Consider the following 48,765-nt stretch of genomic DNA (forward strand, 5'->3'; position numbering starts at 1 on the left):
GTCGGCGACGTGGTCGGGCACGGCATGTACGCGGCCGCCACGATGGGCCGGCTGCGGGCCGCCGTGCAAACCCTCGCCGATGTCGATCTCGCTCCCGACGAACTGCTCACCCACCTCGACGACCTGGTGCTCCGGCTGGCGGCGGAGTCCGGGACCGACGTGGAGCCGACGGGGATGGAGACCGCCGGGGACATCGGGGCCACCTGCCTGTACGCGGTGTACGACCCGGTCTCCAGACGCTGCTCCATGGCGCTTGCCGGCCACCCGCCGCCCGCCGTCGTCGGTTCGGACGGCAGCGCCGACTTCCTGGACGTCCCCGTGGGACCGCCGCTCGGACTGGGCGGGCTGCCGTTCGAATCGGTGGACGTCACCCTCCCGGAAGGAAGTCTGCTCGCCCTGTACACCGACGGCTTGATCCACTCCCGGCACCGTGACCTCGGGGAGGGGCTCGAGGCCCTGCGGGAGGCGCTGGCCGCGCCGGCGGATTCGCTGGACTCCCTGTGCGATCACGTCGTGCGCAAGCTGCTGCCCGAGGGCCCCGCCGACGATGCGGCCCTGCTTCTGGTGCGGCCTCGGGCACTGGACGCACACAGGGTCGCCGTGTGGGACGTGGAGGCCGACGCCTCCGCCGTGGCGCGGATACGGGCGGACGCCGTCCGTGCCCTTGACGCATGGGGACTGGAAGAGGCCGCGTTCGTCACCGAACTGCTGGTCAGTGAACTGGTCACGAACGCCATCCGGTATGGGGAACCCCCGATCCAGTTGCGGCTCATCCACGACCGGGTGCTGATCTGCGAGGTCTCCGACTCCAGCAGCACAGCACCGCATCTGCGGCGGGCCAGGGTGTTCGACGAGGGCGGACGGGGGCTGCTGCTGGTCGCGCAGCTCACGGAACGCTGGGGCACCCGGCAGACCGCGGCCGGCAAGACGATCTGGTGTGAGCAAACCCTGGCCGCGGCCGGCGGCCCGCTCCTCTCCCTGGAGGGAACTGCCGCCCTATGACCGCGCCGTACGCGGCGCGCGACGACGACACGGAGGGGCTGGTCCAGATCGCCGAGTTGCTGGAGAAGGTGGCCGACGAGAAGGCCCCGCTGCCGGACATCGAGGCGACCCGTAGGCGTCCCAGTCACGGCCTGCACCTGACGAGCCGACTCACGGTCGGGGAGTGGCTGGACATGTGGCCGGCGGGCAAGAAGGGACGGCAGAGCGCCATCAGCCGCGACGGAAGCAACATCCGCGTCCACCTCAAACCGCGGATCGGTCACCTGCGCCTCGACCGCCTCAGGGTCACCCACAGCTGCTGTACAGCAGCCGTTCCCGATGACCTCATCCCTGCAACATGCCGAACCTCAAGTTGATCGTCCACTGGTGCCCAGATGCAGGGTCACGACGGCTGCGAAAGGATCGGCAGTGGTGGCCTGCACTCTGCGAGGTTGCGTGGGGCTCACCGCCGACCGGTGGCTCGGCGTCCGTCCGAGTTGGGGGTGACGCCCGTTTCGGCGTACTACCGGAGCATTCACATGGTTATGAAGCGCATCCTGTACCGTCCTGCGCGTACGACGGAAACTGTGGCGCACAACACCGACGCGCACCTGGCATCCGCTGCCGACTGCGGCCTTCTGCTCATCAGACTGACCTTGGGACTGCTGATGGCCGGGCACGGCGCTCAGAAACTGTTCGGTCTCTTCGGGGGCGATGGCCTGGCGACGACCGGCAAGGGCTTCGCGGCGCTTGGTTACCACCCGGGGAAACTCTTCGCGGTGATCGGCGGTGGGTTCGAATTTTTGGGCGGCCTCGGCCTGGCCGTGGGACTGCTCACCCCGTTGGCGGCCGCCGCCCTGATCGGTGTGATGATCAACGCCATGGCGACGGTCACCGGCGCTCACGGTCTGTGGGAGACGCACGGCGGCATGGAGTACAGCGTCTGTATCGCCGTGGTCGCCCTGGCCATCGCCGCCATCGGGCCGGGCCGGCTCGCCATCGACCGGCTCTTCCGCTGGGGCAGGGGCGGTTGGGTCGAGGCCGGCTTTGCCCTGGGACTGGGCGGCATCGCCGCTGCGATCACGCTGAGTCTTTGACCCCTGGGGCGCACGCTCCGCAGCCGCGGAATCGACGACCGCGTAGGGAAGGGTTACCTCTGCCGTTGCCGACGGTATTGATCAGTTCCTGGAGTGCTGGGGGGCGCACGTTCGCCCGCCACCAACTCGGCTCCCTGGGCGAGTTCGAGGGCCCCGGACCCAGCGGCAGGCCGACTGGCGCGTCCGGGACGTCCACGGTGCCTTCGGGCGTGAGCAGGGCGCGGGCTTCGTGGCGTAGGTGTGCCAGAGCTGGATGGCCCGGGTGCTTACGACGGGGTCCTCGATCTGCTCCGGTGACAGCCGGAAGGACTCCGGGCTCCATCCGTCGAACTTCTCGGAGTACTCGCGCACCGCCCCTCTTGACCTCTACTGCCCGGTCTGACAAACCACCGCGAGGAACTCATCGCCAGCCTTTCGCGATGACCTGTCCGGCAGGGACTTCGGTATCCTTCGGCGTGCCGATTCAGCGCTGGTGGACGTCCGGCAGCCGGGCGAGGAACTGGCCCCGGGTGGGCTTCTGATCCCGCTCATGCTCGGCCCCGGGGCGTTGTCGATCGACGCCCTTCTCCGTCTGGACCGGCCTTGGACCCGCGCCCCCAGGGCCACCCAAGAGGCGGCGCACGCCTGACGGCTGTTCGCTGCCCACTGTCGGCATACACCTGAACGTCCCCACCCGCGTACGGATGAACGCGGCCAGATCCTGATGCGATGAGGAGTGTCAGAGGTCCTGGACAGGTGAAGCGCTCAGTCTCACCGTTGTTTGACGGGCGAATCCGTGCTTTTGAGCTGGGCTTTTCATGGTCGCGCCAGCCTGCCGACATCTCTTTGTTCCGGTTGCGGAGACTGGGGGTCTCGCGCGGTGTCGGTGCAGAGCAATGAGCGGCTGGACGCCGCGCTCGGCGGCCGGCCGCCCATCGGCCGGACCGCAGGGAGCGACTACCGGATCGTCTTCGACCAGCCGCCCGAACCACTCGCGGACATCCCGCAGCAGTTCACCTTCGAGGACTTCGTGCAACCAAGGTCGCGAGACACCACATCTGGCTGGCGGTGGCCGTCTTGTTCTCCTCCCTCGTTGATGCGATGGCCTTTTGATGGTCCCGCCGGACGGCGTGGTTCAGATCGGCAGGTGCGGGCAGGCGCGGTCGGCAAGGGTCGTGCGCCGCAGTCCGATCAGGAGGTGCGCACCATGGCAGACACCGCACAAGCGACAGCCGTCCCCGGCTGCGTCCTGAGGTTCATGGACGCCGTCGACACCCTGGAGTTCGGCAAGGGCTTCGCGCCACTGACCGACAACACCGACAAGTATTTCGGCGTCGCGCACATCCACGGCGTCGAGGCCATCAAGGAGTTCTTCGTCAAGATGGGCGTTGAACGGTCCCCGATGGTTTTGAGGCCAAGGATGTGTCAGCAGGCTCGGCGGGGTTACCCGCGCAATCGTCCCGGCCGCGACGGCAATCCCGGGTGACCCGGCGAACCGGCGCAATATCAACGAGCGGCAGGGACAGGTGCCTCGCGTACGGTAGTGACGGACCTGGGTGACGTTCCCCGGTCCAGGCCCGCGGGGCGGTATCTGCACGCGCCCCCAGGAAGGGCAATGATGACCAAGCACACCGCGCGAACTCCGGCTACCCCAGGCGTCCTGACTGATCCACTCCGCAACCACGGCGTGGGGTTCACGCAAGCGGAGCGGGACGAGCTGGGCCTGACCGGGCGCCTGCCGTCCGCGGTACTGACGCTGGAGCAGCAGGCGCAGCGCGCATACCAGCAGCTGCAGGCCCAGGACGGTGACCTGGCCAAGAACGTGTATCTGGAGCAGCTGCACGACCGCAACGAGACTCTGTACTACAAGGTGCTCACCGATCACCTGGTGGAGTTGTTGCCGGTCGTGTACGACCCCACGGTGGGCGAGGCGATCGAGAAGTACTCCCATGAGTACCGCCGCCCGCGTGGCGTCTTCTTGTCCATCGACCGGCCCGAGGACATCGAGAAGGCCTTCGCCACGCTCCAACTCGGGCCCGAGGACGTGGACCTGATCGTGTGCAGCGACGCGGAGCAGATCCTCGGCATCGGCGACTGGGGCGTGGGCGGCATTCAGATCGCGGCCGGCAAGCTGGCGGTCTACTCCGCGGCAGCCGGCATCGACCCGGCCCGCGTCATCCCCGTGTCACTGGATGTGGGAACGGACCGCGAGGCGCTGCTGAAGGACCCGCTGTACCTGGGCAACCGGCACCCCAGGGTCCGGGGCGCCGAGTACGACGCGTTCATCGAGACGTACCTGCGGACGGTCTCGGCGATGTTCCCGCGTGCGCTGCTGCACTTCGAGGACTTCGGCCCCAGCAACGCCCGGCGGATCCTGGAGACCTACGGCGGCTACCGAATCTTCAACGACGACATGCAGGGCACCGGTGCGATCACCCTGGCGGCAGTCCTGTCGGCCATCAAGGTCAGCGACGTGCCGATGCGAGAGCAGAAGGTGGTGGTCTTCGGCGCGGGCACCGCCGGGGTGGGCATCGCCGACCAGCTGCGCGATGCCATGGTTCGTGACGGTGCGAGCCGCCGGCAGGCCACGGCCCAGGTCTGGCTGGTGGACAAGCCGGGCCTGCTCACCCGCGACACAAGTGACCTGCGTGACTTCCAGCAGCCCTACGCGCGCGATCCGTCGGAGGTCGCCGACTGGAGGCAGGACGACGGCGGGATCTCCCTGCTGGAAACCGTCAAGCAGGTCGAGCCGACGATCCTGCTGGGCACCTCCACCGTGCACGGGGCGTTCACCCGCGAGGTCGTCGAGGCCATGGCCGAGGGCACCGAGCGTCCGATCATCCTCCCGCTGTCCAACCCGACCTCGCGCATCGAGGCCATGCCGGCCGACGTCATCGCCTGGTCGAAGGGCAAGGCCCTGGTCGCCACCGGAATCCCCGTCCCACCCGTCGAGCACGACGGGGTGACCTACGAGATCGCGCAGGCCAACAACGCGCTGCTGTATCCCGGTCTGGGCCTGGGCACGGTCGTTTCCGGCGCATCGAAGGTGACCGACGGGATGCTGCTCGCAGCTGCCCGGGCGGTGGCCGACCAGGTCGACGTCAGCGCATCGGGCGCCTCCCTGCTGCCGCCGGTGGAGAACCTGCGCAGGTCCTCCGCGATCACCGCAGCGGCGGTGGTCGAAGCGGCGGTCAGCGACGGCGTCGCCACCAGCGAGCCGGACGATCCCGGCCAAGCCGTCCGCCAGGCCATGTGGGCGCCCGTCTACGGCAACGGAGGGACGGCATGACCGCGCGGCAGTCGGGCGCGGGCAAGGACGAGGACACCCCGGAGGTTCTCGACGTGCCCATGGGGCTGGACGCGACCGGAACCCGGCGGGAGACGGACTCGATGGGCGCGATCGACGTACCGGCGGACCGGTACTGGGGTGCCCAGACACAGCGGTCCCTGATCCACTTCGCGATCGGGGACGACCGGATGCCCAAGGCGGTCTACCACGCCTACGGCTACGTCAAGAAGGCGGCCGCGATCCTCAACGGGCGGGCCGGGCGGCTGCCCGCTTGGAAGGCCGACCTGATCGAAAAGGTCGCTGACGAGGTCATCGCGGGCAAGCTCGACGACCACTTCCCGCTGTATGTGTGGCAGACCGGGTCCGGGACGCAGTCCAACATGAACACCAACGAGGTGATCAGCAACCGAGCGATCCAGCTGGTCGGCGGCGAGCTGGGCAGCAAGTCCCCGATCCACCCCAACGACCACGTCAACATGGGGCAGTCCTCCAACGACACCTTCCCCACCGCCATGCACATCGCCGCGGTCAAGGCGGTCCACGAGCACCTGCTGCCCAGCGTGCAGGCGCTTCAGCGGGCGATCGAGGTCAAGGCGGAGCAGTGGCGCGACGTGGTGAAGATCGGCCGCACCCATCTGGAGGATGCGGTCCCGCTCACCGTCGGACAGGAGTGGTCCGGCTACGCCCACCAACTGACGCAAGCCGTCGACCGGACCACCGCCTCCGCCGAGGGCCTGTACGAGCTCGCCGCGGGCGGCACCGCAGTCGGTACCGGGCTGAACGCCCCACCCGGCTTCGGCGAGCAGATCGCCGACGAGATCGCCGCCGCGACCGGCTACCCCTTCCGCACCGCGGAGAACAAGTTCGCCGCCCAGGGCGGCCTGGATGCCATGGCCGGCGCCTCCTCCGGCCTGCGTGCCCTCGCCGTGCCGCTGATGAAGATCGCCAATGACATCCGGTGGCTGGCCTCAGGGCCCCGCTGCGGCCTGGGCGAACTGATCCTTCCCGCCAACGAGCCCGGATCCTCGATCATGCCGGGCAAGGTCAATCCGACCCAGTGCGAGGCGATGGTCATGGTCTGCCTCCAGGTTCTCTCCGAGGACGCTGCCGTCGCCATCGCCGCCTCGCAGGGCAACTTCGAGCTCAACGCCATGCGCCCGGTCATCATCAACAACTTCCTGCACGCGGCCACCATCCTCACCGACGCCTGCGCCAACCTGCGCCAGTACTGCATCGAGGGCGCCCAGCTCCACCGCGACCAAATCGACTCCTACGTCGACCGGTCCCTCATGCTGGTCACCGCCCTCTCCCCAGTCATCGGCTACGACAAGGCCTCGGCCATCGCGCACAAGGCCGACGAGGAGGGCACCACCCTGCGTGAGGCCGCACTGGACTCCGGTTCCGTCAGCGCCGAGGACTTCGACCGCATCGTCGACCCAGCCGCCATGGCCCGCCCACCTCATCGATCGCAGTAGGGCCCGGTTTTCGTGCACCACGCTGACCGCTCTCGTCATCTGCACCGCGCTCTGGCGGCGCCGGCCCCTCACCACCTCCACAGAACCCGATACGAGACCACCATCAGGCACCGCCCGTTCCGCAGTCATCGGGCAGTGAGCCCGGCAGGACCCCACATGATCGGTGTCGCGTTCCTCGCCGTCGGGTCGACGGCGAGGTAGCGGGCGAGGTCGGCGACCTTGGCGCCGGCATTGGCGGCCACGCCGCCTTGTACGGCCTCTCGCAGGTCCGGCATCCGGCGCAACAGATCTGGACCTGGTTCGGGTTGCCGGTCTCGACGAACACCGGCGCTCTCAAGTGCGGAACGCATCGAAAATCGGTGTGAGGAGAAGATCCATGCGACTGCCGTTGCTCCGCCCGGCGGAGCTGACCACCGAGCAGCGCGCCCTTTATGACGCCTGTATGAAGATGACCCAGGACGTGGAGTACCAGGGCTTCGAGGTCATGAATCCCGACGGTGCGTTCGTGGGGCCTTGGGGCGTGCTGCTCCACTTCCCGGACCTCGCTGTGCCTCTGGGCCAGTTCATCAACCTGGTCCAGAAGCTGCCCGGCCTGAGCGAACGGGCGCGTCAGGTCGTCATCTTGACGATCGGCGGCCGGTTCAACGTTGCCTACGAGCTGTATGCGCACGCCCCGCTGGCCGCGCGGGCGGGCCTGCGCCCGGATCAGGTGGCGGCGCTGAGCGCCGGCGCGCGCCCGGCCGACCTGAGCGAGGACGAACTGCTCGCCGCCGACATCGCCACGGCGCTCATCCGCGGCGGCACGCTGCCCGGGCCGCTGTACGACACCGCAGTCGCCCGGCTCGGCCGCCCGGGCTTCGACGCGGTGGTGTTCATCGTCATCCACTACCTGGCGCTCGGCACCCTGCTCAACGCGTACGACGTCCCCGCGGGCCGTGCCGTCGCCTGGCTCACCTGAGGAGGAAGTCATGCCCGATATCGATGAGACCAGGGCCCTGCTCGAAGACCCGGACGCCTTCGGCACGTTCGGGCGGTTCACCGAGACGCCGGTCGGCCAGATGCCGACGGAGATGCGCGCGGCGTTCGACTTCACCAACAGCCTGCGCGGCCTGGTGCCGGGCCCGCACAAGATCTGGGCCGCCAATCCGGCCCTGCTCAGGACGATCGCGCCCATCGGCGCCTACTACCAGGCGGATTCCACGCTCTCCAAGGCCGAGATCGAGATCGCGACCTTGGTGATCTGCGGCCGCTGGGGCGCCGCGTACAGCAGCTTCGAGCACGAGAAGATCGGCGTGCGGCTCGGCGGGCTCGACTCGGCCAAGGCGGAGGCGCTGATCGCGGGCCTGCCGACCGCCTTCGGCGACCCGCGGCAGCAGGTCGTCTACGAGCTCTCTTCGGCGCTGGCCGCGGCGCGCGTGGTGCCCCAGGGGCTGTTCCGCCGCGCCCAGGAACTGCTCGGTGACGCCGGCCTCGTCGACGTCACGGTCCTCATGGGCTGGTTCACCGCCGTCTCGCTCACCCTGATGGCTTACGACGTTCCGTCCAACGCCGTCGGGCTCGACCAGTAACACCGTTGACACCCATCCGAATGTGAGGAGCCTGCCATGGCCATCGCACCGCTGCCCGAGGTCACCGTCACACCAGTCGCCCACTTCCCCGAGAAGTACTTCCTTGAGAACCTGGCCGTGCGCGCCGACGGGTCGGTGCTGATCACCGCCGTGCTCCAGCAAGAGCTCTGGTACGTTCCCGGCCCCGCCCGCGCGCTCGCCGACCCGGTGCTCGTGCACGCCTTCGACCACCCGGTCACCGGTATCGTCGAGGTCGAGCCGGACGTGTTCGTCCTGAGCCTCACCGAGGGCTACACCACGCACGAGTCCCACCTGGTCCGGCTCGATCTCAAGGGGTGGGCTCCGGGCACCCCGGTCACCCCTGAGGCCATCTTCACCTTCGACGACCGAGTGCGAGCGCTGAACGGGAGCTGCCTGCTCGGGCCGGGCCTGCTGGCCGTCGCGGACTGCTTCGCCGGCCTGATCTGGCGGGTCGACCTGACAGAAGGGGCCCGCGGCGCGACCGCGCGGGTCTGGGCCGAGCACGACACCATGGCCCCGGACCCCGACGGCGAGGTGCCCTGGCCGCCGCAGCCCGGCGTTAACGGCGTGCGCTACGGCGCACGGGCCGGCTACCTGTACTACACCTCCACCGCGCAGCGGGTCTTCATGCGCGTCCCGGTCGACCCGGCCACCCTCGACGCCTCCGGCCCGCCGGAGTTCGTCGCGGCCATCGACAACGGCGACGACTTCTGCGTCGACGAGGACGCCGGCTTCGCCTACGTCACTCGGCACCGCGCCAACACCCTCGACCGCGTGCCGCTGGCGCCACGCCACGGCAGCGAGGTGCGCCACCTGCTCGGCGAGCCGTTCGACCCGGTCATCGTCGGCCCGTCGAGCGCATGCTGGGGACGCGAGCCCGGCGATGAGGGCCGCACGCTGTACGTGACCACGGACGGCGGCACGACCGCCCCGCCGCAGGGCGTCGTCCGCAACGCCGCCCTTCTCCGCGTCGAGCTCACCCACGGCATCCGGTAGCGGAGAAGCCCGTGAACCGGCACGGCGAAATCGTCACCACCGGCCCGGTATCGATCGAGACCTGCGTCGAGGCCGACGGCGCCGCCGCCCGTCACTTCTACGGCCGACGGGGGCAAGGCTCGACCCGGACTTCATGGTTCCGCGCCTCACCGCGTCCATGGCAGATACCTCACGTGATCAGGCCGGCGCTGGTCAGCCAGATGTGTTCGCATGTCGCCGATGCCTCTTGGAGCTTCTCGCGGGATTCCTGTGAAGCGTGGTAGAAGGTCCGCTCGATCATCCAGCACAGGGCGCGTGCCATCGCCGAGGCCTGGTCCGGTGCAGCGCCGTCCTGGATGCCGGCGCGTTCCAGGACGGCGGTGATGGCCGTGATGAACAGGTCAGCGGTGTGCTTCCACAGTTCACCGATCTCCGGCACGGTCAACGACAGGTCGATCGCCGTGCGTATGACCGGGCCGTGTTCGTTCCACAGCTCGACCGTGCGCTGCATGGCTGCTGCGATGGCCTGGCGTGGCTCGTCGGTCTGCGCGGTGGCCCGGGACCGTTCCCACAGGTGCTCGACGGTCCGGGCCACGAGTGCCGTGACCACTTCTTGCTTGGAGCCGAAGTAGAAGTACAGGGCCCCGCGTGTGATGCCGGCGCCCTGGGCGATGTCGCCGACGGTCATGGTGTCGTAGCCCTTGTGTGTCAGCAGGGCTTCGCAGGTGTCGAGGATGGCCCGCTCCCGGACATCCCCCTTGCGCTCGGTGGTGCGACGTCTGCGCGCGGAAGGGTGGCCGGGCATCAGAGCTGAGCGCCCTCGGCGAAGTCGGTCGTACGCGAGAGTGTCTCCCACACGCGGATGTCCTCGTCCACGGCCGTGCGCGCGGCGGTGACCAGCCGCAGCGCGTCCGAGCCCAGGACGAGGTGGGCCGGCGGCTGCTCGACCGTCGTGATGTGCACGACCGCTTCTCCCGCCTTGGCCGGATTGCCCAGCTGGTTCCCGCTGGCCTTCTGCCGCGCTTCGCGGATGGGGGTGAACAACTCGTCGTAGTCGTCGACGGTCCGCGCGGCACGTGCCATGGACCGTCCGGCCCAGTCGGTGCGGAAGGAGCCGGGCTCGATCGCCGTCACATGGATTCCGAACTGCGCCACTTCCTTGCCCAGCGCCTCCAGGATCCCCTCCAGGGCGAACTTGCTGCCGCAGTAGGCGGACATGCCGGGCACGGCCATGAGCCCGCCCATGGAGGTGACGGCCATCAGGTGTCCGCGGCGGCGGCGGCGCATGTGGGGCAGCGCCGCCTGCAGGGTGGCCACCGCCCCGAACACGTTCACCTCGAACTGCCGCCGCACCTCGGCCAGCGGGGTTTCCTCGAAGGTTCCCTCCAGGCCGTAGCCGGCGTTGGCGATGACGACGTCCAGCGGGCCGACGCTCCGCTCGACCTCCGCTACCGCGCCGGAGATGGCGTCACCGTCCGTCACGTCCAGGATGCGGCCGTGAGCGTGCCCGGGCCTGAGCTCTTCGAAGGCCCGCAGGTCCTTCTCGGAGCGGACGGTGCCGATGACGGTGTGCCCGGCGGCCAGGGCGGCTTGGGCGAAAGCGCGCCCCAGGCCCGTGCTGACGCCGGTGATGAGCCAGTTCTGCTTCTCCATTGTTCCTCCAAAGAGGTCCCACGAGGAGCCGGGTCGCCCTCTTCAGCAAAAGTCTACACCGTGTCGATTTTTATCGTTACCGCGTCGATTCTGGCAGCGCTCACGGAATGGAACCCCCAGGCCATCGCATGCCCGCGCACCGCCCGGATCGGCGCCGCCAGGGCCCAGCAGCCAGGCCGACAACCAGAACGGCACCCCGAACACCACAGAGACACCCGGCGAGGGCCTGAGAAGCCGTATCTCAACCGGTCTTGAAACGTGTGGATCGAACGGAGTTCCTGGTCGGGTGATCTTCCGGCGGTGCGCGCATGAAGGCAGGGCCTCCTGGTAGCTCGGGGGTGCGACCCCATACCGAGCGGTGCCCGGAGGCCCTCATGTCGTTGTTGTACGGCTCGAGCCCGTTGACTTCAACTCGCCCCCCGTGTCGTGCGATCGCCTCGCGCACGTACGGCAACGCGGTCGATCGTCCTGATCGGGTTCGCAGGTATCCGTCGGACTTGACGGACGCGGAGTGGGCGGAGGCCCGGCCGTTGTCGCCGGTGTCGGCCTGGCTTCAGGTGCGGGGCGGACGGCCCGGGGGTTACTGTCACCGGCAGCTGCTGGACGCGATCCGTTACCTGGTCGCGGGCGTGAATCGTGGCGGGCGATGCCCGCGGACTTCCCCGGCTGGGGCCGGTTTTACGCCTTGCTCCGCCGCTGGCGCGAGCACGGGCTGATCGCCGAGTTCCACGACCGGCTGCGCGGGAAGGTCCGTGACCGCGAGGACCGCGAGGCAGAGCCCACGGCGGGGATCATCGACGCGCAGCCGGTGCGGGCCGCCACGGCGGTGCCGGCGCACGCGGCTACGACGGCGGGAGGAAGGTGCCGAGCCGCAAACGGCACACCGTATCTGCGCGGCCTCTTGGATGACACCGACTGCCTGGGCGCGGTGAACGACCGCCGCCGAGACCGCGGCGATAGGCAGGCGCGCCGACCAGCGCGTTTCTTCAACAACCAGATAGGGGGCCGGGGTCCTGCTTGCCTTTTTCCTCGTGCCGCCCGTAATCGTCGAGCAGTAGTTGCGTGGTGATGTTGATGTGCTGGCTGAGTGCCTCGACGACGCCTGGTGCATCCCGGGCGATGGCGCGATCGCAGATCATCTTGTGTTCTGCGGCGACATCGCGGTGGCTGTGCTCGGCCGGTGTGCGGGCCCAGCAGCGGTAGACCTCGGCGGCATCGCGCAGCTGTGTGGCGATGTCCCGCAGCTGCCGGTTGGGGCATCCCTCCAGCAGGACGCGGTGGAAGCGGGCGTGGGCGTTCAGCCAGCGTTCGCTGAGGGCTCCGTCGTCGCTGAAGTACGGAGTGCGGGTCAGATGGTGGTGTGCCGCGAGCAGATCGGACTCCCACTCGATGGTGCCGGCGGCGACGGACTCCTGGACCACGTGGGTTTCGATGAATACGCGGGCCTCGGTCAGCTCCTGCAGGCGCTCGGGGGAGACGGTGACGACCCGGAACCCTTGCTGCGGCGCGAAGGTCGCCAGTCCTTGGCCGACCAGCCGGGGCAGTGCCTCCCGTAGTACCCCGCTGCTGGCGCCATAGGTGTCCTTCAGGGCTTCCACGCGCAGACGTGAACCGGGCTCGTGCCGTCCGTTGAGGATGTCCGCGCGCAGCCGCCTGTAGATCTCCTCGGCGCGTGTCATGGAGCGGGGCGTCGTCATGTCGAAGATACTAGCCCCTCTGGGTATTTTATAAAAATCTCGAGATTTCATTGACGTATCGACGGTGGAGGGCGTTGACTCCAGACATTCATCAGCAAGAGCGACGGAGGCAGCGCACCATGAGGACGGCGACCCGATCCGGACGGATGTGTCTGGTGACCGGAGAGGCGGTGATCGATGTCGAGCAAGCCAGTGCTGGTCGGTTTTCGGCTGATCCGCTGGCAGTGTTCGAGGAGTGGGACGCGTTCCGGTCGTGGGCTGCAAAGGTGGAGCCTGCGAGCGCCCACGGATCGACCGGGCCGGACGGCAGCGTTTCGCCGACGCCGCGGCAGGTGTTCGCGATCGGACTGAACTACCGTGACCACGCCGAAGAGGCCAGCCTGGCGGCGCCTGAGTCCCCGTCGGTCTTCACCAAGTTCGCCACGGCCCTCACCGGCCCGGACACGCAGCTGAGGCTGCCCAGCGGCCGCGTCGACTGGGAAGCCGAGCTTGTGGTGGTGATGGGGCGCCGGGCGGAGCACGTGGCCGCCGGGGACGCCTGGTCCTACGTGGCCGGGCTGACCGCGGGGCAGGACTACTCCGAGCGCCAGGTGCAGTCCGTCGGCCCCGTCCCGCAGTTCTCCCTCGGCAAGTCCTTTCCCGGCTTCGCGCCGACCGGGCCGGTCCTGGTCACGGCCGACGAGTTCGCGGATCCGGACGACCTGGCGATCGAATGCCTCGTCAACGGGGAGAGCGTCCAGAAGTCCCGCACCTCGTCGATGATCTTCCCGGTCGCGGAATTGATCGAAAGGCTGTCCGCGGTCTGCCCGTTGCTGCCGGGCGACCTGATCTTCACCGGCACTCCCGCAGGAGTCGGACACGCCCGCACCCCTCAGCGCTATCTGCGGCCAGGAGACGAGGTCATCACCCGCATCGAGGGCATAGGGCAGCTCCGGCAGACCTGCGTCGCCGCCTGAGTGAAGGGCACCACCATGGCCTTGCACAGACTGCAGTCACTCACCGTCGGCGTGCCGAACGTGGCCGAGGCTGCCGACTACTACGTCGACTTCGGACTCGAACAGGTGGCACCCGGACGGTTCCTCACCGTCGAAGGCGGTGAACAGTTCTTCCTCGAACATTCCCCCGTCCGGCGCCTGCTGGCGATGACGGTCGCCGTGGACGACGGCGACGACCTGAACCGGATCGCCGCGAACCTGGAACGGCTCGAGCTGTCCTGCGAACGCGACGCCAACGCCCTGCGTACCACGGAACCCATCGCCGGTATCTCGGTGGAAGTGCGCACCGCACCCCGGCTGACCCGGATCACCGTGCCGGCCACCCCGTACAACGGTCCCGGACGCCTGGACCGTGCCGGCACCCGAGCACCCGTACTCTCCCGCACCGACCCGGTCCGGCCCCTGGCCCTGGGCCACGTCGTCATCGGTTCGGTGGAACAGGAGTCGACACAGCGGTTCTTCGCCGAAGGACTCGGATTCAAGGTCAGCGATGTCGTGCCCGGCTCAGCCGCGTTCCTGCGCTGCTCCACCGACCACCACAACGTCCTGGTGCAGCAGGCGCCGCTCAACTTCCTGCACCACACCTCCTGGCAGGTGACGGATGTCGACGAGGTGGGCCGGGGCGCCACGCGCATGCTCACCGAGCACCCGGAACGCCATGTGTGGGGGCTCGGCCGCCATCACATCGGCTCGAACTTCTTCTGGTACCTCAAGGATCCGGCCGGCAACTTCAGCGAGTACTACGCCGACATGGACTGCATCGTCGACGACCAGCTGTGGACGCCACGATCCTTCGAAGGAATGCAGGCGCTCTACACCTGGGGGCCTCCGCCGCCGCCGTCGTTCCTCGCTCCCGAAGACCTGGCCGCGCTGATGGCAGGCGCCCACAAGGCCAACAACTGAGAGCGCCCGACGCCGTAGACCGCGACGAGGCGCGTTGCCCAGCCCGCATCACACGGATGAGGCCCCGAGCCGCATTCCTGCGCCGACCCGCCGTCGGTGAGCCGCACAGAGACACCTCCGCCCCTTTCCCGCAGCGCCGCGGTCAGCAGTCGCGACGGGTGAGACTGCTGAAACCGGAGCCGGAACATTGAGCACACCAGCCTTCGTCCGTCGGCGCGTCCGACCGTCCCCGGGCCCTTCTTCGCGGTCAGGCACCGCACTCGCCGTGGGCCTGGCTGTGATGACACTGGAGGGCTTCGACCTCGTCGCCTACGGTGCGACCACTCCGCTGCTGCTGGGCTACCGTCCCTGGCACCTCTCCGTCGCCTTCGTCGGCCTGCTCGGCAGCCTCACTCCGATCGGCATGCTCGTCGGCTCCCTGCTGGTCGGCCAGTTCACCGACCGGTTCGGCCGGCGCCGCACGACCCTGATCAGTATCGCGGTGGTCAGTGCCGGGATGTTCGCCTGCGCCGTGGCACCCCTTCCCTCACTGTTCGGCGCCGGCCGACTCGTCGTCGGGCTCGGTGTCGGTGCGATCTACCCGGCGATGGGCCCACTGATCTTCGAACTGGCCCCGGACAGGCGAAAGAACCTCTACTCGGGCATCGTCCAGTGCGGGACCGCCATCGGCGGTTCGTTCGCGGCCCTCGTCGCCAACACACTGCTGAGTGGGCACGGTTTCCACCAGGAGTACCTGGTCGGCGGCATCGCCGGTCTGCTTCTGCTGCCCATGGCCTTCGTCTGGCTGCCCGAGTCCACGGAGTACCACCAGGCGGTCAGCGCGTCGGCCCCCGACCTCGGCGACCGTGGTGTCCGGCTGGTGCTCAGACCGCCCTACCGCGGCACCACCCTGATGTTCTGCGCCATGGCGGCCCTGTCGTTCTTGCTCATCTTCGGCATGAACACCTGGCTGCCGCGGCTGATGCAGACGGCGGACTATCCGCTGCAGGACTCACAGACCTTCCTCGTGCTGCTGAACCTCGGTGCCATTGTCGGCGGGCTCGCGATGGCGCTGCTGGCCGACCGTGCCGGATCGAAGGGCCCGATCACGGCCAGTTTCGCCCTCGGAGCCGCCGCGATCGTCGCCATGAGCGCCCAACTGCCGCTGCCGGTGCTCTACGCCATCGTGATAGTCGGCGGCTGCGGCGCGGTCGGCGTCCAGGGACTGATCAACGTGTACATCTCACGTTCCTACCCGGTGACCGCGAGGGCCAGCGCGGTGGGTGTCGCGCTCGGGGTGGGCCGCATCGGCGCCATCGCCGGCCCCACGTTCGGCGGCTGGATCCTCGCGGCCGGCCTGGAACCCCGCTGGAACTTCGTCCTCTTCGCCGTCCCCGCCGTCCTCGGCGCAGCCCTCGCCCTGGCTGTCGGCGGACGGACATCCCAGAACCAGGGCCGTCTCGCCCCCGCGCCGCGCGCCGAAGAGCCGACGGCCGGACACACAAAATGAAAGAGCGCATCATGGATACCTACGACGTCGCCGTCGTCGGCTGCGGCCCGGTCGGACTGGCACTCGCACGACTGTTGGCCATGAAGGGGCTCCGGGTCGCCGCCATCGACCCCAACCGGCTCGTCTGCCAGCATCCGCGCGCCACGCATCTCGACGACGAGACCATGCGCCTTCTGCAGACCCTCGGCGCGCAGGACATGGAACACCGGTTCCTGCGCCAAGCCGCCTGGACACTGCACCGGGAGGACGGGCAGGCCTTCCTCCAGCAGACGCTGCCCGAGGAGGAATCCGACCAGGGCTGGCGCACCGACTACCAGTTCCACCAGCCCGACTTCGAGTCGCGGCTGCGGGGTCTGCTGGCGGCCGACGCGAACGCAGACCTCTGGTTCGGCTGGACGGCCACCGCGATCGAGCAGGACGACGAAGCGGTGCGGCTCACGCTGCTCGACCGGTCGACCGGAGCCGAAACCACTCTCACGGCCGGCTACGCCGTCGGCTCGGACGGCGCCAACTCCTTCGTCCGGCAGGCGATGAACGCGGAAGTAGAGGACCTCCACGGCACTCAGCGTTCCCTCATCATCGACATCCACCCCTTCGAACACCCTGCACAGCTCCCTGCGGACAGCGGATTCATCTGGTGCGAGGGGAAGCGGCCCGTGACCTACGTCCCGATCTTCCCGCCCATGCTCCGCTTCGAGTTCATGCTGCTCGACGAGGACGACGCGGCAGAGCTCGAACGACCGCAGTCGGTGTACGACCTGCTGAGCCGCTGGCTGGAACCGGGCAGCTACCGCATCATGCGTACGGACACCTACGAATGGCACGCCCGGCTCGTGCACGGCTGGCGGTCCGGCCGCCTGCTGCTCGCCGGCGACGCCGCGCACGAAATGCCTCCCATGCTCGGTCAGGGCATGTGCTCCGGGCTGCGCGATGCCGCGAACGTGGCGTGGAAGCTCGCCGCCGTGGTCAAGGGCGAAAGTCCCCAAGCCCTGCTCGACACCTACGAAAGCGAGCGGGCTGCGCACGTGCGCCCTTACATTGAGGAATCCGCTCGGCAGTCCAACCTGATCGAAGCCCTCGGAATGGGCGCGTTCCCGGAGCTGAACGGAACGCAGACGATCGAGAGGTACCGGCCGCTGCTGGGGCCCGGCGTGGTTGCCCAGCCCGGCGGAGCCATCGGGCAACTGAGCCCGCAGCCACGCGGCGCGAACGGGGAGAAGCTGGACGATGTGAGCGGATACGGCTTCACCGTCGTGGGGAAGCCGGAGGTCACCTCCGCCGTGTCCGTGGACGTGCAGCAGCTGTGGCACCAACTCGGCGTAGTGGCCGTCCCGGAGACGGGGCCGGCCATCGACCGCTGGCTGGCCGAACACGCGGCGGCAGCGGCGATCATCCGTCCGGACCGCTACACCTTCGCGCTCGTCGCCGACACGGCGGAACTGGAACGGGCCACCCGCGACCTGGCGCGGACGGCATCGGTACAGGAGGTGGGCGCGTGAAGGAGTACGCGGCCGGAATGACGTGGGGGGAGGGCCCCCGCTGGCAGCGCGGTGCACTGTGGCTGTCCGACACCCAGGGCGGAAAGCTGTGGACCGACCACGACGGCCCCTGGCGCGGCATTCCGCTGGATGCCGTCCCCAACGGCCTTTGGTTCCTGCCGGACGGGCGGCTGGTCGGGGCCATGATGCATCAACGGCGTATCGGCGTGTGGACCGGTGAGCAATTCGACACCTACGCGGACCTGAGCGCGGTGGCCACCGGTCCGCTCGGCGACATGGTCGGCGACCCGCACGGCAACCTTTACGTGGATGACGTCGGCTTCGCCGCGCACGCCGGTGAGCCATGGCGACCGGGTCGGCTGCTGCGCGTTGCTGCAGACGGAGCGGTACAGGTGGCCGCCGAAGACGTTGAGTTCCCCAACGGGCTGGCCTTCGCCGGCGACGCCCGCACCCTGGTTGTCGCCGAGACCACCCGGCAACAACTGACCGCCTTCACCGTCGCAGACGACGGTGCCCTCACGGACCGTCGCACCTACGCCGACCTCGCCCACCTGATCGGCAACGACGTCCGGCCGGACGGAATCTGGGCGACACAGGACGGAGTCTGGGTGGCCACCACGACCGGACACGCCGTCGCCCTGGTGCGGGAGAACGAGCTGGTCACCTCGATCGGCACCGGGACGCTGCTGCCGATCGCATGCTGCGGCGACGGCGGGAACCGGCTCTTCGTCACCCTCGCCGACACCCATGGCCTCCCCCTGGGCGAGGCCATGGTCACAAAGGCAGTGCACACGACGGTCGCACTGCTCGAAGTAGCAAAGGCGGGGGACACCTCATGAGCACGAAGCCACCGGACTGGACCCCGACGACACAGGCTGTCGAAAATGCCCGGGTCACCGACTTCGCACGGTTCGCCTCACAGCGCGCAGGACGTGACCTGAGCGGTGACTACCACGCGCTGTGGGCGTGGTCGGTGGACGACGTGAACGGCTTCTGGGCCGCGGTGTGGGACTACTTCCGTCTGCCCGAGCGCCCAGCGGGACCCGCGCTGGCGACCGAGGCCATGCCGGGAAGCGTGTGGTTCCCCGGCAGCACGCTGAACTACACGGCCGAGGTGTTCCGCGACCGGACCGGCACCGACACCGCCGTCATCACGGTGACCGAGGACACCGGCCCGGTGGCCATCACCTGGCACCAACTGCGCCGCCAGGTCGCCTCACTCGCGCAGGCACTCACCGGACTCGGCGTGCGCACGGGTGACCGGGTGGTGGGCTACCTCCCCAACGGGGTACAGGCCATCGCAGCCTTCCTCGCCACTGCCAGCCTGGGCGCGACCTGGGCGGTGTGCGGGCAGGACTACACCGCGGCCGCGGCCGAAGCACGGTTCACACAACTCCGGCCGACCGTGCTGATCGCCGCGACCGGCTTCCGCCACGGCGGGAAGCACATCGACCGCTGCCCCGACGTACAAGCCCTGCGCGACGCACTGCCGACCCTGGCGGCGACCATCGTCGTAGGGGAGGCGACACGGGTGCCCGACGCCCTTGGGTGGTCCGCGCTCACCGAGCACGACGCCGACTTCGCGCCCCGCCCCGTCCCGTTCGACCATCCGCTGTGGGTCGTGTTCTCCTCGGGCACGACCGGACGGCCGAAGGGCATCGTGCACGGGCACGGCTGGGTCGTGCTCGAGCACCTCAAGAACCTGGGCCTGCAGCTTGGCCTGCGCGCCGGGGACCGCCTGCTGTGGCACACCACGCCGAGCTGGATGATGTGGAACGTCTTGGTCGCCGGTCTGCTGCTGGGTGCCACAGCCGTGTGTTACGAGGGCAGCCCGACGTATCCCGATACAGATGCGCTGTGGCGGCTCGCGGCCGGCCTGGAGGTGAAGGTCCTGGGTGCCAGCCCCGGCTACCTGGCGGCCTGTCGCAAGGCCGGCGTGCGGATCACCGACCACTGTCCGGCCTCGCTCGAGCGCCTGGGCGTCACCGGCTCGACGTTCCCCGGCGACCTGCAGCACTGGGTCGCCGGCGAGCTCGGGCCCCGGGCACAGGTGGTGTGTACCAGCGGTGGCACCGACGTGGTCAGCGCGTTCCTCGGTGCCACCCCCACCACTCCGGTCTGGGCCGGGGAGCTGTCCGCCCCCTGCCTGGGCGTGTCCGTGGAAGCCTTCGGCCCGGACGGGAAGCCGGTGCGGGGCGAGGTGGGGGAACTGGTAGTACTCCGGCCGATGCCGTCGATGCCGCTCTTCTTCTGGGACGATCCGGACGGCTCCCGCTACCGCAACGCCTACTTCGACGTATACCCGGGAGTGTGGCGGCACGGCGACTGGATCACCATCACCGATCAGGGCTCGGTGATCATGCATGGCCGGTCCGACGCGACCCTGAACCGCCACGGCATACGCATGGGCAGCAGCGACATATACGACCCGGTGGAGGAGCTCGAGGAGATCGCGGAAGCTCTCGTCGTCGGGATCGAGCAGGACGGCGGCGACTACTGGATGCCGTTGTTCGTCACCACCACCGACGGCACCGACGTCGACGACGTGCTGCGCGAGAAGATCCGCAACGCCATACGCCACGGAGCATCCCCCCGCCACGTACCCGACGAGATCATCCAAGCCCCCGGTATCCCGCATACCCGCACCGGCAAGAAACTCGAAGTCCCCGTGAAACGTCTGCTGCGCGGAGACGATCAGGACACCGTGGTCGACCCCGGCAGCGTCGACCGACCAGAACTCATCGACTGGTACGCACGGATCGGTGCCGCTCACCGTACGCGACGTGGCACCGCTCTCGGTTCCGCTCCGTCCCGATCAGCGAACGGTAGACCCTGGATAGAGCGTTGAACGCTGTCCCGGGCTGTCCCGGGCTGTCCGAGGCCGAGGCCGAGGCCGAGGCCAGCAGCATCGTTCCTGATAGCGGGGCCAGTCTGTCCGAGACCTGCCTACCGCCTCCGATCACCGCCACACCACACAAGGCACGACGAGGAGCCCTGCCATGACCTACATCGCGTTGGAAGAAGCTTTCATCATCCCGGAGTTGTTCTCGCGCCAACCCTCCTCGCCCCAGAAGATCCGGGTCAGCGACCAGTACGTCAAGGACTGGGGACGACGCCTGGGTGACTTCGAGGAGCACCGTCTTCCCGACATGGACGCACACGGCATCGACATTCAGATCCTGTCGCTGAGCGTCCCCGGCATCCAGGCCGACACCGACGCCGGCGCCGCCGTCGACAACGCCCGGTTCGCCAACGACTTCCTCGCCCAGACCATCGCCCGCCACCCCACCCGCTTCAGGGGGTTCGCCGCCCTGCCCCTGCAGGAGCCTGCCGCCGCCGTGACCGAACTCCAACGCTGCGTCGAGCAGCTCGGATTCAAAGGTGCCTTGGTCAACGACCACACGCAGGGCCGATACCTGGACGATCCCGCATATGACGAACTGTGGAGCGCTCTGGAAGAGCTTCGTGTGCCGTTGTACCTGCATCCCGGCGCGCTGCCCTGCGACGACTGGCACGTGATGCGCGGACGGCCCGAGATGTACGGGGCCAGCTGGAGCTGGCAGGCCGAAACCGGTGGCCACGCCATGCGGTTGATCTATGCCGGAGTGTTCGACCGGCACCCCGCCGCAACCCTGATCCTGGGGCATCTCGGCGAGTTCCTGCCGTTCCAACGCTCCCGCATCGACTCGCGCTACCGCTCGCTCCGGGTCGACGAACCGCTCCAGCGGATGCCGTCGCAGTACTTCGGGAGCAACATCCTGATCACCACGAGCGGGGTACTGGCCCCGGAGGCCGTACAAGCCGCCGTGCTGACCATCGGGGCCGACGCGGTCATGTTCGCGGTCGACTACCCGTACGAGGTTACGGCCGACGCGGTGGCCTCGATCGAGAAGGCTGACCTTCCGTCCCAGGTGAAGGAGAAGGTTGCCCATCTGAACGCCAGGCGTGTGCTGCGCATCTGACCGCAGCGCCTCGTCGGCAAGGTCGCCCAGCTCGGGCAGGGGGTCCGGTGCGGAGAAGACGGCGTGGCGGGCGGCCGCTCGGCAGCCGTGGGTTGCTCGCCGAACAGGAGCGCCAGACCCTGCCGGTGCGACTCCCTGTTCTGCTGCTTCGGCTGGGCATCGGAGTCGGCCGACAGCCGCATCATGTTCTGCCGCCCCCTGCTTGTCCTGCTCGCGACCGCCGCGCCGACCTTCGGCGCGACGGCCGGAGCGGCGGCGCCGACGGGAGAGGAGGCGGACACGGGCATCGCACCCTCACCGGCGCGTGGTCAGCTGTCAGATGGAGTCCGGGGCCAAGCCCGGGTCATCCCCGCGCTGGGGCAGGAGGGCCGCGATCTCGTCTGCCGGGCGGGCTGTGTGCAGGCTGAGCAGGTCGGCGATCAGGTCGTCCAGGGGTGGCCAGGGAATGTTCCCGTGGTCGTTGTAGAGGGTGACCAGACCGTGCAGGGCGGTCCAGAGCATGAGGCCGGCCTGCCACTGCTGCTCCGCCGAGGGCTGTCTGCGCTCTCCCTCGGCGGCGGCCGCCAGGGAGGTCACGACGGCCTCGAGCGGTTCGGCCCCGGCGCCGTGCGCTGATCCGGGGACAAGGTCGTCCGGCATCCGTCCGCCGAAGAGAGTGCGGTAATGGCCGGGTTGGCCGACTCCCCAGCGCACGTAGGCCGCGCACCGGGCGACGAGGTCGGCCAGTGGATCCGGGGCCGACTGCGCGGCCTGGTCCATCAAACGGGCCAGTTCCTCATAGCGCAGCCGCAGCACGTGCTGGATCAATGCGCTCAGGTCGGGGAAGTGGCTGTAAATGCTGGCAGGTGCCACCCCGACCTCACGCGCTACCTGCCGCAGCGTCAGCGTCTCCGGCTGATCAAGGGTGGACAGCAGCTTCGCCGCGGCGTCTACGAGCTGGGCCTTGAGAACCTGGCCCTGCCCCCGTGGATTGCGGCGACGGGGAGCGGAGCGCTCCTGAGACGACATCTTCGCCCCCTTCTGACCGGTGCGAACAGTTGAGCAACAGATGTTCACCGTACAGGCAGCTCACGCCTTGACATCACTAACCAACGGTTGTTTACTCAAGTAACCAACAGTTGTTTAGTTAAAGGGTGAATGATCATGCGCATAGCCGTACTCGGAGCGTCAGGGCGGACCGGCAGCGCGCTCGTCGATGAAGCGCTGGAACGGGGACACGAGGTCGTGGCCCTGGTTCGCGCGCCGGCCAAGGTCACTGTGCCTGTGTCGCGGCAGGTCGAGGTCCGGAAGGCGGATGTCACCGTCCCGCAGAGCTTCCCCGACCTGACCGACGTCGACGTCGCCGTCTCTGCCATCGGTATCGGCAAGGGCGACGGCCCGGGCGCACTGGTCGCCGGGGCGAGGGTGCTCGCGGCGGCGAACGTTCGCGCGACGGTATGGCTCGGCGCGCTGGGCTCGGGCGTGTCGAGTCGATCGGGTGGGCTGATCTATGCGGGGGTGATGCGGATGTTCGTCGGCTCGGAGCTGGCCGAGAAGGTCGAGGCCGACCAGATCGCCCTGGATGCCGGCGCCACGGTGTTCCACGCCCCGGACGTCACCGATGGCCCCCTCAGCCCTACCCGCCACATCGTGCCACTGGCGGACCTGCGGCGTCCGCTGCTGCCGCCCCGAATCTCCCGGGCCACGCTGGCCTCCTTGTTGCTGGACGAGGCCGAGACGGGCCGGCACGGTACCGGAATCGTCGTACCCCTGAGTTAGTCATCGGTCGACGCGGCAGCCCCCGTTGTCCACAGGGCGGGAGCGAACCACCATCGGCAACCGCGATCGCGGTTGTGTGGACGGCCGTGCCCGGCACCGACGCGTGACCGGGGGCTGCCCCTCCTCCCGCACGCCGAGGCCAACGGGCTCCGGCCGTCGCGGTACCCCGGACAAGGTCACCTGGGCGAATCAGGCATCGCCTGGTGCTAGTAACTGCATCGGAAGGTCATCATGAGCAACTTCTCAGGAAAAATCGGACTCGTGACGGGTGCTGGAAGCGGAATCGGCCGCGCGACGGCGATCGAGCTGGCCCGGCAGGGCGCCACCGTCACCGTCACCGACATCAACGAGGCAACAGCCTTCGAGACCACCGAAATGATCAGGAAGGACGGCGGAGAGGCACTGGCACTCAGCGTCGACATCGCCGACGAGGACGCGGTGCGGACGGCCGTTGAACGTACGGTCGAGACGTACGGCGGCCTCGACTTCGCCGTGAACAACGCGGGCCTCGACTCGCACCACCGACAGCTCGACCAAATGAGTCTGGAAGAGTTCGAGCGCGTGACCCACGTCAACCTGGGCGGGACCTTCCTCTGCATGAAGTACGAGCTGCCCGCCCTGCGCAGCCGCGGCGGCGGCGCGATCGTCAACGTCGCCTCCAACGGCGGCCTGTACGCGATCCCGACCGCCCCCGCCTACGTGGCAGCCAAGCACGGCGTCGTCGGGCTCACCAAGGTCGCCGCCGTGGACTACGCGCCGCACAACATCCGCGTCAACGCCGTCTGCCCCGGCCCGACCCGTACACCCGGCTTCGAAAGGGTGGCGGCCGGCACCGACTTGATCGCGATGCAGGAGGCGATCACCCCACTCGGCCGGATGGCCACATCGGAAGAGGCCGCCGCAGCCGCGGTCTGGCTCTGCTCGGACGCCGCGTCCTACATCACCGGGATCGCGCTGTCGGTCGACGGCGGACGGCGGGCATAAGGGGCATCGCGGTCGAGGAGTACACGGCCGCCGAAGCCCTCAGCCTGCCCCGGCCTCGGAACCGTCGCAACATTCCTTGATCATTAGAGGTGTGTTGATGGCGAGGCTGGGTGCAGGCATCAGGCGCTGAGGGCGGCAGCAGTCGCCCCGCCATGACCACGGCCGCCGTCGCCGTCGACGGGCACGACCGGATCCTGCTGTCCACCGGAGCGGCCGACATCGCCCCCCAAGCGCTGGTACGCGTCACCGCCGCCGTCCCCGTGGGTCGCGTCGTCGCTTACGACAACGTCGAGGGCCTGGACGACCTCAGCGCGATCCGCATCCCCAGCCCCGGCATCACCCTGGAGAAGGCGGGCGAATCGGTGAAGCCGGCCGCGTTCATCCTGGCCATCGACACCTCCGTCGACGACTCCACCACCGACGCCCTGTTCGCCCGCCAACTGGCCGTCGTCGCCGGCGCTCTGGTCCTGCTGCTCGCCCTGGCCGTCCTCAATTGCACCAGCATCGCCGCCTCGACCGCCCAGCCACTTCCAGCAGCTCTGCCGAAGGCTCCCCACCTGGAGATCACCAACAGCATCCAGAAGATGAGCCAGAGCCGCTGGACGTGAACAAAGCCAGGTGCGTGAACGTCAGCGGGCCGAGTGGGCGCCGGCCATCAACGCGGCGAGGTCCTCGGGCTGCAGGAAAGAGGGGGGAGGGGGCGGGCCCCAGCTGAAGAGGCTCTTGGCGGCCTCCCAGACCTCGGGCTTCCACAGCGCGTCGTCGACGACGCAGTCCATGTCGGAGTAGTACTCGGAGAAGTTGCCGGCCGGGTCCTTGAGGTACCAGAAGAAGTTCGAGCCGACGTGGTGGCGTCCCAGGCCCCAGATGTGGCGCTCGGGGTGCTCCCGCAGCATCGCCGTGGCGCCGCGGCCGATCTCGTCGACGTCGTCGACCTGCCACGAGGTGTGGTGGACGAAGTTGACGGGCGCGCTTGACACCAGGATGTTGTGGTGCTCGGTCGAGCAGCGCATGAACGAGGAGAGCCCGGGTACCTCGTCGCTGATCTTCAGGCCGATGCCCTCGGCGAAGAAGCGCTGGCTGGCCTCCTGGTCCGTCGAGCCGATGACGACGTGTCCGAGCTTGCGCGGACGGACCCTGCCCTCGCGCAGGATCCCCGGGGCGCGGCCGGTGCCGCGGTCCGTGCGGCCCGGCCCGTTGTACGCCGTCGCCGGCGCCTCCGGTTGCTCGATGCGCGGGGTGACTGTCACCTCGACCTGTACGCCGGTGATCGGCTCGACGGCGGCGACGCGTGTGTCCGAGGCGTCCGCCTTCAGGTCGAGCCGGCGCAGCCGGGACTCGACGGCGCCGATGTCGTCGGGGTTCTCCGCGCCGATCGACAGCGCCACGAGTCGGCGGGCGGGTGAGGTGACGAGGCGGAGCTGGCGGCCTCCGTCGGCGGTGGAGAGCCAGCCGTCGTCCTCGCGGGTCAGCCCGAACTCCTCGTAGTACCGGGTTGTGGCGTCCAGGTCGGGGACGCCGATCGTGACCGAGCTGAGTCGGTGCAGGGCCATCAGGAGACCTCCTTGGTCGCCTCGGCGACTAACGCTGGCGCAGCTCGCCGATCCCGTCGAATGGCGTGCCGTGCAGTTGACGGATCGTAGGCGGGGGCGGACGCGGGATCGGGGTCGACCCCGGCGGATCGCGGGAACCGGACCTGCCCGCCGATCCACGGTACGGACATCAGGCGCCGACCAGCGCGAACTTCTCAGCACGGCTGCTCACTCCGCAGGTCTCCGCCGCCTTGACAGCGATAACCTACACTTGTTTACTCATCTCGCCAACAGTTGTTCAGTCACGAGTTGGGCGGGACCGACCACGGTGGTCGGCGCGGCCGGAAGGACCGGTCGTCGGCTCGTCGGCTCGTCGTCTCCGGCCTGGACTCCGCGCCGGACCGCTCGCGAATCTACGACGCTCCGTCCTGTCGCCGCGCTCATGCCGGGCGCGGCGCGGGTTCTTTCGAGGACCGGTGCCGGGCCCCGGGGTTGATCCACGCGCTTCCCCGTGGGACGCCGGGATCGCTCCGGTCCCAGGGGTTGGGGCGTTCGTGACGTCGGGGCGGTACCGCACACCAAGGGCGCGACGGACCGTCAGACAACCGTCAAGCGCAGCGCGGGCCGGCCGTCAAGTGGGCCGGTGAGGATCGCTGTTGTCACTTCCACTATCTGAAAGGGATTGAGTCATGGCTACGCTCCTGTACCGGCTGGGCGCCTTCGGCGCTCAAAGATGGCGGACGATGGCGGTCGGCCGGCTGTTCGTCCTCGGGGCCGTCGTCGGCCTGGGAGTGGAGTTCCACGGATCGTTCCAGAACAGCGGATCCATCCCCGGCTCCCCGGCCCAGACCGCGCCGATGAGGATGGACCGGCGCTGGCCGGACGCGAACGGCATCGGTGATCCGGACGCGAGGCGCTCGGCCGGGTCCCGCGCTCGATCCGCGTGCAGGAAAGTCTGCTGACGGGGGATCACCCAGCAGAACACCGAAGGATCCCGCGGCCGCGGGTCGCCTTCCAGCGGATCACGTCCGTTGCCCGACGGCCGACAGACGTGATCCGCCACCGCACGGCCGAGCGTGTCTTCGGTATCGGCCAGGCCACACCATCGTCCCCCCCCGGACGTCACCGCTCGCTGTGTGCCCTTCTCACCAGCGACTGTGCAGAGAGAACGGATCATCATGCGTATTGCAGCGCCCGGCGCTCGGACATCTGCCGCCGCGTCCGCGGGACGGCTCGCCGTCAAGGTCCCGGAAATCACGGCCCTGTTCTGGGTCGTCAAGATCCTCACCACCGGGATGGGCGAGACCTTCTCGGATTTCCTTGTCGGCCACCTGAATCCGGGACTCGCCCTGGGCTCGGGCGCGACCGCGTTGGCGATCGCGTTGATCGTCCAGTTCCGCAGCGACCGCTACCACCTCTGGATCTACTGGTCGGCCGTGACCATGGTGGCCGTCTTCGGCACCATGGTGGCCGACGCCCTCACCTTCCTGGTCGGGCTTCCGTACCCGGTGACGACGGTGGGGTTCTCGATCGTGCTGGCCGTCATCTTCGTCCGGTGGTACGCCCGGGAGAAGACCCTGGATGTGCACAGCATCACCACGCCGCGCCGGGAACGCTTCTACTGGTCGATGGTGACGGCCACCTTCGTCCTCGGCACCGTCGCCGGCGATCTGACAGCGGACATGCTGCACCTGGGGTACCTGGGTTCGATCGTGGTGTTCGCCATCGCCATCGCAGTCCCGGCCGCCGCGCACCGCTGGGCGGGGCTGGGCACCGTTACCGCGTTCTGGTCGGCCTACGTCATCACCCGCCCGCTCGGCGCGTCGATCACCGACTGGCTGTCCTCGTCCCGTCAGGACGGCCTGGGCCTGGGGTTCGGCTGGGTCAGCCTCGGCGCGACGATCGTCATCGTCGCGCTGCTCGGACTGCTGACGACGCGCGGCGACCGCCCGGCCGCCGGCCTGCGCTCCGACGCCGTCCGCCCCGGCGAGGCGGACGCATCGATGTAGGTGTCCATCGTGGTGGTGACGACGTGCCGTCGCGGTCGGTCGCGCGCCGGAAGGAACTCGGCATGGAGATGGCGGCGCCGCAGGAGCACCGTGGACCGGAAAGGGGGCAGGACCGTCGTGCATCACCACCGTAACGAAATGATCTGCTTCCTTGTGCGGGCCGCGTCCACGCCCGTGAAGTGGGCTGATGCACTTTCCGACAGCAGGCGGTCCGTTCTTCCGCTACTTGCGCATGTGGCACGCCGTGGCGGCCTCCCTCGTAGTGGTGGCGGTGCTGGCGTTCCTCGTCCTTCGGCCGTCCGGCGGCGCGCGTGCGGTCCCCAACAGCCCCTGCCGGGCCGTCGATTCGGCCCGCGAGGCCACGGCCGCGACCCCCGACCTCGACGGGGACGGCTTCGTCGATCTGGTGCACGAGATCTCCGAGACGGAGAACTTCGACCTGTTCGTCGTGCCCGGTTCCGAGCACGGTCCTGACCCCGACCACACGACCGTCTTCGCCCACGACGACCTCGGTGTGCCGCACGACGTCCAGACGGGTGACGACCCGTTGCAGCCCACGGTCGCCGACCTGGATGAGGACGGCCATGCCGACCTCGTCGTGAGCGGCGCCGCCCGGGTCCTGTGGGGAGGCCCCAAGGGCCCGCGGGTCGGCGGAGCGCACGGGCGTGTGCCACTACCGGGCAGCGGATACAGCACCGCGCCGGTCGCCGGCGACTTCCACGGGGACAGCCACACCGACCTCGCGGTGTTCAGGGACTCGAACGAGGTTCGGGAACTGGTTGTCCTCAAGGGTCCGTTCAAGCGCTCCGGCGCCCCGGTCAGGACCGTGGAGATCCCCAGCCCGGTCCACGAGGGCGCGTCACCCGTGCTGGTCGCCGGGGACGCGAACGACGACCGCGCCACCGATCTCGCGCTCTACAACTCTCCGTGGGATCCGCCCCTGCTGTTCACAGGCGGCGCCCGTACCGCCGACGGCCTGAGCAAGGAACCCGAGCGGCTGCCGGAGGGCGAGAACATCGTCTTCGGCGACTTCGACGGCGACGGGCGCCAGGACATCGCCATCGGTCGGAGCTTCGTCGACAGCTACGACGAGGTCGACACACCCCACCGGCGCGGCCAGGTCAGCGTCCGCTACGGGAAGGAGCCGGGGAAGTGGGTCACCATGGACGGCGGCGACTTCAAGGAGGGCTTCGGCACCAGGCTCGCCGTCGGGGACTTCAACGGCGATGGCTGCGACGACCTGGCCGTACAGCTCACCAAGAAGAAGGAGGCGGGGGACGCGCGGATCGAGGTGCTGCGGGGCGGCTCCGAGCACGGGCTCGGATCGAAGCCCTGGCGCTCGACCAAGCGGTCCGTGCCGGGTGACGACAGCCCCGACGGCGGCACGCTCTTCGCCGTCCACGACTGGGACGGCGACGGCCGCGCGGAACTGACCCTTCTCGGCGAGGACAGGTGGTGGATCACCGACGGCACGGGCCGCGACGAGGCATCGTTCCCGGTCGCCCCCAGCAAGGATCAAGGTTCGTAGGCACCTGCCTGCTGCCCCGGGCACGTCGTTCCGGGCCCCGTAACCACGAGCCACCGGCGACCTGCTCGACGCCTGCCCGGCCGAGCCGAGGCACCGCGAAGACGCGCCACTCGACAAGCGGATAACGCTCCCCTGATGGACACCGCCCGGACCGTCGCCGGGTCAGTGCGAGCTGGCGGGGACGGGCGAGAGTCGGTAGCCGCCCTCATGGGAAACGACGCGGCCGGCCGTGGGCGGTGCGAAGTGGGTGCCCAGGACGAGGGTGTCCGTGTCGGCGAGTGAGGCGATCAGCTGCAGGCGCGAGGTCTCGGACTGCTCTGGGTCGATGTCGACGCAGGCGCCGATGGCCGGGTGGGCGAGCTGGACGGGGTGGTGGATGCAGTCGCCGGTGATCAGAGCCGTCCGGCCGTGGCTGGTCAGCTCAACGGCGACGTGGCCGGGGGTGTGGCCGGAGGTGGGGAGCAGGCGCAGGCCGGGGGCTACGTCGAGTCCCTCGGCGGGCACGTCGACGAGGTCGAGCAGTCCCGCCTCCTCGACCGGGATCACGGAGTCGCGGAACATCTGCTCGCGTGCCTCGTCCATGTCGTACCCGGCCCAGAACTCCCGCTCGGTGCGGGAGGTCAGGTAACGGGCGTGGGGGAAGGTGGGCACCCAATCACCATCCACCTCGCGTGTGTTCCAGCCGACGTGGTCGGCGTGCAGGTGGGTGAGGATCACCAGGTCGACCGAATCCGGGGGGAATCCGGCGACGGCCAGGCGCTGCAGGTAGTCGGTATCCAGGCCATGCCAGGCGGGATTGGCCCGCTCCTTGCCGTTGCCGATGCCGGTGTCGACCAGGATGCGCAGGCCGCCGAGGATGAACGCGAAGCTGTGGCTGTCGATGCGGAGGGTGCCCTCGTCGTCGGCGAAGTGGGGACGCAGCCAGTCCTGCGCGGCGACGAGGTCCGGGGTGGCGTCGGGCAGCAGCCACGGCCCGGTGGCGGGCGGCAGGAGGACCTCGTCGATGCGGTGGACGGTGACGTCGCCCACGGTCCAGGAGGGGGCGGCGGTCAGGTCGGTGGCCGGGTGGTTGTGGTGGGCAGTGCTCATGATCGTTCTGTCCTCTGGGTCTCGTTACGGAAGGTCGTTGTGCGCGTGGTGGACCGTCCTGCCCCTTGACACGGTGAGTGCGGCCAGGGCCGCGACGGCGAGCAGGGCGGCGGCGATGGCATAGGCATGGGCGGCGGTGCGCAGCCCGTAGTCCTGGGTGGCGGCGCCCGCGGCGATGGCGGGCAGGCTCATGGAAAGGTAGCTAAGGACGTAGTAGGCGGCCAGGGTCGCGGCACGGTCCTGCGCGTCCAGGGAGGCGAGTGTCATGCGCAGCGCCCCTTGGGAGACGGCGCCGAAGGCGATCCCGGCCAGAGCCGCGCCGCCGTAGACGGCGGGCAGGCCGGCGCCGTGCAGACCGCTCAGCGTCAGGGCCGCGGCGGGTACGACGGCCAGGCTGCCGCCGGTGGCGGCGGCGTACGGCGCCGTGCGTCGCAGAATCCACACGGTGACCGTGGCCGCGGCGGTCAGCGTGAAGAAGACCATGCCGCCGGCCGCCTGCGGGGCACCGGGGGCCACCAGGCGCACGAGCGCCGGCCCGAGGGAGGAGTAGAAGCCGCCCAGGGCCCAGACGGCGACGACACCGGTACCGGCCGCCAGCAGAGCGCGACGCGCCGACGGGGGCACGGCGAGCTCAGGACGCAGCGAACTCAGGGCGCCGGGGTGCGGGCGGGCCGTCTCCGTCGTGAACATGACCGCGACTGCCTGGGCGGCGAAGAGGACCGCGAGCACAACGTACACGGTGACCGTGGGGGCGGGCACGAAACGGATGAAAAGGGTGGAGGCCAGGACGCCGGCGGCCATGCCCGCCACCGGGGCGATGCTGTTGGTCAGGGCGGACCGGCCCGGACACCGGGGGTTTTCCAGGTCGAGGAGGGCCGCGCCGGCGGCGCTGGCGGCCGCGCCGGTGGCCGCCCCCTGCAAGACGCGGGCGGCGGTCAGTGCACCGGCGCCGTCCGCCGAGGCCAGCAGCACCATGGAGGCGGCCTCCACCGCCAGGGCGCCCACCAGGACGGGGCGTCGTCCCAGGTGGTCGGAGAGTGCTCCGGTGGTGAGCAGGGCCAGCAGCAGGGTCAGAGCGTAGGCGCTGAACACCACGGTGATGGCGAGCGCGGACAGGTGCCAGGCGTCCTGGTAATGGGGGTAGAGCGGTGTGGGCGCACTGGATGCCGCGAGGAGACCGGCCAGGATCGAGGCGTTCAGGACGAAGGGCGCGGCGCGGCTGGTCGTGCGGCTGCGCGCGGCTTGGCAACGGTGTGGTGCGGGTGCTCGTGGTGTGACGGTGGGCATGGGACTCCTCGGCTAAACGCTATTGGTTTGCTTTAAGTCACCGTAGGTCCTACGGTGGACTAACGCAAACGCTTAGCTTTTGGAGCTGGAGGATGTGCTTCGTCGCTCCAGCTGCGAGGAGAGAGAAGTCCATGACCGCCGTAGAGCTCACCCCGCCCGAAGCGGCCTGCTGGGCCGCCCGCGCCGGGCTCCCGCTGCCTGCCGCCCGCCATGCCGCGGTCGCGGCCACCGCCCACCACATCCACTCCGTCGTCTCGGTCCTGCGGGAGCTGGACTTCGGGGACACCCCGCCCGCCCCCGCCTACCGCGCGGGACAGGAGAAGCACGATGCAGCCGTATGAACTGTCCCTGACCGCAGCCGCCGACGTGATCGAGGCCCGGGAGCTGTCCCCCGTCGAGCTGGTGGACTCCGTGCTTCAGCGCATCGCGCAGATGGAGCCGCACCTTCAGGCATACGTCACCGTCACCGCCGAGCGCACCCGCACTGCCGCGCGTGAAGCCGCACACGACATCGCGGCCGGCCGTTATCGCGGTCCGCTGCACGGCATCCCGATGGGCCTGAAGGACCTGGTCGACGTCGCCGGCGAAGCCACCTCGGCCGGCTCCCAGGTCAGGGCCGACCACCGAGCGCAGACCGACAGCACGGTCGCCGCGCGCCTGGCGGAGGCCGGTGCGGTCCTGCTGGGCAAGACGCATACGCACGAGTTCGCCTATGGCCTGACCACCCCACAGACCCACAACGCCTGGGACACAGGCCGGGTTGCCGGCGGATCCAGCGGCGGGTCCGCCGTTGCCGTCGCCGCGGGCATGGCCACCTTCGCCCTGGGCACCGACACCGGCGGATCCATCAGGGTGCCCGCCGCGCTCAACGGGGTCGTCGGCCTCAAGCCGACCTACGGGCTCGTCCCCCGGCACGGTGTCACGACCCTGTCCTGGTCACTGGACCACGTCGGCCCGATCGCCCGCACGGTCGAGGACGCGGCCCTGGTCCTGGCCGCCCTGGCCGGGCACGACCCCCGTGACCCCGCCTCCCTGACCACACCCGCCACGGACTACCGGCCGGACGCGGGCACGGACCTGACGGGGCTGCGGGTCGGCGTACCGCGCACCTACTACTTCGACCAGGTCGCCCCCGAGGTCGAGGCCGCCGTCCGGCGTGCCATCGACCAGCTTCAGGCGCTCGGCGCACGCCTCGTCGAGGTGGAGATCCCCATGACGCGCTACATCCAGGCCACGCAGTGGGGTCTGATGGTGCCCGAGGCCACCGCCTACCACGAGGCGACCCTGCGCACGGTCCCCGAGCTCTACCAGGACGACGTCCGCGTCCTCCTCGAGGCCGGCGAACTGATGCCCGCCGGAGACTACCTGCGCGCCCAGCGCTCCCGCACCCTCATGCGGCAGGAATGGGCCCGCATGCTCACGGAGGTCGACGTGATCGCCGCCCCCACCGTCCCGGCGACCGCCGTCAGGGCCGGCCAGGAAACGATCACCTGGGCCGACGGCACCGTCGAGGGCGTCTCCGACGCCTACGTGCGCCTGTCGTCGCCCGCCAACATCACCGGAGTACCGTCCCTGTCCATACCGGTCGGCCACGACACGGCGGGGCTGCCGATCGGCATGCAGCTGCTCGGGCGACCGCTCCAGGAGAGCGTGCTCCTACGGGTCGGCCACGCCTACGAGCAGACCCAGCCCGCCCACGACCTCGCACACGCTGCGTGAACGAAGGACGGGACCCGGCAGCATCGCATGGGCAGGGTGAGTGCCCGACGGCTGTGCCACAGCCGTCGGGCACTCACCCGCTCTCGACGACACAGCCTGCGCGGGCGTTCCCCGAAAGTGCCCGAGCGGTGACGGCGCCGAGGGCGATGGAGCGGACAGACCGCACCGCGCATCCCGCAGCGCGGAAGGACGACCAGCCCAGCGCCTGGACGACGTCTTTTGTGAGCACGAGGGGACGGATCACGCCCGCGCCACGAAGGTCTCCTCCCTGCGGGCGTGCACCGAGGCGGCGCTGAACCACACGACTCGCAGCGAGAGAGGCCGTCGAACGGTGGCCCAGCGGGTCACTAGACGCAATGATTTCGCTTTAAGGTGGGTTCCATGAGCAGGCAGATGGTACGCCCCGGTGGGCGCAGCGCCCGGGTCCAGGCATCGGTGCACGCCGCCGTGCGCGAACTCGCCTCGGAGGTGGGCCGCGACGCCCTGACGGTACCGATGATCGCCCAGCGCGCGGGTGTGACACCGTCGACGATCTACCGCCGCTGGGGGGATCTGCAGGAGCTGTTGTCGGACGTGGCGGTCGAGCGTCTGCGGCCCGAGACCGCGCCCGGGGACCACGGTGCCCTGTCGTCCGACCTGACGGCCTGGGCCGAGCAGTTCCTCGACGAGATGTCCTCCCCCGCCGGCCGCGCCTACATCCGTGACGCCCTGCTCGGCGACCCGGACGGCAGCAACGCCGGCCAGTGCTCGGCCTACGCCGCAGAACAGATCGACGTCATCCTCACCCGTGCGACAGAACGCGGGGAGAAGACGCCGGACGTCGAAACGGTCATCGACGGCGTCGTCGCCCCGCTGATGTACCGCATCCTCTTCCGCCCGGACGGACTCGACGCCGCGTACGCGCGTCGGCTCGTGACAGCGGTCCTCGGCCCGACCGGCCGATGACCCCGGCCCTCTCCTCGGGTGGAGTGGCCGGTCTGGAAGCCGGATTGCGTCAGCTGTCCGCTGCGGCGTCGGCCTCCTCGGGACTGGCGGAGAGCCGGTAGAAAGCGGCGGCGTTGTCCCAGAGCACGGCGTCGAGGTGTTCCTCGCTGACCGTCTCGGCGATGAGGTCGAAGTCCTCGTCCACGAAGGGACGGCGAGCGCGGGTAGAGGGCAGGTCGGTGCCGACCGTCAGCGCGGCGGGGTCGGTCCTCACGATGGCGGTCATGACGTCGGCTGGGTCGAGGTCGACGCGCCCGAACCCCGTGGCCTTGACCTTCACGCCTTGTCAGTGGCGCGACGCGGCTCCTGAGCCCACAGAGATCTCGAAACCCCTTGAGGCTGTCGCGGACGAGAGCTTCCGGGCGACGGTGGCGGAGGTCTCTGAGCGCTCCACGATGTTGTGCGAGCCCTGGGCGTACGGCGCTTACGGGTGCAGGTGGTTCCGCGTCACTCCGGAGAACGCAGCCGAACTGGCCGGACTCATGCGGCCACGCTGATTGGTCTGCGTGGCTACCGAGCCGGAGGTGCTGCCCAGGCCTGAGCCGCTGGAGGATGACTTCACTGCATTCGTGGCCCCGCTGCTGCCGGGCGAGTTGGCTTACCGGGCCTACCCCGGTGGCGCCGATGCACTCTCCGAAGTGACGGGTGAGGGTTTCTCACTCATGCTGGCGGACAGAGTGATGGGCGAGTGGTGTGCCGTGGTACCGGACTCGGACGGGGTGAACAGGGCACAGTGGGAGAGCCCAGGACCGTGATCCGATGGCTGAGGCGCTGAACCGAAACCTCCGCAGGACGGGAGAGGCGAGGTGGCGGACACGCCGTCGGTTGATCAGGTGGCGAGCCGCAGATGCAGGCGCTCGGCTGGGGTTTCCAGTCGAGCGTTGCGCGTCTGCGTCTTGGTTCGGCAGGCCGTCCGGGCTGCGTTTCTGATCTTGTGCCTGTGGACGGCTGCCCCGCCGAGCCCGGCCTGTCATCCGACCTGCCTGACAAACGAAACGACACCAAGGAGCTCAATTCCAGTAATCGGCGATCAGTCGTTGACCTCCGCACTGTGGGTTTGGAGACTGGCCTGTCCGTCGGGGGGTGTCTTGTAGGCACCATTGCCCACGCTGATCCACCGTCCCCGCGGGGCAGCCTGGAGAGTGATGCGGCCCCCGAACACCCCTCGGCACTTCTGAGTAGTCGTCAGGAAAGTCAGCAATCGGTCAGCGTGAGTCCTCAAACACCCGGCGACAGCTGACCACACATGCGAAACGTTGTAGCCTCCGAACATCGCCCTTGACCTGCAGAAGCAGGCAGGGAGCAGGGCGAATCGGGAGTTTCTTCATGTTTCGTACAATGTTCAAGTCCAAGATCTAGCGTTTGGGTGTTTCCGCAGGTCAGAGCCCTGATCGCGGCCTCCAAGTCAGCTAAAGGTCAGCATCAGGCCGGGCGGTGTCCGGCTTGCTGACCTGCACCTACGACAGGGGCCTCCTGCGCCGCCCATCGCCCTGCTCGGAAGGCTTGATGCGTGGCTCGACAGCTCGCTCGTGGGATGGGGTCGTTCTTCAAGGAGTGCGGTTGTTCCAGGCCGACCCGTTGCCCGCACCCGTACACGATTCGGTTCCGGGACACTCTCGGCAAGCAGCGTGAAGAGGCCGGTTACGACAGCAGGACGACGCTATCGAACGTCTCACGCAGATCTGCCTGGACACCGGCCTCTGGGAAGCAGCCTGATTCCGCGGACTCATCGGAACAGCAGGTTCTTCGTCTGCTGGTTGTGCACCTGCCCACGCGGCTTTCGCCAGGACGAAGAAGGGTTGCAGGCCCAGGGCAAGAGCCGCCGGTACGCGTATGGTCCGGATCTTGGTCGTGGGTCGGTCAAGGCGGCGTGCGGCCACTCCGGCGGGCGCCGAAACTGAGGTGATGTATCGGGGGGCACACACGCTCGTGCACACGGGTCCGGACGGGATTCCAGGTCTGTAAAACGAGCTCCCTCGGGGAAATGCCAGCGGGTTGAAGCGCTCTGCCCCGGCAGGATTCGAACCTGCGACACCCGCTTGAAGAGTGGGATCGAATCCTTGCCGGGAGGTCGACGCTGCCTCGTGGTGCCGTTTCACCTGGTCAGCACCAATGAGGCTTCTTGCTCGACCCTGCTGTTTACGCCTCGTGTCGGACGGTCCGCTCCCGCATCGCTCACGCACGAGGAGGGAGAACTGCAGACCGGAAGCCGCTTCATGACGTCCGGCGCGGTGACGTCAGGGCTGGTCACGGCCAGATGGACTTCAGCTTCCACGCCTGCATGTGGTCGAGGGTGGCGGTGCCGCCTTCGGCGAAGGCGCCGACACCCGTGCTGGACGGGTCCGGGAAGATCTGGTGGGTGAGGGTGACCTGTTCGCCACGGCTGTTCTGGGCGTAGACCTCGACGGAGGAGGCGTCGACGAGGACATGCAGGCTCAGTCGGCCGCCGTCGAGCGCGAGGGGGGCGCGCTGGACGCCGGAGAAGGTGGGGTCGAAGTCGGTCGCACCGGAGGCGGTGCGGTCGATGTAGACCTCGCCGGTGGCGGTGTCGTAGCCGATGCGGGTGCGTTGCCCGCCGCCGGTGCGGACGTCCAGGCCGAAGCGGTCGGCGTTGCCGGCGGTGAGGTCGGCCTGGAGCTCCTGGCTGCTGCCGTGCACCGCGAGCGGGGGCGTGGTGTTCGTGACCCGCGTGCTCGGCACCCGGGTGCGTGCGCCGCGCAGGGTGGTCAGTTCACCGACCGGCTGCTGGATCAGCTGGACCTTGCCGTTCACGGTCTTCAGGGAGAGCTGGCGGGGGAAGGAGTCGGCGCTGCGCCACGGGCCGGTGGGGATGGCCTGCCCGTAGTTCCAGTTGTTCATCCAGGCGATCATGACGCGGCGGCCGCCGGGTGCGTCGGTCCACGTGTTGGCGGCGTAGAAGTCGGCGCCGTAGTCGAGCCAGTGGGCGCGCTGGGTGGTGTTCAAGGCGGGCTTGTCGGCGGTGGTGAACTGGTCGGCGAGGACGTGTCCCCAGCCGCCGGAGTTGGCGTCCACGATCTGGATCTGGGCCTTCTTGCCCTTGTAGGCCATGGTGTTGAAGGAGGCCCAGTCGAGGTTCTCGGAGTCGGCGCCGGTGGCACTCTGGACGACCTTGCCGTCGACCAGCAGGTTGACACCGGTCTCGATGGAGGGGGGCTTCGCCTGAGTGTCGGAGAGGACGACCTGGTCGAGGTTGAGGTGGCCCCAGCCGCCCGTGTTGTCGTCCACGACCTTGATCTGAGCCTGCTTGCCCTGCAGGTCGGACAGGTCCCACGACGTCCAGTTCAGGGCTTCGCCGTTGGATCCGGTGACCGAGCGCACCACCTTGCCGTCCACAACGAGCTCCACCACGGTGGGGGCGTCGGAGCTCGCGGGGTGATATCCGCCGCCGATGAGGAAATCGAGGTACTTCTTGTCGATGGTGAACGTCGGGGATGTGAGGGCGCCGGTGGAGGCGTCGCCGTTCAGGAAGCTGTTGACCAGGCCGTTGCCGAGGTAGCCGGTGACCTGGCCCTGATTGGGGAGGGTGCCCTGAGCCGGTCCACTGCCGAAGGCGTCCCCGGTCGCCGTCCAGTCGCCTATCGGGCTGGTGTACGTGCTGCCCTCGAAGTCGGCGAGCGTTTCACCGGTGGGTGCCGGCTGATCGCCCAGGACGGAGCCGGGTTGGTACGGGTGGTTGCCGCCGCCGACCTTGAAGTTGATGTAGTTGCCGCTCACCGTGAACTCGGGTGAGGTCAGCGTGCCGGTGGAGGCGTCGCCGCCGTGGAAACTGTTGGCGAAGGCCTTGCCGTCGATGCCGGTGACCTCCGACTGCCAGTCCACCGCCCCGGTCGCCGGCGCGCTGCCGAACGCGTCACCGGTGGCCTTCCAGTCGCCGAACGAGCCGGACTCGAAGTCCTGCATGACGGTGCCGCTCGGCGGGGTGTACGTGGTGCCGGTGTCGTCGGAGGTGAACTTCTTGCCGTCGAAGTCGCCGACGAAGTACTGGGCGCCGGAGCCGCCCGCGATGCCGCCCGGGTTGAGGTTGACGGCCAGCACCCACTTCGTCTTCTTGGTGTTGCTGTCGACCGGGAGCGGGAACAGGTCCGGGCACTCCCACACCCCGCCGGTGGCGCCGGCCGGGCCGAAGTCGCTCTGGTGGGTCCAGTGCTTGAGGTCGGCGGAGCTGTAGAAGGCGATCTTGTGCTGGTCGGCGAGGGAGACCGCCATCAGCCAGCGCTGCGTGGGGGCGTACCAGAAGACCTTCGGGTCGCGGAAGTTGTTCGAGCCGATGTCGAGCACCGGGTTGTCTTCGTACTTGGTCCAGGTGGTGCCGCCGTCGGTGCTGTAGGCAAGGGCCTGCTGCTGCTTGCCGGAGGCTTTCTGCGCGCTGGTGTAGACGGCGACGAGCGGCGGGTTCTTCTTCGTGCCGAAGCCGGTGGTGTTGTTCCTGTCCAGCACCACGCTGCCGGAGAAGATCATCTCTTGGTCGTCCTGGGGGATGGCGACCGGGAGCTGCTTCCAGTGCACGAGGTCGGTACTGACCGCGTGGCCCCAGGACATGTTGCCCCAGCTGTTGCCGGACGGGTTGTACTGGAAGAACAGGTGGTACCTGCCCTTGTAGTAGATCAGGCCGTTGGGGTCGTTCATCCAGTTCTGGGCCGGGGTGAAGTGGAACTGGGGGCGGTACCGCTCGTGGTAGAGCGTGTCGGCCGTGGCGGGAGAGGCGGCGACCAGGCCGAGCCCGGACAGGACGGCCAGCGCGGCCAGGAGTCTGCGGCGCGGACGAAGGGTTCTGGACATGGCTCTCCTTGCAGGCGTGTGGCTTCGGCTCAGCCGTCGGTACTGACGCGTGACGCGTGACGAGTGACGAGTGACGAGTGCGGGTACGGGCGGCGGCTCGGCCGTGTGCTCGTCCAAGGCCACGGGCGAGCCCGGCTGTGGGCGCAGCGCGGCACCGGTAGCTCCAGCCAAGGGCTGGAAACGTTTCGCCGAACGTACGGGCAACATGTCGCCGAAGTCCAGACCCTGTGCGGGAAACTCCCGAATGCGAGGATGAGGACGGCTGCACGGTGTCAGTGATCTTCGGGAGAAAGCGTGTCCAGCGAGCAGAACTCCACAGGTCGGCGACCGGCGACCATGCGCGACGTCGCGACCATGGCCGGCGTGGGGATCGCCACGGTCTCGCGGGTCGTCAACGGCAAGCCCGTCACCCCTGACCTGGCAGAACGGGTGACGCGCGCCGCCGAGCAGCTCGGCTACCACCACGACCTGACGGCCAGCAGCCTGCGCCGGGCCGACCGCCGCACCCACACCCTCGCCCTGGTCCTGGAAGACGCGGCCAACCCCTTCTCCGCCGCCCTGCACCGCGTGGTGGAGGACGCCGCCGCCGAGCACGGCATGCTGCTCCTGGCCGGGTCCACCGACGAGGACCCGGTCCGGGAACGCAGACTGCTGAAGACCTTCACCGCGCGCCGGGTCGACGGCCTCATCGTGGTACCCACCGGACAGAACGACACCGACCTCGACGCGGCCCGCCGCGCCGGCACACCCGTCGTCTGCGTGGACCGCCGCACCACCGCGCCGCAGGTGGACACCGTGACGGTGGACAACCGCGCCGGGGTGCGGGAGGCGGTGAGGAAGCTGCACGAGTCAGGCCACCGGCGCATCGCCTTCCTCGGCGACCTCCGCTCGATCTGGACCGCCGAAGAGCGCTACGCCGGGTTCGTGGAGGGGCATGCCGAGGTGGGCTGCGTCCTGCACCCCTCTCTCGTGAGGCGCGGCCTGCACGGTCCGGAAGCCGCCAGTGAGGCCACCCGCGAACTCCTGTCCCTCGGCCACGCGCCCACCGCTTTTGTCTCAGGCCAGAACCTCCTCACCGTCGGGGCCCGCCGGGCCCTGCAGGACCTTGAGCTGCAGCGTCGCGTGGCGCTGATCGGCTTCGACGACCTGCCCCTCGCCGATTTGCTCGAACCCGGCATCTCGGTGATCGCCCAGGGCCACGCCGCCATCGGCCGGGAGGCCGCGAGCCTGCTTTTCGACCGACTCGCCGGCGAGGACGGCCCCGCCCGTCACCGGGTACTGCCCACCCGCTACCTCGCCCGGGGGTCCGGCGAACTCCCCGCTCCCGAAGACGGCTGACGACTTCCGCGTAAACGAGTTGTTTCCGGTGTGTTGACGGGGCGAGCCCCTCGGTGCTTCACTGCCGGAACCGGTACCGAAACCGGTTCCGGCACCGATTCCGGTACCGGTTCCACCGATCTCTGTACGATCGGCCCTTCGGTGCGGGAGAACGTCTTCCGCCTCTGCGTGGAGTGAGAGGAGGTGGCATGGGAGTCACCATCGCCGACGTGGCCGCCCGGGCCGGCGTCAGCAAGACGACGGTCTCACGCGTGCTGAACAGCAAGGGCGAGATCAACGAGAACACCGTCCTGAAGGTCCGCAAGGCGATATCGGAGCTCGGCTATGTGCCGAGCGCCGGTGCGGTCGGCCTCGCCCGCGGCACGACGCAGATGATCGGCATGCTGGTCCCTGACCTGGCCTGGGCCTGGTCAGGCATCGTGCAGGCGGTCATCGAGACGCTGGAGACCGAGGGCTTCGGACTGCGCATGCTGACCTGGAACCACGGTGAGGAGTCACTGCGCCGCCTGGGTCTGCAGGTCGCTGCCAAGTCGTTCGACGGTCTGCTGGTGATAGAGCCCGAGGGCGCCATGGGGTACATCACGGAACTGCACGAAGCAGGGCTGCCGGTCGTGCTGATAGACGACCGCTTCCAGCGGCCGGGGTTCCCCTACGTGGCCACCACCAACCGGGAGGGGGGTGCGCAGGCGGCGCGGCACCTCCTGGAAATCGGGCGCCGTCGCCCTCTGGTCGTGACCGGCCCCGATGCGTTCGGCTGTACCCGGGAACGGCTGGGCGGCTTCGTCGATGTCTATGCGGAAGCCGGGATCGAGATCGACCAACGCAGCATCATCTGCGGTGACTTCCAGTTCGAACGCTGCCGGAGCGCGATCGCAGGCGCTCTCGCGGACGGCCTGGAGTTCGACTCGGTCTTCGCACACAACGACCCCTCGGCGGCCGGCGTGCTCACCGCCCTGCACGAGGCCGGCCTGTGGATTCCGCAGGATGTCGCCGTGGTGGGCTTCGACGACGTCGAGATGGCCTCGTACACCTATCCGGCACTGACCACCATCCGCCAGCCCATGCGGGAGATGGGTGCGGCGGCGGCGCGTCTGCTGCTCGACCACGTGCGCGGAGTGCCGCAGGCGGCCCCGTCGTGCGTCATTCCCACCAGTCTCGTGGTCCGCGGCTCGACGTTACGGCCGAGCCCGAACTGACGCCATGCCATCGCGATGCGTACGGCGTCGGCGCGAACCGTCCGTCTCCGCCGCTCCTGCCCAGCCCCGCAGGCGGAGACGGACTCCCTCCCGACACGGAACTGACCCCACCGGACCTCGCGCAGGCCGGTAGGCCGTCCAGCTCAACCTGAAGCCGGTGCACGCACCGGCACGACCGGCCCATTCGTCCTTCGGCCGGCCTCACCACCCTGCACGCGCAACCGCCGAGGTGCCCTTTCCCTCTGCACCTCCCCGACCCGGCACACCGAGCGACACGCCTGGCCCACCCCCGCCCGGCCGATACCGCTCCGGGACCAACGCTCCAGCCGCGACCTGCGGCTGACCGCCGATGCCGCTGTCACCGCCGACGGTCGCCCTCTCGCGGGCCGGCCCATCCGGGCGCCCGCCCGTTCCTTCTATTCCATACGCCGCCCCCCCACGCCTGTTTCGCTCAATGGCAAGGAGCCGCACCATGCGTACCCCTACTCGTCACACCGTCAGAACTGTTCAGGTCCTGTGCGTCACCGTCACGGCGGCCCTGGTGGCCACCGGCTGCGGCCGCAGCGCCGACTCCGGGCCCGGCGCGGACGCCCCCGCGAAGCTGGGCAGCGGCAAGGCCACCGGCAAGGTCGTCATGTGGTCCATGGGTGATCCTGACAAGTCCCTTCAGAGCCTGGCCAAGAAGTTCGAGGAGCAGAACCCCGGCGCGAAGGTCCAGATCACCCCGGTGCCCTGGGCCTCCGCCCACGACAAGCTGACCACCGCCATCGCCGGCGGCAACACACCCGACATGTCCGTGATCGGCACCACCTGGATGGCCGAGATGGCTGGCATGAACGGCTTCCAGGCCACCCCGACGTCGATCAAGTCGTCAGACTTCTACCCGGGTCAGTGGGACACCACGAAGTACAAGGACACCTCCTACGGCGTCCCGTTCATCGCCGACACCCAGGCGGTCTACTACCGCAGCGACCTCACGGCGAAGGCCGGTATCAAGGGCGCCCCGGCAAGTGACTGGGCCGGTTACCTGAAGGATCTGAAGGCCATCCAGGCCACCGCAGGCAAGCAGAACCCGAAGCTGCGCTACGCCAGCGGGCTGTCGATCGGCTTCAACTCCTGGATCTTCCTGCTGCCGCTGGTCTGGCAGCAGGGCGGCGACATCTACGACCCGAGCACCAAGAAGTTCACCTTCGACTCGCCGGCGGTCGCCAAGGCGCTGGAGTACTACGCGAGCGTCCCGAAGGAGGGATTGGCGCCGACCGACAAGACGGACAGCCTGCAGGCTTTCCAGGACGGACAGATCGCCGTCTACAAGGACGGCGCGTGGGTCAGCGGCAGCCTCCGCAAGGACGCCGCGAAGCTGGACAGCAAGTGGAAGACCATGCCGCTGCCGAAGGGCAAGCAGGCCGCCGGGTTCGCCGGCGGCAGCGACCTGGCGGTGTTCAAGGACGCCAAGAACTCCGACGCGGCCTGGAAGTTCGCCGAGTTCCTCACCGAACCCGCCAACCTCGCCGCCTACGCGAAGGCAACGGGCTCCCTTCCCGCCACGCCGGGGGCGTGGGACGAGGGGAAGCTGAGCGACGACGCGGCGATGCAGGCGTTCGCCGAGCAGCTCAAGGTCAGCAAGGCGCCGCCCGCCATCACCACCTGGCAGCAGGTCGCCGACGCCATTGACTCCGAACTGGAGAGGCTGAGCCTGGGCAAGGCCACCGTGGCCCAGGCGCAGCAGGACCTGCAGTCCAAGGCCACCAGCATCGGCACGGGCCGCTGAACGGCCGCCACGTGAGCACCCCTCGTAGGGACGGATGACATCCATGTCCACGAAAACGCTCCCTGGGCGGGGCGACACCCGCGAACCGAGCACCGCACGGCCCGACAGGCATGCCGGCCGCCGGCGACTCGCCCTCCGCAGCACTGCGCGCGGCAGGCAGACGCGGGCCGCGTGGATCCTCGCGGGCCCGTTCCTCGCCCTGTTCCTGGTGTTCATGCTGTTGCCGGTCGTCTGGTCGCTGCTGATGAGCCTGACCGACACACAGAGCGCCGATCTGCGGACCCCGTTGAACGTGTCGTTCACCGGCTTCGACACCTATGTACGGCTGTTTGAGGACGCGCAGTTCGTTCATGCGCTGCGCAACACGGCCGTGTTCGTCCTGGTGGGGCTGCCGCTGACGCTGGCCACCGGGCTGGCCGCGGCGGTCGCCCTCAACAGCGGCATCGGCCGCTTCCGGGCCGTCTTCCGAGTCGGCTTCTACCTCCCGGTGATCACCAGCGTCGTGGCCATCGCCGTGGTGTGGAAGACGCTGCTGGAGCCGCGGGCGGGACTGGTGAACACCGTTCTGGGCTGGTTCGGGATCGACGGCCCGGCATGGCTGGCGGACACCCGGTTCGCTCTCCCCGTCATGATCGTGATGGCGGTGTGGCGCAACCTCGGCACCGTCATGATCATCATGCTGGCGGGTCTGCAGTCCGTGCCGCAGTCCCTGATGGAGGCGGCCGAACTCGACGGTGCCGGGGCCTGGCAGCGGTTCTGGCGGGTCACCTTTCCGCTCCTGCGTCCGGCCCTGCTGCTGACCGCGGTCACGACCGGCATCGGCTATCTGCAGTTCTTCGACGAGCCGTTCGTGATGACCGACGGCGGACCGCTGGACTCCACCCTGTCCGCCACGATGTACGCCTACAACCAGTTCGGCAACGGCAACTACAACGTTGCATCGGCCGCCGGTTACGTCGTCTTCGTCCTCATCATCGCACTGACCGTGCTGCAGTTCCGCGTGCTGCGAGACAAGGACTGATACCCCATGAGCACTCTCTCCGCCCCTCGGACGGCCGGGCCGGGCACGGACCGGACTCTGCGGCGGCGTCGCATCCGGCAGAAATGGGGCCATCCCTGGCTGTATCTGCCGCTGTTCGGCTGCCTGCTGCTGATGGTCGCGCCGTTTTTGTGGATGCTCTCCGGCTCCTTCAAGCCCGAGGCGGACATCCGCAAGGTGCCGCCTGTCCTGATCCCCACCGCGCCCACGCTGGCCAGCTACCGGCAGCTGTTCAGCAGCCTGGACTTCACGACCATGTTCGCCAACTCGGTGATCGTGGCCCTGGCCGTGACCGCGGGCAACCTGCTGTTCTGCTCCATGCTCGGCTACGCCCTGGCCAAGCTGGACTTCCCCGGCCGACGTGCCGTATTCAGCCTGGTCATCGGCACCCTGATGGTGCCGGGCCTGGTCACCTTCGTACCCCTGTACGTCCTGGTGGCCAACATGAAACTGACCGGTTCGCTGCTCGGGCTGATCCTGCCGTTCCTGGCGGGCCCGTTCGGGGTGTTCCTGATGCGGCAGTTCATCTCCACCCTGCCCGATGAACTGATCGACGCCGCCCGCGTAGACGGCTGCCGTGAGCTGACCATCTACTGGAAGATCATCCTGCCCCTGGCCAGGCCGGCCCTGGCCACGCTGGGGATCATCACCTTCCTGGGCTCCTGGAACAACTTCCTGTGGCCCCTGGTCGTGGCCCAGAACGCGGACCAGTACACCCTCCCCGTCGGCCTCGCCCTGGCCAGCAGCGGACAGGACTTCACCCGCTTCGGCGTCCTCCTCGCCGGCGCCGTCATCGTCCTGCTCCCCGTGATGGTCGTCTTCCTGCTCTTCCAGCGCCACTTCGTCGCCGGCATCGCCACCACCGGCCTGAAGTGACCTCCCCCGCCTACCCCCGTCACCTCTCCGACCTGTGACGACTCATGACTTGGAGAACCTAGTGGGACACCCGGTCCGCTCTGCCGTGTACCTGGATCCGGACGCGTCCGTGGAAACGAGAACCGAGGACTTGCTGTCCCGAATGACCTTGCAGGAGAAGGTCGGGCAGTTGCTGATGCTCGACGCACAACACGGGGACCTCGAGGACATCGTGTCGGCCAAGCTGGCCGGCTCAGTTCTGCATGTGACTCCCGAACGGATGCCCGAGGCCATGGAACGGGCCCAGCGGACGCGGCTCGGCATCCCGCTGCTGACAGCCGACGACTGCATCCACGGTCACTCGTTCTGGCCGGGCGCGACCATCTTCCCGACCCAGCTGGGCATGGCCTGCACCTGGGATCCCTCTTTGCTCCACCGGGTCGCCCGTGCGTCCGCGATCGAGATCTCGACGACCGGGATCCACGGGACGTTCTCCCCGGTGCTGTGCATCACCCGGGACCTGCGCTGGGGCCGGATCAACGAGACGTTCGGCGAGGACCCGTACCTGATAGGCGAGTTGGGGGCCGCGATGGTGCGCGGTTATCAGGGTGAGGGTCTCGGCGACCCGACCGCCGTGCTGGCGTACGCCAAGCACTTCGCGGGCTACTCCGAGACCCTGGGCGGCCGCGACGCCAGCGAAGCGGATCTCAGCCCGCGCAAGCTGCGCTCGTGGTTCCTGCCCCCGTTCGAGCAAGCGGCCCGGGCCGGCTGCCGCGGCTTCATGCTGGGCTACCAGTCGATCGACGGGGTGCCCATCACCGCCAACGAATGGCTGATCAACGAGGTACTCAAGGGCGAGTGGGGCTTCACCGGCACGCTGGTGACCGACTGGGACAACGTCGGCCGGATGGTCTACGACCAGCGGACCTGCGCCGACTACGCCGAGGCGGCGGCGGTCGCCGTCAACTCCGGGAACGACCTGATCATGGCCACGCCCGCGTTCTTCGAGGGCGCCCAGGAGGCGGTCTCCCGCGGCCTGGTCGACGAGAAGCAGATCGACGACGCGGTACGGCGGGTGCTGCGGCTGAAGTTCGAACTCGGGCTCTTCGAGGACCCCCGTGCCCCCGACCCCGTGCGGCAGGCGCAGGTGATCGGCTGCCGCGAGCACGCCGACCTCAACCTCGAGACCGCCCGCCGTTCCCTCGTACTGCTGCGCAACGAGGGGATCCTGCCCCTCGAAGGCGGGCTGACCGCGGACGGAACCGGTCGCGCCACAGGCCAGGGCACGCCACGCACGATCGCGGTCATCGGCCCCAACGCCGACAGCCCGGAGGCCATGCTCGGCGACTGGGCGGGTGCCACCGGCCAGGTGCCGTGGATGCCCGAAGGACATCCACGCGAGTTGGTGGAGACGGTGCTGGACGGCCTGCGCGCCGTCGTCCCCGCCGACTGGACCGTCACACACGCCCGCGGAGCCGACATCGAAAGCCCCGCCTTCGACCCCGACCAGTGGGTCGCCGGGCCCGACGGCCAGCCGCAGCCGCCCGTGTTCCTCCCCGCCCCGGTCGATGAGGTACAGCTTCGGGAGGCCACCACCGCTGCCGAGGCCGCGGACTACGCCGTCGTGGTCGTGGGGGACACCATTGCCCTCACGGGCGAGGTGCGCTCCACGGCCACCCTCGACCTCCAGGGAGGCCAGATGGCACTGCTGGACGCGGTCGCCGCCACCGGCACGCCCATGATCGTCGTTCTCGCCCAGTCCAAGCCGAGCACTCTCCCCGACTCGGCACTGAACGCTCCAGCGCTGATCGAGGCGTTCAACCCGGGCATGCGCGGCGGCCGCGCCATCGCCGAACTCCTCCTCGGACTCGTCGAACCCAGCGGCCGGCTCCCGGTCTCCTTCGCCCGCCACGTCGGGCAGCAACCCGTCTTCTACAACCAGGTGCGGGGCCAGCACGGTGACCGCTACGCGGACCTCACCCAGGACCCCCTGTTCGCGTTCGGTGAGGGCCTGAGCTACACCACCGTCACCTACTCCGACCTCACCGTGCACGAGGACGAGGTCTCCGCTGACGGCACCGTCACCGCCACGGTACGGCTCACCAACAGCGGCAGCCGTCCGGCCCTGGAAACCGTCCAGGCGTACGTCAGCGACCTGACCACCAGCGTCACCTGGGCCGAGCAGGAGTTGAAGGCGTTCGCCCAGGCCGAAGTCCCTCCCGGCGAAACCGTGGACGTCGGCATCAGCATCCCTGCCGGACACTGCTCCCTCGTCACCGCCGACAACCGCCGTGTGGTCGAACCAGGCGAGTTCATGCTCCGCGTCGGCCCCAGCTCACGGCGGGAGCAACAGCTCAGCGCAGGATTCCACATCCGGGCCTGAACGCCGTTTGCAGGCGTGCGAAAGCCGCTCGAAGCTCCCGCCCAGCCGATCCCTGACCCGGCTGGGCGGGCCCCTCTGAACCACCGAAAGGCACGCGTGTGTCCACCATGCCCCGCGATGTGCACTTCCCCGTGGCGCACCTGCGCCCGCCCCGCAACTGGGTCAACGACCCCAACGGGCTGGTCTTCCACGACGGCCACTTCCACGTCTCTTACCAGTACAACCCGTACGGGGCGACCCACGCGAACATGCACTGGGGCCACTTCCGCAGCCCCGACCTGCTGAGCTGGGAGCCGCTGCCGATCGCGCTGTCCCCGACGCCCGGTGGCGTGGACGGCGATGGCTGCTTCTCCGGCAACGCCGTCTCCGACAGCGACCGGCTCGTCGCCTTCTACTCCGCGCACCTCGTGGCGCGTTCCCCCCAGCACCAGCCGGTCACCTGTGCCGTCTCCCACGACGGCGGCCGGACCTTCAGCGCGCGGGGTGAACTGCTCATCCCCGGGCTGCCCGAGGGCTGCACCATGTACCGCGACCCGTACGTCTGGCGGGACGGTGACGGCTGGCGGATGCTGGTCGGCGCCGCTCTCGCCGACGGCCGCGCCGCCACCTTCCTGTACGACTCACCCGATCTGGAGACCTGGGCCTACCGAGGGCCCTTCGTGGCCCGTCATCCGGAGCCCGTCGGCGGCACCGAGGAGCTCACCGGCGATGGCTGGGAATGCCCCCAGTACCTCCCGGCAGCCGGCGGACAGGCCGCCCTCATCTTCAGTACCTGGACCGAACCCACTGGTCCGATGCGCGTCGCAGCCCTGATCGGAGAAGAGCACGACGGCCACTTCAAGGCAGGCGCACCGGTGTGGGTGGACCACGGCCCGGACTGCTATGCACCTGCCCTGCTGCGTGCACCTGG

At 69.1% G+C, this 48,765-nt stretch carries 42 protein-coding genes and 1 pseudogene; 33 read left to right on the forward strand and 10 right to left on the reverse strand.

Features of this window, described 5'->3' with window-relative positions:
- The 6 genes from ACWC21_RS37855 to fumC form a co-directional block, all read left to right on the forward strand.
- The coding region (locus ACWC21_RS37855) for a SpoIIE family protein phosphatase (protein ID WP_450888849.1) at positions 1-1,002 on the forward strand (1,002 nt) is incomplete at its 5' end.
- Positions 999-1,358: a hypothetical protein gene (locus ACWC21_RS37860; RefSeq protein ID WP_450888851.1), complete on the forward strand. Its 360-nt coding sequence runs from the start codon at positions 999-1,001 to the stop codon at positions 1,356-1,358. The genes ACWC21_RS37855 and ACWC21_RS37860, both read left to right, overlap by 4 nt.
- A gap of 162 nt (positions 1,359-1,520) precedes the next feature.
- Positions 1,521-2,078, forward strand: coding sequence for a DoxX family membrane protein (locus ACWC21_RS37865; protein ID WP_450888911.1), 558 nt, complete (start codon positions 1,521-1,523; stop codon positions 2,076-2,078).
- 859 nt (positions 2,079-2,937) lie between these two features.
- On the forward strand, positions 2,938-3,543 hold the full coding sequence (locus tag ACWC21_RS37870; protein WP_450888852.1) for a hypothetical protein: 606 nt from the start codon (positions 2,938-2,940) through the stop codon (positions 3,541-3,543).
- 132 nt (positions 3,544-3,675) lie between these two features.
- Positions 3,676-5,346: an NAD-dependent malic enzyme gene (locus tag ACWC21_RS37875; protein WP_450888854.1), complete on the forward strand. Its 1,671-nt coding sequence runs from the start codon at positions 3,676-3,678 to the stop codon at positions 5,344-5,346.
- Complete coding sequence (fumC, locus tag ACWC21_RS37880) at positions 5,343-6,821, forward strand: class II fumarate hydratase (protein ID WP_450888856.1); 1,479 nt, start codon at positions 5,343-5,345, stop codon at positions 6,819-6,821. The genes ACWC21_RS37875 and fumC overlap by 4 nt, the downstream gene beginning before the upstream one ends.
- A 125-nt stretch (positions 6,822-6,946) precedes the next feature.
- Here the strand turns inward: fumC and ACWC21_RS37885 are convergent, their stop codons facing one another.
- Positions 6,947-7,096, reverse strand: a complete 150-nt coding sequence (locus ACWC21_RS37885) for a hypothetical protein (RefSeq protein WP_450888857.1) — start codon at positions 7,094-7,096, stop codon at positions 6,947-6,949.
- Positions 7,097-7,197: 101 nt separating this feature from the next.
- On the opposite strand from ACWC21_RS37885, the gene ACWC21_RS37890 reads away from it, so the two are divergent.
- Genes ACWC21_RS37890 through ACWC21_RS37900 form a run of 3 tightly spaced genes read left to right on the forward strand, consistent with a single transcriptional unit; the run spans position 7,198 to position 9,406 of the window.
- Positions 7,198-7,779, forward strand: a complete 582-nt coding sequence (locus tag ACWC21_RS37890; RefSeq protein WP_450888858.1) for a carboxymuconolactone decarboxylase family protein — start codon at positions 7,198-7,200, stop codon at positions 7,777-7,779.
- A 10-nt stretch (positions 7,780-7,789) separates the two neighbouring features.
- Positions 7,790-8,389: a carboxymuconolactone decarboxylase family protein gene (locus tag ACWC21_RS37895; RefSeq protein ID WP_450888860.1), complete on the forward strand. Its 600-nt coding sequence runs from the start codon at positions 7,790-7,792 to the stop codon at positions 8,387-8,389.
- Between the two features lie 36 nt (positions 8,390-8,425).
- Entirely contained in the window at positions 8,426-9,406 is a 981-nt protein-coding gene (locus tag ACWC21_RS37900) for a hypothetical protein (RefSeq protein WP_450888861.1), read from the forward strand.
- A 169-nt stretch (positions 9,407-9,575) separates the two neighbouring features.
- Here ACWC21_RS37900 and ACWC21_RS37905 read toward each other — a convergent pair whose 3' ends face one another.
- The 3 genes from ACWC21_RS37905 to ACWC21_RS37915 all read right to left on the reverse strand — a co-directional run bounded on the left by ACWC21_RS37905 (position 9,576) and on the right by ACWC21_RS37915 (position 12,735).
- On the reverse strand, positions 9,576-10,190 hold the full coding sequence (locus ACWC21_RS37905; RefSeq protein ID WP_450888862.1) for a TetR/AcrR family transcriptional regulator: 615 nt from the start codon (positions 10,188-10,190) through the stop codon (positions 9,576-9,578).
- Complete coding sequence (locus ACWC21_RS37910; RefSeq protein WP_450888864.1) at positions 10,190-11,038, reverse strand: oxidoreductase; 849 nt, start codon at positions 11,036-11,038, stop codon at positions 10,190-10,192. Before ACWC21_RS37910 ends, ACWC21_RS37905 begins: the two co-directional genes overlap by 1 nt.
- A 986-nt stretch (positions 11,039-12,024) precedes the next feature.
- The gene (locus ACWC21_RS37915) at positions 12,025-12,735 is read right to left on the reverse strand and encodes a GntR family transcriptional regulator (RefSeq protein ID WP_450888866.1); all 711 of its coding nucleotides are present in this window, start codon (positions 12,733-12,735) and stop codon (positions 12,025-12,027) included.
- 119 nt (positions 12,736-12,854) lie between these two features.
- Here ACWC21_RS37915 and ACWC21_RS37920 point away from each other — a divergent pair, with 119 nt between their 5' ends.
- The 7 genes from ACWC21_RS37920 to ACWC21_RS37950 all read left to right on the forward strand — a co-directional run bounded on the left by ACWC21_RS37920 (position 12,855) and on the right by ACWC21_RS37950 (position 21,583).
- Entirely contained in the window at positions 12,855-13,691 is an 837-nt protein-coding gene (locus ACWC21_RS37920; RefSeq protein ID WP_450888868.1) for a fumarylacetoacetate hydrolase family protein, read from the forward strand.
- Positions 13,692-13,706: 15 nt separating this feature from the next.
- Positions 13,707-14,633 (forward strand): VOC family protein, encoded by a 927-nt coding sequence (locus ACWC21_RS37925; RefSeq protein WP_450888870.1) that lies wholly within the window; start codon positions 13,707-13,709, stop codon positions 14,631-14,633.
- Between the two features lie 280 nt (positions 14,634-14,913).
- On the forward strand, positions 14,914-16,122 hold the full coding sequence (locus tag ACWC21_RS37930) for an MFS transporter (RefSeq protein ID WP_450888871.1): 1,209 nt from the start codon (positions 14,914-14,916) through the stop codon (positions 16,120-16,122).
- Positions 16,123-16,133: 11 nt separating this feature from the next.
- Positions 16,134-17,621, forward strand: a complete 1,488-nt coding sequence (locus ACWC21_RS37935) for a bifunctional 3-(3-hydroxy-phenyl)propionate/3-hydroxycinnamic acid hydroxylase (RefSeq protein WP_450888872.1) — start codon at positions 16,134-16,136, stop codon at positions 17,619-17,621.
- Positions 17,618-18,460 carry an SMP-30/gluconolactonase/LRE family protein gene (locus ACWC21_RS37940; RefSeq protein WP_450888873.1) on the forward strand — a complete coding sequence of 281 codons (843 nt, stop codon included), beginning with the start codon at positions 17,618-17,620 and terminating at the stop codon, positions 18,458-18,460. Before ACWC21_RS37935 ends, ACWC21_RS37940 begins: the two co-directional genes overlap by 4 nt.
- Complete coding sequence (locus ACWC21_RS37945; protein WP_450888874.1) at positions 18,457-20,469, forward strand: acetoacetate--CoA ligase; 2,013 nt, start codon at positions 18,457-18,459, stop codon at positions 20,467-20,469. The genes ACWC21_RS37940 and ACWC21_RS37945 overlap by 4 nt, the downstream gene beginning before the upstream one ends.
- 151 nt (positions 20,470-20,620) lie before the next feature.
- Positions 20,621-21,583 (forward strand): amidohydrolase family protein, encoded by a 963-nt coding sequence (locus ACWC21_RS37950; protein WP_450888876.1) that lies wholly within the window; start codon positions 20,621-20,623, stop codon positions 21,581-21,583.
- 315 nt (positions 21,584-21,898) lie between these two features.
- On the opposite strand, the gene ACWC21_RS37955 is transcribed toward ACWC21_RS37950, so the two are convergent.
- Positions 21,899-22,591 carry a TetR/AcrR family transcriptional regulator gene (locus ACWC21_RS37955; RefSeq protein WP_450888877.1) on the reverse strand — a complete coding sequence of 231 codons (693 nt, stop codon included), beginning with the start codon at positions 22,589-22,591 and terminating at the stop codon, positions 21,899-21,901.
- Positions 22,592-22,726: 135 nt separating this feature from the next.
- Here ACWC21_RS37955 and ACWC21_RS37960 point away from each other — a divergent pair, with 135 nt between their 5' ends.
- From ACWC21_RS37960 to ACWC21_RS37970, 3 genes are all read left to right on the forward strand, one after another.
- The gene (locus tag ACWC21_RS37960) at positions 22,727-23,341 is read left to right on the forward strand and encodes an NAD(P)-dependent oxidoreductase (RefSeq protein WP_450888879.1); all 615 of its coding nucleotides are present in this window, start codon (positions 22,727-22,729) and stop codon (positions 23,339-23,341) included.
- A gap of 231 nt (positions 23,342-23,572) precedes the next feature.
- Positions 23,573-24,325: an SDR family NAD(P)-dependent oxidoreductase gene (locus tag ACWC21_RS37965; RefSeq protein WP_450888881.1), complete on the forward strand. Its 753-nt coding sequence runs from the start codon at positions 23,573-23,575 to the stop codon at positions 24,323-24,325.
- A 152-nt stretch (positions 24,326-24,477) separates the two neighbouring features.
- Positions 24,478-24,933, forward strand: a complete 456-nt coding sequence (locus ACWC21_RS37970; RefSeq protein WP_450888882.1) for a hypothetical protein — start codon at positions 24,478-24,480, stop codon at positions 24,931-24,933.
- 21 nt (positions 24,934-24,954) lie between these two features.
- Here ACWC21_RS37970 and ACWC21_RS37975 read toward each other — a convergent pair whose 3' ends face one another.
- Positions 24,955-25,878, reverse strand: a complete 924-nt coding sequence (locus ACWC21_RS37975; protein ID WP_450888884.1) for a VOC family protein — start codon at positions 25,876-25,878, stop codon at positions 24,955-24,957.
- Positions 25,879-26,546: 668 nt separating this feature from the next.
- On the opposite strand from ACWC21_RS37975, the gene ACWC21_RS37980 reads away from it, so the two are divergent.
- The 3 genes from ACWC21_RS37980 to ACWC21_RS37990 all read left to right on the forward strand — a co-directional run bounded on the left by ACWC21_RS37980 (position 26,547) and on the right by ACWC21_RS37990 (position 29,394).
- Positions 26,547-26,819, forward strand: coding sequence for a hypothetical protein (locus ACWC21_RS37980; protein ID WP_450888885.1), 273 nt, complete (start codon positions 26,547-26,549; stop codon positions 26,817-26,819).
- Between the two features lie 216 nt (positions 26,820-27,035).
- Complete coding sequence (locus ACWC21_RS37985) at positions 27,036-27,866, forward strand: COG4705 family protein (RefSeq protein WP_450888887.1); 831 nt, start codon at positions 27,036-27,038, stop codon at positions 27,864-27,866.
- A gap of 187 nt (positions 27,867-28,053) precedes the next feature.
- Positions 28,054-29,394, forward strand: coding sequence for an FG-GAP repeat domain-containing protein (locus ACWC21_RS37990; RefSeq protein WP_450888889.1), 1,341 nt, complete (start codon positions 28,054-28,056; stop codon positions 29,392-29,394).
- A gap of 162 nt (positions 29,395-29,556) precedes the next feature.
- Here the strand turns inward: ACWC21_RS37990 and ACWC21_RS37995 are convergent, their stop codons facing one another.
- Positions 29,557-30,483 (reverse strand): MBL fold metallo-hydrolase, encoded by a 927-nt coding sequence (locus ACWC21_RS37995; RefSeq protein WP_450888890.1) that lies wholly within the window; start codon positions 30,481-30,483, stop codon positions 29,557-29,559.
- A 24-nt stretch (positions 30,484-30,507) separates the two neighbouring features.
- Complete coding sequence (locus ACWC21_RS38000; RefSeq protein ID WP_450888892.1) at positions 30,508-31,770, reverse strand: MFS transporter; 1,263 nt, start codon at positions 31,768-31,770, stop codon at positions 30,508-30,510.
- Positions 31,771-31,901: 131 nt separating this feature from the next.
- On the opposite strand from ACWC21_RS38000, the gene ACWC21_RS38005 reads away from it, so the two are divergent.
- The 3 genes from ACWC21_RS38005 (at position 31,902) to ACWC21_RS38015 (ending at position 34,434) form a co-directional block, all read left to right on the forward strand.
- On the forward strand, positions 31,902-32,111 hold the full coding sequence (locus ACWC21_RS38005) for a hypothetical protein (protein WP_450888894.1): 210 nt from the start codon (positions 31,902-31,904) through the stop codon (positions 32,109-32,111).
- Entirely contained in the window at positions 32,098-33,489 is a 1,392-nt protein-coding gene (locus ACWC21_RS38010; protein WP_450888896.1) for an amidase, read from the forward strand. The genes ACWC21_RS38005 and ACWC21_RS38010 overlap by 14 nt, the downstream gene beginning before the upstream one ends.
- Positions 33,490-33,870: 381 nt before the next feature.
- Positions 33,871-34,434 carry a TetR/AcrR family transcriptional regulator gene (locus ACWC21_RS38015; RefSeq protein ID WP_450888898.1) on the forward strand — a complete coding sequence of 188 codons (564 nt, stop codon included), beginning with the start codon at positions 33,871-33,873 and terminating at the stop codon, positions 34,432-34,434.
- 49 nt (positions 34,435-34,483) lie between these two features.
- On the opposite strand, the gene ACWC21_RS38020 is transcribed toward ACWC21_RS38015, so the two are convergent.
- Positions 34,484-34,753 carry a hypothetical protein gene (locus tag ACWC21_RS38020; protein ID WP_450888899.1) on the reverse strand — a complete coding sequence of 90 codons (270 nt, stop codon included), beginning with the start codon at positions 34,751-34,753 and terminating at the stop codon, positions 34,484-34,486.
- A gap of 1,254 nt (positions 34,754-36,007) precedes the next feature.
- Between ACWC21_RS38020 and ACWC21_RS38025 the strand changes: the two are divergent.
- Positions 36,008-36,156: pseudogene (locus ACWC21_RS38025) on the forward strand (tyrosine-type recombinase/integrase); the annotation flags it as partial.
- Between the two features lie 564 nt (positions 36,157-36,720).
- Here the strand turns inward: ACWC21_RS38025 and ACWC21_RS38030 are convergent.
- Positions 36,721-39,273 (reverse strand): GH32 C-terminal domain-containing protein, encoded by a 2,553-nt coding sequence (locus ACWC21_RS38030; RefSeq protein WP_450888901.1) that lies wholly within the window; start codon positions 39,271-39,273, stop codon positions 36,721-36,723.
- 294 nt (positions 39,274-39,567) lie between these two features.
- On the opposite strand from ACWC21_RS38030, the gene ACWC21_RS38035 reads away from it, so the two are divergent.
- From ACWC21_RS38035 to ACWC21_RS38065, 7 genes are all read left to right on the forward strand, one after another.
- Positions 39,568-40,611, forward strand: a complete 1,044-nt coding sequence (locus ACWC21_RS38035) for a LacI family DNA-binding transcriptional regulator (RefSeq protein WP_450888902.1) — start codon at positions 39,568-39,570, stop codon at positions 40,609-40,611.
- A gap of 188 nt (positions 40,612-40,799) precedes the next feature.
- On the forward strand, positions 40,800-41,807 hold the full coding sequence (locus ACWC21_RS38040) for a LacI family DNA-binding transcriptional regulator (protein WP_450888903.1): 1,008 nt from the start codon (positions 40,800-40,802) through the stop codon (positions 41,805-41,807).
- Between the two features lie 472 nt (positions 41,808-42,279).
- On the forward strand, positions 42,280-43,578 hold the full coding sequence (locus ACWC21_RS38045; RefSeq protein WP_450888905.1) for an extracellular solute-binding protein: 1,299 nt from the start codon (positions 42,280-42,282) through the stop codon (positions 43,576-43,578).
- A 34-nt stretch (positions 43,579-43,612) separates the two neighbouring features.
- A complete protein-coding gene (locus ACWC21_RS38050; protein ID WP_450888906.1) occupies positions 43,613-44,599 on the forward strand; it encodes a carbohydrate ABC transporter permease in 987 nt (328 codons plus the stop codon).
- A gap of 6 nt (positions 44,600-44,605) precedes the next feature.
- Entirely contained in the window at positions 44,606-45,493 is an 888-nt protein-coding gene (locus ACWC21_RS38055) for a carbohydrate ABC transporter permease (RefSeq protein WP_450888908.1), read from the forward strand.
- A gap of 61 nt (positions 45,494-45,554) precedes the next feature.
- Positions 45,555-47,855 (forward strand): glycoside hydrolase family 3 N-terminal domain-containing protein, encoded by a 2,301-nt coding sequence (locus ACWC21_RS38060; RefSeq protein ID WP_450888909.1) that lies wholly within the window; start codon positions 45,555-45,557, stop codon positions 47,853-47,855.
- Between the two features lie 107 nt (positions 47,856-47,962).
- Positions 47,963-48,765 (forward strand): glycoside hydrolase family 32 protein (locus tag ACWC21_RS38065; protein ID WP_450888913.1); only part of this gene is annotated, 803 nt, incomplete at its 3' end.

The organism is Streptomyces sp. NPDC001348 (assembly GCF_053597535.1).

Excerpts from the sequence above, each read along its gene's own strand:
- ACWC21_RS37860 (WP_450888851.1), top strand. The coding sequence starts at position 999 with ATGACCGCGCCGTACGCGGCGCGCGACGACGACACGGAGGGGCTGGTC.
- ACWC21_RS37865 (WP_450888911.1), top strand. The coding sequence starts at position 1,521 with ATGGTTATGAAGCGCATCCTGTACCGTCCTGCGCGTACGACGGAAACT.
- ACWC21_RS37875 (WP_450888854.1), top strand. The coding sequence starts at position 3,676 with ATGACCAAGCACACCGCGCGAACTCCGGCTACCCCAGGCGTCCTGACT.
- fumC (WP_450888856.1), top strand. The coding sequence starts at position 5,343 with ATGACCGCGCGGCAGTCGGGCGCGGGCAAGGACGAGGACACCCCGGAG.
- ACWC21_RS37885 (WP_450888857.1), bottom strand. The coding sequence starts at position 7,096 with ATGCCGGACCTGCGAGAGGCCGTACAAGGCGGCGTGGCCGCCAATGCC.
- ACWC21_RS37890 (WP_450888858.1), top strand. The coding sequence starts at position 7,198 with ATGCGACTGCCGTTGCTCCGCCCGGCGGAGCTGACCACCGAGCAGCGC.
- ACWC21_RS37895 (WP_450888860.1), top strand. The coding sequence starts at position 7,790 with ATGCCCGATATCGATGAGACCAGGGCCCTGCTCGAAGACCCGGACGCC.
- ACWC21_RS37900 (WP_450888861.1), top strand. The coding sequence starts at position 8,426 with ATGGCCATCGCACCGCTGCCCGAGGTCACCGTCACACCAGTCGCCCAC.
- ACWC21_RS37905 (WP_450888862.1), bottom strand. The coding sequence starts at position 10,190 with ATGCCCGGCCACCCTTCCGCGCGCAGACGTCGCACCACCGAGCGCAAG.
- ACWC21_RS37910 (WP_450888864.1), bottom strand. The coding sequence starts at position 11,038 with ATGGAGAAGCAGAACTGGCTCATCACCGGCGTCAGCACGGGCCTGGGG.
- ACWC21_RS37915 (WP_450888866.1), bottom strand. The coding sequence starts at position 12,735 with ATGACGACGCCCCGCTCCATGACACGCGCCGAGGAGATCTACAGGCGG.
- ACWC21_RS37920 (WP_450888868.1), top strand. The coding sequence starts at position 12,855 with ATGAGGACGGCGACCCGATCCGGACGGATGTGTCTGGTGACCGGAGAG.
- ACWC21_RS37925 (WP_450888870.1), top strand. The coding sequence starts at position 13,707 with ATGGCCTTGCACAGACTGCAGTCACTCACCGTCGGCGTGCCGAACGTG.
- ACWC21_RS37930 (WP_450888871.1), top strand. The coding sequence starts at position 14,914 with ATGACACTGGAGGGCTTCGACCTCGTCGCCTACGGTGCGACCACTCCG.
- ACWC21_RS37935 (WP_450888872.1), top strand. The coding sequence starts at position 16,134 with ATGGATACCTACGACGTCGCCGTCGTCGGCTGCGGCCCGGTCGGACTG.
- ACWC21_RS37945 (WP_450888874.1), top strand. The coding sequence starts at position 18,457 with ATGAGCACGAAGCCACCGGACTGGACCCCGACGACACAGGCTGTCGAA.
- ACWC21_RS37950 (WP_450888876.1), top strand. The coding sequence starts at position 20,621 with ATGACCTACATCGCGTTGGAAGAAGCTTTCATCATCCCGGAGTTGTTC.
- ACWC21_RS37955 (WP_450888877.1), bottom strand. The coding sequence starts at position 22,591 with ATGTCGTCTCAGGAGCGCTCCGCTCCCCGTCGCCGCAATCCACGGGGG.
- ACWC21_RS37960 (WP_450888879.1), top strand. The coding sequence starts at position 22,727 with ATGCGCATAGCCGTACTCGGAGCGTCAGGGCGGACCGGCAGCGCGCTC.
- ACWC21_RS37965 (WP_450888881.1), top strand. The coding sequence starts at position 23,573 with ATGAGCAACTTCTCAGGAAAAATCGGACTCGTGACGGGTGCTGGAAGC.
- ACWC21_RS37970 (WP_450888882.1), top strand. The coding sequence starts at position 24,478 with ATGACCACGGCCGCCGTCGCCGTCGACGGGCACGACCGGATCCTGCTG.
- ACWC21_RS37975 (WP_450888884.1), bottom strand. The coding sequence starts at position 25,878 with ATGGCCCTGCACCGACTCAGCTCGGTCACGATCGGCGTCCCCGACCTG.
- ACWC21_RS37980 (WP_450888885.1), top strand. The coding sequence starts at position 26,547 with ATGGCTACGCTCCTGTACCGGCTGGGCGCCTTCGGCGCTCAAAGATGG.
- ACWC21_RS37985 (WP_450888887.1), top strand. The coding sequence starts at position 27,036 with ATGCGTATTGCAGCGCCCGGCGCTCGGACATCTGCCGCCGCGTCCGCG.
- ACWC21_RS37990 (WP_450888889.1), top strand. The coding sequence starts at position 28,054 with ATGCACTTTCCGACAGCAGGCGGTCCGTTCTTCCGCTACTTGCGCATG.
- ACWC21_RS37995 (WP_450888890.1), bottom strand. The coding sequence starts at position 30,483 with ATGAGCACTGCCCACCACAACCACCCGGCCACCGACCTGACCGCCGCC.
- ACWC21_RS38000 (WP_450888892.1), bottom strand. The coding sequence starts at position 31,770 with ATGCCCACCGTCACACCACGAGCACCCGCACCACACCGTTGCCAAGCC.
- ACWC21_RS38005 (WP_450888894.1), top strand. The coding sequence starts at position 31,902 with ATGACCGCCGTAGAGCTCACCCCGCCCGAAGCGGCCTGCTGGGCCGCC.
- ACWC21_RS38010 (WP_450888896.1), top strand. The coding sequence starts at position 32,098 with ATGCAGCCGTATGAACTGTCCCTGACCGCAGCCGCCGACGTGATCGAG.
- ACWC21_RS38015 (WP_450888898.1), top strand. The coding sequence starts at position 33,871 with ATGAGCAGGCAGATGGTACGCCCCGGTGGGCGCAGCGCCCGGGTCCAG.
- ACWC21_RS38030 (WP_450888901.1), bottom strand. The coding sequence starts at position 39,273 with ATGTCCAGAACCCTTCGTCCGCGCCGCAGACTCCTGGCCGCGCTGGCC.
- ACWC21_RS38040 (WP_450888903.1), top strand. The coding sequence starts at position 40,800 with ATGGGAGTCACCATCGCCGACGTGGCCGCCCGGGCCGGCGTCAGCAAG.
- ACWC21_RS38045 (WP_450888905.1), top strand. The coding sequence starts at position 42,280 with ATGCGTACCCCTACTCGTCACACCGTCAGAACTGTTCAGGTCCTGTGC.
- ACWC21_RS38050 (WP_450888906.1), top strand. The coding sequence starts at position 43,613 with ATGACATCCATGTCCACGAAAACGCTCCCTGGGCGGGGCGACACCCGC.
- ACWC21_RS38055 (WP_450888908.1), top strand. The coding sequence starts at position 44,606 with ATGAGCACTCTCTCCGCCCCTCGGACGGCCGGGCCGGGCACGGACCGG.